Source organism: Amycolatopsis sp. NPDC024027 (assembly GCF_040638975.1).
Taxonomy (GTDB): Bacteria; Actinomycetota; Actinomycetes; order Mycobacteriales; family Pseudonocardiaceae; genus Amycolatopsis.
In genome coordinates this window covers 215559-267904 of the sequence record NZ_JBEZYY010000013.1, presented here as the reverse complement: position 1 = coordinate 267904, position 52346 = coordinate 215559, and the positions used below count along the sequence as shown (strand labels likewise).

Genomic DNA, 52346 nt, shown 5'->3' with positions numbered 1-52346 from the left:
GCGGGCGCGTCCTGCGCTGCCTGGGCCAGCCGCCGGGCGTGGGTGGCCACGGCGGCGCGCCAGGCGGTCTCCAGGACGACGGTCTTGAGGTGGGGGCCGAGCGCGGCGGGCGGGGCGTCGCGGAAGGTGTCGATCAGCCAGCCGGAGAGCCAGTGCCGCCGGTGCTCCCCGGCGGCCTGCCCGGTGGTGATGGCGTGGGTGTAGAGGGTGACCGGTCCGGGCGCGTGGCCGGCGGCCACGGTCTCGATGGCCAGCTGGGCGACGTGGGCGGCCATGCCGTGCCCGAAGTCGGACGCGCGCATCCCGGCCAGCGCCGCGCGGGCGGCGGGCGCGGGCAGCAGCATGAGCGCGCCGAGGAACTGCCGACACGGGTCGGTCAGGGCGTGGGTCGTGGTGTCGGTCGCCATGAGAGCCTCCCAAGATCTGGTTACGGTGCGTGGTCGCGAGTGGGTGTGACACTTCGGCGGGCACCCCTGGGGGTGGCCGCTGAGGCGGGATATGGCTGTAACCTGCGGGAACGTCCGCAAGTGTCACAAGCGTCGTCGTTGCTGGTCAGGTCACTGCGCGTGGTGTCACAAGGCTTGTGACAGTTCGCGCGCAAGGTGCGCCGCCTGTGACACTCCCGATGGTTACTGTGTGTTGCTTTCGGCGGTGGTGACGGCGGCGAGGATGTCGGCGAAGCGGTAGCCGCGGGCCTGCTTGTCCTCGCCGTCTTCGCCCGGGATGCGGACCTGTCCGGGGGTGAGATTGAAGTCGGCGAAGTCGCGTGCCAGCGCCTTGCCCGACCCGCGTCCCAGCGCCTCGGCCAGCTCCGTGGAGGACACCGCGTCGCGGGCACTGTCGGCCCCGGCCTGCCAGGTCGCGAGATCGTCGGCGAGGTAGTCCACGACCTCACCGAGCACGCCCAGGCGTGCGTGACGCTGTTCGTCCTCGAACGCGGCCCGCTGCGCCACCGCCGCGTCCTCCGGGCTGGTGGAGCCGCACAGCTGCGCGGCGGTGACCCCGGCGGCCTGAAGGGTGGCGGTGTCCCACTGCGGTCGGCCGGCCTGCGCGGCGCGGCGGGCGCGCTGTTCGGCGATCTTGTTGTCGAACCACAGGGCGCGGGTGGGGATCGGCTCGTCGCCTTCGGTGCAGCCTTCCAGGAAGAACGTGCCGGTGTCGTTGAGCCGGGACCCGCGCTTCGGCCGGTAGTTGCCCGGGGTGTAGCCCTCGGACACGGCGTTGTCGCCGAACAACAGTCGGGTCTGGTAGTCGGCCAGGCCGGGGCCGGCCGCCTTCCACGCCACCTCGGCCGCCACGGAGTCACCGAGGGCGTCCTTCTTCGCCGACTGCGAGGCGAAGATGAGCACCACGCCCGCCTTGCGCGCCACCCGCAGTAGCGACACTGCCAGTGCTTTTGCCTCCTTGGTCAGGCGCGGGAACTCGTCGAGCACCACCACCAGAGCCGGGTACTCCGGGGTGGGCTGCCACTCGTCACCCATGCCCAGGCGGTCCTTGATCCGGGTCCGTGCCGTCGCGATGCCCAGCGCGATGGTCAGGGCCGTCTCGCAGTCCTCCGGGGAGAGGGCGCGCAGGCCCATGGCGTCGGCCTGAGGTGCCTGTCCGACGCCGGAGGGGTCCAGGTCCCACAGGATCGCGTCGGCGGTGTGGGCCAGACCGTCGACGATGGCGCGGATGAGGCCGGACTTCCCGCCGCCGGAGGCGGCCAGGATGATCGCGTGGGTGGACAGGAACGACGCGGACATGGTCCGCCCGTCCAGCCGCAACCCGAGTTCGATCGGGTCGGCCAGCCGCCGGGAACCGTTGGGGTACATGGGAAGCGGGGGCATCTTGGCCCACGGGTCGGACTCGATGATTCGGGTGGTGAAGCGGGCGCGGCGTTCGGTGTGGGGCTGGACCAGGACGCCGTTCTGCCGCACGTCCAGGTCGGTTTCGATCTGCTCCAGCTTCTTGATGACGTCGGCCGGCCGCTTGCCCGAGCCGCCGACGATCTGGTGTTCCAGCTCCCAGCCCCACGCGGTGCGGCGTCCGGCGATCGGGTTGGTTTCCACGCCCTGGGCCAGCAGCGAGCGGCGCAGCAGCTCGAGTGCGGCGCGGTCGTGGCGGGCTTCGGCGATCGGCAGGACCGGCAGCTGGCTGCCGTCGTCGGCGACGGTGCCGACGCGCTTGCGGTTGCGGCGCTTGAAGACCTTGCGCAGGTAGGCCCACCCGTTGACCGTCACGGCGGCCGCGATCGCGGCCCCGGCGGTGAGGTCGATGGTGGCCACGGCCTGGGAGTATTCCCACACCGGCCACCCGTTCATCGTCCAGTCGATGATGGCGGGGGCCTCGGCCAGGGCGGCGAGGCCGCAGAAGGTGAACGCGGGGCGGGAGACCAGCGCGCGGCCGATCTTGCCCAGCTGGTCTTCCCGGCGGGCTTGGACCTGGGTCTGGGTGGTGATCCGCTCGGGGATCGGGTCACCGCGGTGGGTGCCGCCTTCGCGGTGTTCGGCGGCGGTGCGCCAGTTGTGGAACTGCTCCCAGGACGCCCAGATGCCGACGACGGGGCCGGCCAGGACGCCGGTGGTGTAGACGCAGATCGTGCCGGTCTTGCGGGTGCGTGGGTGGGTGGCCACCGCGACGGTGGTGCGCGCCAGCGCTCCCGCGCCTGAGCGGGTGCGCTGGGCGACGGTGCGCGCGCTCTGGTGGTAGCCGCGGTAGCGCTCGACGGCCTTGGCCCGCTGGATGCGGGTGTACTCCTCGACGGTCAGGACCTCGCCCTCCAGTGCCTCGCCCTCGATCACGGGCGTCTCGGGGTCGGCGGGGCGGACGGGCAGGTGGTGCACCGGGGCCAGCTGGTCGTGGTCGTGGTTGTGGTCGGTGGTGTTCATGCCTGCTCCTTCAGTACGTCACGCACGGCGCGGGCGTCGTCCATCCCGCAGCGCAAGGTCTTCTGCAGCGCCCGCGCCGACGGGGCGGCGGGCAGCGTGCCGGTGGTGATCAGGTCCCGGGCGCGGGCCAGCAACGCGGGCGGCGCGGCGGGCAGGGAAGGCGGGTTTTCCCTGTACGTGAGGGGGGTAACGCCCGCCTCCGGCCCGTCCGGGGTGGTGGTGTGGTCGAGCTGGGCGAAGGCGTTCCAGACGATCGGCAGCGCGGTCACCACCGCCACGGCGACGACCGGCCCGAGGATGTGCAGCACCAGCCCCGACACCGTGAAGGTGTCCGCGACGCCGGGCAGGTGGGGCCAGGCGTTCATGCCGAGGGTGAGCCCGAGGAACAGCCGCTCGACCCGCACCAACCGGCGGTCGTCCAGGGGCCGGCCGCGGGTGGCCATGAACGCCCGCGCGGCGACCACGGTCAGCAGGGCCAGGGACATGAACGGCTCGACCAGCCACGCGAACACCCACCCCGGCGACCAGGCGGGCGCGCCTTCGGCGGCGAAGCGCTGCACCCCGGCGGTGGACCAGGCCAGCGACAGCACCAGCGCTACCCCGCCGGTGACGGTGAGCGCCAGGCGCCAGCGGGCGGCCTGCCATGCCCGCACCGCCGGGTCCTGCCCGAGGGTGTGCAGGGCGGCGGCCTGTCGGCCCTGCTTGCGGCGGCGGCGTACCCGGGCGGTGTCCAGCACCAACGGAGCAGGTTCGGCCAGCAGCGGCGCGAGCTGGCGAGCCTCGGCCACCTCGGCCCGCATCGCCGCGACCCGCTTGGACACCGCCGGTTCCTCGCCGGCCACCTCGGCCGGGGCCGGGCTGGTGGTGTCGGCGAGCCAGCCCGCGACCTGGTCGGCGAACTCGCCGGCCGGGTCCGGCTCCTGTCCGCCCGGTGTGGTCGTGGTGGTCATGCCTGCTCACCTGCCTCTCGTGTCGTGTCCGTCGTCGTGTCGTGGGTCGTGCGGGTGCTGCGATGCGCGCGGTACTCGTGGGCGGCCCAGACCAGGGCCAGCAGCGCGGCCACGGCGGCGAACCACACGCTGACCGTGATGGCCAGCGAGCCGGTGATCGTGATCGCGGCCAGCTCACCGAGGTGGCAGCCCGTCCACACTGCGGCCCGTACGGTGGCGGTCGGCCCGGTCGGGCCGGGGCTGGTCACGTCGGTGCTGGCCCGGCGGGTCAGCGGCGCGCGGGTGCCCGGCCCGGTCCCGGCCGGTGGGGTGTTGTGGTCGGGGGTGGGCATCAGGCGCCTCCTGCCTGCCCGGTGTGGGCGTAGAAGTCGTTGACCGGTCGTCGGGGCGGTGCGCTGGCCTGGCGCGTGGCGGCGTCGTTGAGCAGCCCGAGGGCCGTTTCCAGCACGAGGGCCAGCAGGACCAGCGGAATGCGGATCAGGTGCAGGGCCAGGAAGGCCAGCAGCGAGCCGGTGAACAGCACCAGCCGCCAGGTCCCGAAGCGGCGCACCACGTCGAACAGCGACATCAGCACGCCACCTCCCCGCCCAGCTCCAGCCGGTCGGTGTTCTCTGGGCTGGTCCGCGGTCGCGGGATGACCGACACGGACGCGACGCGTGCGGCGACGTGGGTGCGGGCGAGGTAGGCGGCCAGGTCGTCGGCGGTCACCACGCGCTGTCCGTCGCGCCAGTAGGAGACCAGCCGCCCTTCCGCAGCTGCGTGGGCCAAGCCGCTGCGGGACCGGCCACAGTGGACGGCGGCTTCCTTGAGCGTGAAGACCGTGGACTCTTCCGGCGGCTGGGCGGCCTGGCGACGCGCGGGGGCGAGGCCGGCCAGCTGGCGGCGCAGCTTCTTCAGCGCCTCGTAGCAGCTGTTGTTCACGGCGCTGGTGGTGCAGCCGAGCACCGCGCTGACGGTCGGGCGGGACAGCCCGTCCAGGTAGCGCAGTTCGACGTGGCGGCGCTGCCCGGCGGGCAGGCTCGCCAGCGCGGCCGACACCGGCCCGGACAGCTCCTGGTTTTCCGGGTCGTCGTAGCCGCGCAGCAACCGGTCCGCCTCCACCTCGGCCGGCGCCCCCTGCTGCTCGGTCCAGCTCCACACGTGGCGGCGCAGCGTGAGCTTGGCCCCGCCGTAGAGCCACGCCACGAACGGACTGCCCTCGCGCGACTGGTAGTCGGCCAGGTCGACCAGCAGCCTGGCGAACAGCTCCTGCACCAAGTCTTCAGCGTCGCCGGGGTCCGGGGCGTTCGAGCGCATCCACAGGTACATGCGCCGGTAGTAGAGGCGGTAGAGCTCGCCGAAGGCGTGCGGGTCGCCGGTCTGAGCGGCCAGCACCCACGTCTGGACCTGGGCATCGGTCGCGTCTTCCTCGCGCTTCACCGACGCGGGCAGCGTGCTGTAGGCAGCCATGGTCAGGCCACCTCCGCGGGCACGTCGTCGGCGGCTTCGGGGGACTGGTCGCCCTGCACGAAGTCCGCGTAGCCCCGCTCCGCGCAGGTGCCCAGCCAGACGTTTACGGCCGTGCCCGGGACGCGCAGCGTGCCCTTCCCCGAGCCGAACTTGAGGGCGTCCAGCTCGCCGGTCTTGATCGCCCGGTAGACGGTGTTCGGCGACACGTCCAGCAGATTGACCAGGTCTCGAACTCGGAAGACCGCGTTATCCTCGACTCGCATCGTTGGCCCAACTTTCGGTGCTCCGGCCCGATCCGAGCTGCAACTCGGATCGGGCCTTTTTGTGCCTCGCTTGCCTGGTGTGGCTGCGCGGCCTGACGCAGCCGAGAGTACCTAGTACATAAGTACGTGTCCAGTACAAAAGTACGTCTTCTTGTCTGGTGTCGTGCGCTCTGCCACTTGAGCAGGGAATTTGGGTGGCAAAGAGCCGTACTTTTGTCCGGGTGTAGTACCGTCGTGGCGGGCCAACGACTGAAGGAGAGACTCATGTTTGCGCTAGTTGTCCGTTTTGAGCTGTGTGGGGCTGACCAGGCTGCGGACTTCGACCAGCTGGTCGCAGAGACGGGGGAGGGCATCGCGGCGCACGAGCCGGGCACGCTCGTGTACGCGACGCACCTCGTCGACGGCTCGCCCCTGTCGCGCGTGTTCTACGAGGTCTACCGCGACCGTGAGGCATTCGAGGAGCACGAGCGCCAGCTGCACACCCGGCGGTTCCTTGACGAGCGGTCGCGGTACGTCGAGTCCGCGCGGGTCGAGTTCGTGACGCCGGTGACGGCGAAGGGGCTACCTGCCGATGTCTGACCAGGACGCGGAATTGGGGCGCAAGATTGCCCTGTATCGCACCCGGCGCGGCTTGTCGCAACGCGAGTTCGCGCCGATGGTCGGCCGGTCAGAGGCGTGGGTTTCGCAAGTCGAGCGCGGTGTTCGGTCTGTGAAGAGCTTGGGTGATATCGAGAAAATTGCCCAAGTGCTCAATGTCTCCCTGGCTGAACTCGCTCCTACGGCACCGAAGGTGGTGGCGATGGAGCGGCCGGCGGAATCTATTCCTTTGCGGTTGCTGCTGAGTGCCAACTACGCCCTTCGTGCCGCGTTGGGCTCAGCCCATAGGCACGACATCGCGGAACTCCGCGCTGGCGCTGACCGGGCTTGGGTCCTTGCGCACGAGTCACGCTATGACGAGCTGGTGGCTCTGCTGGAAGTGCTGCTGCCGAGGTTGGAGACGTCATCAACTGGTCCAAATTCCACTGAGGTATTCGCGCTTCTCGCGCGGAGTTATCACGCCTGCGCATCGTCGTTGGCGAAGCTGCGGCAATTTGACGCTGCGTGGGTCGCGGCGGACCGGGCTATTTCCGATGCCGGGCGCGCGGGTGACCCGCTGCTTATGGCTGAAGGCGCGTTCCGGCTCGCGCTGGTCTTCCTCGGGGCTCGCCAGCTCGACCAGGCTGAGCACACCGCAAGTACCGCTAGTCAGGCTTTAGAGAGTCTGGTCGCACAGGGGGTTCCGGAAGCCCTGAGTGTGTACGGGGCTCTCACTTTGCAACTCGCGGTCATAGCTGCACAGACGGATAGGGCGGACGATGCGCGCCGTTTCCTTGATCGCGCTCAGGAAATAGCGAGCAAACTTGGTGGCGATCGAAATGACTATCACACCGAGTTCGGTCCGACCAATGTGCAGCTTCACGAGGTGGCGGTAGCCGTTGACCTGGGTGATGCTGGCGAGGCGATCCGGCGGGCCGAGGCGGTCGACGCGTCGAAGCTGTCTCCAGAACGTCGTGGCCGGCTACTCATCGATGTGGCGCGAGCCTGGACGCAGCGACGAAACGTGGAGCGCGCCTTGGCGGCTCTCGAAGATGCAGAGGCGATCACTCCTGAGCAGGTGCACAGTCATCGCCTTGTGCGCGGTCTGGTGAACGACTTGCTTCGAATGGCGCCCGAATCGGAGGCGGCGCGAGCGCTCTCCGGCCGTCTGCGTGACGACGTCCTGACGTAGACCAGTTCAGCACTCCGAACGACAGAAGGACCCGGTCAGCAATGAGGACTGACCGGGTCCTTTCGCGCTGGCCGGGCGAACCAGTTGTGCCTGATGAGGAACAGATTGGGGGGCAGGCGTCAGTGTGATTGGCGTCTTTCCAGACGTCAGCGGATATTGAGGGTGTGGGCTTGTCGTCAGACCTGGGTGTCGATGCGGTGATCGATGTCGATGCCACCTTGGCGGATCTCATAGTGGCCGGGATGAAGTTCGATTGAGTCTCGGCGAATCCGGTCGCGCCACTCGACCGGCCACTGCGTCGCCTCCGACCAGCGCAGCCCCAGCAGGGGAATTCCGCGGAGGTCCAATTGGCTGAGGTCGGCCCCGTTGACATTCGTCGCCGCCTCGATCAGCCGTCCCAGGTCTTCTTCCAAGTCGAAGTCGTGGGCGTGATGCCTCTCGCCAAAGATCTCGACCTCGCGCCGGAGGGCGGAGTAAAGAGCAACTACGAGATTACTCGTGCGATCGAGGGAGCGGACGCGGTTGAGGGCGTGGGCGTGGGCGCGGTCGCGGGCGCGGGCGAGGTCGTGGGTGAGGGTGTCGGCGAGGTCGAGGGTGTGGGCGAGGTCGTGGGTGAGGGCGTGGGCGAGGTCGCGGGCGTAGGCGAGGTCGCGGGTTTGGGCAAGGGTGTGGGCGAGGTCGCGGTCGCGGTTGAGGGCGTGGGCGAGGTCGCGGGCGAAGGTGAGGTCGCGGGTGAGGTCGTAGGCGAGGTCGTGGGCGAGGTCGTGGTCGCGGGTGAGGTCGTAGGCGAGGTCGTGGGCGAGGTCGCGGGCGTGGGCGAGGTCGCGGTCGCGGGTGAGGGCGTGGGCGAGGTCGCGGTCGTCGGCGAGGTTGTGGATGAGGTCTTCGGCGCGGAGGACAAGGCGCACGGCGTGGTGGAGCTCGATCAGCTCTTGTACAGGGAGCCAGGCGCGGGCGGCGAGGCGCTCGTGGGCAGGGAGCGCGGTGAAGTCGCCGGCGAACGCGCCCAGTGGTGTCTGGGCGAGGTCACCGGTTGGCTGAGGAGCTGGTGGCCCGGCCGTGGGAACAGGGGGGCGCCGAGCGGGCAGGATGTCGTCGAGTCCAGCATCGAGATCTAGGACTTGGTCGAGGTCTCGGGTGAGGTCATCCCGCAGGTTTGGGAGCTTGGCGTCGACGAGCCCAGAATCGAGGTTCAGGACGTCGTCGAGTGCGCGATCGAGCGAGGCCATTGCGGTGGCCAGCCAGTGGTCAAGTCCGTGTTCGGCGTGTGCGTCGTCGTGGGTCATTGGCCGCCGTCCTTCCTGGCGAGCCAGGAACTGAGGGCCCGGCGGGCGGACATTAGGTTCTGGCGAGCGGTTCCGGGGGCCATGCATAGCTCGTCGGCGATTTCGGTTGGGGTGAAGCCGAAGAGGGTCCAGGCCATGACCTGTTGTTGCCGTGGTGGCAGCTCGTTCAGCGCTCGGGCGATGTCGTGCTGCCGCTCCCAATGCTCGATGTCGGTGGCGCGCAGCAGCGGGCTGGGCTCGGGCGGCTCGGCGACCGGGGTATCGCGGGCGTCGAGCCGGTGGCGGACCAAGGTGCGGGAGGCTACTCGGTGGGTCCACGCACGGGGGTGCTCGATACCGTGCCAACCTTGGTAGGCCTTGGCCATTGTGTCCTGGGTGATGTCGGCGGCATCAGCGAGGCTTGCGCCTTGCGCGATCAGGAAGGCGACCAGCTGTCTGGTGGTCGCGCGGTAGAACGCTGTGAACTCCGCGTCCCGCGTCGTGTCGGGTTTGGCCTCGTCGGCTCCCGTCTGAGTGGTGGCGGGCGTGTCGGGTGAGTCGGGGTCGCTCATTGTCATCCAGCGTGGGGTTCGAGGGCGGTGGTGACGCGCACGTGGAGGCGGCTGCCATCGTCGCGCAAATCTTCGATCTCAACCACCCCACTGATAGGCAGACAGGACGTGAGAGCGAGGAGGGTGTCCTGCCGCCGCTGGTCGCGCAGTGCCTGCCACCGCAACCGCAGCGCCAAGCCAGCCAACGCGATCAGCGGTGGGCCAAGCACACTCACTACCGTCATGATCTGGGCCATCAGCGCCTCACTGCGATCGGGGAGGGGTGTGGGTTGAGAGCCCCAAGAGCCAGCCACCGTCAACCCAACCGCCGACGACCACCCGATCAGACCAACCCTTAGCCGGCAGATCGCCACGGACCCGCGCCGAGCGCGGCAGGGCGTATCGGCTGGTCACGTGTCCGTCTCAGTCCCCGTCTCAGTTCAGGTCCGTTCAGACTGTGGCTGCTGCTCTAGTGGTCTCCTTGACAAGCGTGTTGCGCCCGGGCGAACCCGGCTGAACGGTCTTGCCGAGATCTGAAAAGCGGAAGGTCGCCGGTTCGACCCCGGCCCTGGCCACGCTGGTAGAAACCGCCTTGACCTCCGGTCAGGGCGGTTTCCTCGTTTCCAGGGCCGGTCTTGGCGGTGGCTGCTGTCGACCTTGGTTGGCCGCCGTTGGCCGTCGCTGGTTGCACGGTGGGGTTTGGTGCTCCGCGAGCTGGTGACGGCTCGAGATGCTCAGTCGGTGGGCATGCCACCTTGGGTTCCGGTCAGTCCGGGACGACGACGATCTGGTCCGCGTCCTCGTAGACGATCCGGCCGGGTGGCTCCTCGGAACGCAACCGGACACAGCGGATGCCGTGCGCGCCAAGGATTTCGAGATAACCGTCGGCTCGGGTGACGAGTGCTTCGGCCGAGTCCTTGAACCACGCCGTCGCGCCCGGGTTGATCGCGTGGTCGTACACGGCCGGGTCGACCGAGGTGGGATTCGTGTAGTGCGCCTCGTACCACGCGTGGTTGCGACGGCGGAACTCCTCCTGGTCCGCGGTGAGTTCGCCGGCCTTGCTCAAGCCGTTGATCAAGCCGAAGAAGCCGGGGTGGCGGCCCTCGGCGTCGGGCTCGGCACTCTGGAACCTGAGATACGCCATCGTCCACTCCTACCGGAAAATGTCGGTGCCCCCCGGCACCATGTCCCCATGACGCAGAACGTCTGGGATGCCGAGGCGGCCACCTTCGACGAGCAGCCCGACCACGGCCTGCGGGATCCCCTGGTCCGCGCCGCCTGGGCGGAGCTGCTCCTGCCGCTGCTGCCGCCCGCACCCGCCGTGGTCGCCGATCTCGGGTGCGGAACCGGCAGTCTCACCCTGCTCCTGGCCGAGGCTGGGCACGAGGTCTGCGGGGTGGACCTCTCCGCGCGGATGCTCGACGAGGCCAGGGCGAAGACCGCGGGCGTCCGGGTGGAGCTGCGGCAGGGTGACGCCGCCGATCCGCCCTGCCCGGACCACTCCTGTGACGTCGTCCTGGTACGGCATCTGCTGTGGGCCATGCCGGACCCGGCCGCCGCCGTCGGGCGCTGGGTGCGGCTGCTGAAACCGGGTGGCCTGCTGGTGCTCGTCGAAGGCCGGTGGTCCACCGGTGCCGGGCTCACCGCGGGCGAATGCCGGGAGCTTGTGCTCGCGCACCGGGAGGAAGCGACCGTCCGGCAGCTGACCGATCCGGCGCTGTGGGGCGCCGAAATCGAGGACGAGCGGTACCTCGTCGTCAGCCGGAGCTGAGGGCGTGTACTGCCTGGAAGCGGTCATCGGCGGTGTTCGGCGGCGCCGGGACGCAGATGGCTCAGGTGTCGGACCGCACCGAGGAGTGGGTCGACTAGGCCGAACGAGTGAACCGCTGAAGCGCGCGTCCGGTCCCCGGCATTCAGCCTCGACCCACCGGCGAAAGGCAGCCCACCAGGGCCGCCGGCCGACACGGGGAGCCGATCATGCGCTATCTCCTTACCCTCCACATGAACCTCACCCTCTGGGCCACCCTGACCGACGAGCAGAAGAACGCCGTCTACGAAGGGCATGGGGCCTTCATCCAGCTCGTCACCGAGTCCGGGGAAATGGTCGAGACCAAGGCGCTCGCCGAACCCGGCCAGACCAAGACCGTCCAGGTCAAGGACGGCGTGGCGCACACCAAAACCGGTGGCTTCGTCGAGTCCGACGCCTTCCTCTGCGGCTACTACGTCGTCGACGTCGAGAGTGAAGCGCGGGCCGTCGAGCTCGCCGCGAAGATCCCGGACGCCCGGTACACCGCCGTCGAGGTGCGGCAGGTCGTCCACGAAGGTTGACCTCCAGTGCGGTCGAGGGTCCATCCTGGACTCATGACCACCGAAGGGGAATGGGGCATCGGCGCCGTCGATCTCGATGCCTACCTCGCGCGTGTCGGGCAACCGCGGCGGGCGCCGTCCGAAGCCGCGCTCACCGAGCTCATGCGGGCCCACGTGAACGCCATCCCGTTCGAGAACGTCGACGTCGTTCTCGGGCAGCACCAAGGGATTTCGCTCGACGTCGTGAGCGCGAAACTCGTCGGACGGCGGCGGGGCGGCTACTGCTACGAGCAGAGCGGCCTCTTCGCCGCCGTCCTCGAGCAGCTCGGCTACACCGTGCACCGGCTCTCCGCGCGCGTTCAGCCGCGCCGGCCGGGGCCGTACACGCACATGACGCTCGTCGTCGACGTGGACGGCCGGCAGTTCCTCGCCGACGTGGGGTTCGGGGCCGGGATCCTCGATCCCATGCCGCTCGTCGACGGCCACGAGGTCGACCAGGCCGGGTGGCCGCACCGCCTCACCGAAAACAACGGCTGGTGGACGCTGCGGAAGGAGGACGAGGACATCCTCGAATTCCGCCTCAACGAGATGCACACCATCGACTACGAGGTCTACCACCACTACACGTCGACCCACCCGAAGTCGCCGTTCACCGGCCGCCTGGTGATCATGACGATCAAGCCGGGTCTCGGCCGCAGGCTCCTCGGCCGGGAACTCACCGTCGAAAAACCCGGCGGCAGCAGCGAAACCACCGTCGTCGCGCCCGATGAGCTCGACGCCATCCTCAAGGAGCTCGGCATCGAGTTGACGGCGGACGAACTGGAGCGGCTGAAGAACGTCTACTGACCGAACAGCTCGGCCGCCGGGACCGGGCGGCCGAGGTAATAGCCCTGCGCCTGGTCGCAGCCGAGCGTGCGGAGCAGCTCCAGCTGCTCCGCCGACTCGACGCCCTCGGCGATCACCGTCAGGTCCACCGCGTGGGCCATCGCGATGATGCTCGTGACGATCGCCTCCGCGTCGCGCGACTCGGCGATCCCGGTGATGAACGAGCGGTCGATCTTGAGCGTGTCCAGCGTCAGCCGGCGCAGCTGCGCGAGCGACGAATACCCCGTGCCGAAGTCGTCGATCGCCAGCAGCACCCCCAGGGCACGCAGGGACGCCAGCACTTCCGCGGCCGCTTCCTGGTCGCGCATCAACGCGCTTTCGGTGACCTCCAGGCACAGCGCGCCGGCCGGCAGCCCGGTGACCGCCAGCGCGTCCTGGACCGCGGGCACCAGGTGCGGGTCGTCGAGCTGGCGGGCGGAGAGGTTGACCTTCAGCGTCAGGTCCAGGCCCTGCTGAACGCGCCGCGCCGCCAGCTCGCGGGTCGTCGCGCGCAGCATCTCCTTGCCGATGACGTTGATCAGGTCGCTTTCTTCGGCGAGCGGGATGAACTCCGCCGGCGAGATCGCGCCGTGCCGGGGGTGCGTCCACCGCAGCAGCGCCTCCACCGCGACCATCTTGCCGGTCCGCAGGTCGACGACCGGCTGGTAGGCGGGCCAGAGCTGGCCGTCGTGGACCGCGTAGCGCAGGTCCTGCTCCATCCGCAGCCGCCGCTGCATCCGCTCGCGCAGGCCGACGTCGAAGAAGTGGTGCCGCCCGCGGCCGAGCGCTTTCGCCTGGTACATGGCGACATCCGCGTCGCGCAGCAGGTCTTCGGCACTGCGGCGGTCTTCGCGGCCGACGAGCACGACACCGATGCTCGCGTCGAGGTGCAGCTGCCGGCCGAGCACGCCGATCGGCTCGGCCAGTGCGGCCCGCAGGTGCTCGGCCAGCGCGCGGACCTCGGCGGGGTCGGTGACCTCGGCGGTGACGACGACGAACTCGTCGCCGCCGAGCCGGCCGACCAGGTCGTCGCGGCCCGAGCTGCGGCGCAGGCGTTCCCCGACGATCCGCAGCACCTGGTCGCCGACCGAGTGCCCGAGCGAGTCGTTGATGACCTTGAACTTGTCCAGGTCGAGGAACAGCACGGTGACCGCGCCCCGCTCGCGGGCGTCGAGCCCGCCGAGCACCAGCGTCCGGTTCGCCAGCCGGGTCAGGGGGTCGTGGGTGGCGTCGTAGGCGAGCTGCGCGCTGATCGCGCGGGTCTCGGTGATGTCGGTGAACGACGTGACCACGGCCATCGCCGCCGGGTCGTCCGGGGCCAGCAGCCGCGAGGTGAGCGACACCCAGACGTCGCGGCCGTCCGGCCGGCGCAGGCGGACGACCAGGCCGTTGTGGGTGACCCCGGTCCGCCGGGTCTGCACCGACGGCATCTCGTCCGGCGGGATCCACTGCCCGGCCTCGGTGAACAGCGTCAGTGAGTGGCACGGGACGCCGATCAGGTCGGCTTCGGCGACGCCGAGGATGCGGCAGGCCGCCGGGTTGGCCGCTTCGATGAGCCCGCCGGGGCCCATCACGAGGACGCCTTCGTCGAGTGACGCGACGACCGTGCGGTAGTTCTGCTCGGCTCGCCGCCGCGCGGTTTCGTCGGCGCAGACGAGCACGTAACCGTCGTTCATCTCGGCTGCCGAGACGCGGACCGCCAGGGGAGCGCCGTCCCGCCGCCGGTGCACCGCTTCCGCGACGCCGCCGCCGCGCCGGATGGCCGGCAGGTCCAGCGGCGCGCCGACGAGCTCGCTCGCGCACCGCCCGACGGCTTCGGTCGCCGTCCAGCCGTATACCGCCTCGGCGGCCGGGTTCCAGCTGGTCACGACGCCGTCGCCGGTGGTCGCGATCAGCGCGTCGCTGACGTGCGACACCAGCGCGGCCTGGTAGCGGAGGGCGTCGGCGGCCGCCTTCTTCGCCGTGATGTCGCGCATGACGACCTGGTACGCGGCCTCCCCGAGGCACACCAGCACCGTCTCGACGGAGAACTTGCTGCCGTCCAGCCGGGACATGAGGGCTTCGACCGGCACGCTGGCCTGCCCCGGCTCTTTCAGCTGGGCGAGCTTCCCCGCCAGCACGGCTCGCGCGTCTTCGGCGACGAAGTCGGTGAACCGGCGGCCGACGACCTCGTCGGCGGAGCGCGCGGCGAAGGCTTCCAGGGCCGCGCGGTTGGCGTAGGTGAGCACGCCGTGCTCGTGGACGCAGATCGCGTCCGGACTCAGCTCGACCAGTTCGGCGAGCGAGTCGGCCTGCATGTGCGTCCGTCCCCCGGTGAAGTCGGCGTGTGGCTCGTCGATTACACCACCGACTCCGCCCCCTGCCTACCCAGCGGAATCCGGGCTCGGCCTGCGGATGCGCTCCCGCAGCCACGGTCCGCAGACCAGCAGCCCGAAGTGGGCGGCGAACGCGTGGCCGAGCAGCGTGACGACCGAGTCGAGGGCCGCCGGGTCGTCGCTCAGCCAGATCGCCGCGATGAACGCCTCCATCGCGGCCAGCGCCAGCAGCCGCGCGCGGCCGGGCAGGAGGAACACCAGCGCGCCGGCGGTGGTGAAGAAGCCGTAGCTGACGCCGATGTCGAGCCAGTGCCCGGCCGAGTTCGGCAGCACGTGCGCGCTGATCAGGGCCATCACCGGCAGTTCGGTGGCGAGGGTGGCCACGATGTGGCCGGAGAAGAACACCAGCGCCGTGCGACGGGCGCCGAACCGGCGTTCCAGCGGGGCGACGGCGATCGCGAAGATCAGGGCGTAGACGAGCCAGCTTTCGCCGGGCAGCCAGATCGCGCTGCTCAGCAGGGAGGTGAGCGGGCGCCGCCACAGGTTGTGGGCGTCCGTGCTGGACAGCTGGAGCAGCCGGTCCGTCACCGCCGGGTCGGCGAATTCGAGCAGCAGGGTCGTCGCCAGCAGGACGACGAGGTAGCCGAAGGTGAACGGCGTCTTCTTCGGGCTGGGGATGTACCGGAGCAGCGTCCACGGACCGCGGCGCGCAACGGCGATCGAGGGGACCGGCCGTTCGGCTCTCAGCAGCATGGACTGAGCTTCGGTGGTCATGCTGGGAGTATCACGAGTGGCAGCTTAGAAAACGCTGTGGATGTCACTCACTGTCAGACTTTGCGTTACGTGACGAATTTTTGCCGGACCTTCACCCGTTCGGGGGTCTTTTACGGTAAGAATACGGCCACGATGACGGCCGAAAGGCCCCTCGGGAAGGTCAGTCGGGGTGAACGACGAGGTATCGGTCGCCGAGCTGCTTGTGCGCGAGGGCTGGGGCGACCGTCCGGGACCGGGCCAGTCACGCTGGCGCGTGGTCGCGGTGATGCTCGCCGTCATCGTGGGCTGCGGCGCCGCCGCGGCGCTGGTCGCCTTCGGCGGCAAGGAGCGCGAGGACGCGGCCCCGGTCGACCAGATCCAGGTCATCCCCTTCCCACAGCGCACCACCGGGCTGGGTGGCGCCGACCAGGCCACGGACTCACCGCCGGACGGCGGGATCGGTGGTGGCACCGGCGGCGACGTCGTGACGGCGTCGAACGAGCACCGCGGCACGGTCACCGAGGTGCCGGGCCGCAACCCGGCCACCGAAACCGCCGGTCCGGGCCCCGGCACCGGACCCGCGACGCCGACCGCCACGCCGTCCGGCTCCGGTCCTTCCGCGTCGGGCACCTCGACGGTGACGCCGACGGGGAACCCGCCCCCGGCCGGCGGGCACTCGCCGACCCCGGCCCCGACCACCACGCCGCGGACCCCGACGTCGTGCATCCTGGGGATCATCTGCTGGTGATCAGGCCAGCTGTTCCGCGAGGTCGCTGAAGTCCGAGGTGTTCCAGCGCTCCGGGCGCATCGCGATCGCGATGTTGTTCCCGTGGGCTTCGTCGGTCGCGTCGGTGTAGGCCTCGCTCACGCCCGGCGGCAGGTAGCGGGCGGCGATCTCGTGCCGCTCCGCCTTTGTCATCGGCCACGACTTCACGACCGGTCCCTCGACCGAGACGTACTTGTAGACGCCGTCCTGCTGCTGGACGCACAGCGCGAACCGGCCCGCCGCCTCGATCAGCCGGGCTTTCCGCAGGCCGGGTGAGGTCATCACGACGACGTCGCCACCCGGCTCGTAGCGGTACCAGATCGGCGTGGTCAGCGGCGCCCGCCCGGGCTCGGCCGCGACGCTCAGCACGCCGACCTGCGGCTCGGCGAGGAACGCTTCGCGCTCGTCCTTGGTCATCTTGCGGGCCATGGTGGCCTCCTTAAGGCAAATAGATTTGACTTAAGGCTAGCCGTGCGGCGGCTGCTAAGGCAAGCGGCTTTGCTTTAAGATGGGTGGATGACCCGACCCGGCGGCCGCAGCGCCCGTGTCCGCGACGCGGTGCACGACGCCGTCGTCGAGCTGCTCGCCGCCGGCGAGATCGACGCGGCGATCCCGAAGATCGCCGAGCGGGCGGGCGTGAACCCGACCAGCGTCTACCGGCGCTGGGGCAGCCGCGACGCGCTGCTGATCGACGCGGCGGTGACGCGCCTGCGCTCGACGTCCCCGATCCCGGACACCGGTTCGCTGCGCGGTGACCTGCTCGGCTGGGCCGAGGGCGTCGAACGCGCGATGCGCGACCGGCACGGCCAGATCCTGCTCCGCGCGCTCGTCGCCACCTTGCGCCCGGACGAGAAGCCGATCGAGTACCTCCGGGCCCGCGGTGACGACCTGCAGGCCGCCCTCGACAAGGCCGCGGCGCGCGGTGAGCCGGTGCCGTCGGTCGACGAGGTGCTCGACTTCGTCCTGGCCCCGCTCTACCTGCGCGTGCTGTTCCGGCGCCCGGTCGAGCCGGGCACCGGCACCGTGCTCGTCGACCGGCTGCTCAAGGCGCGTTGAGCAGATCCGGCTCCGCACTCCGGCCGAGGTGGTTGAACAGCAGGTTCAGCGCGAACGCGAGGACCGCCGCCACCGTGATCGAGCTGCCGCAGATCGTCTGCAGCCACGCCGGGAAGTGCTTGAAGAAGTCCGGCACGAACGCCGGCAGCAGGCCGACGCCGAGGGCCACCGCGACGACGAAGGTGTTGTGGTTGCCGGAAAACTCGACCGTCCTGAGGTTCTGCGCACCGACCGCGGCGACCATCGCGAACATCACCACCGCGACCCCGCCGATCACCGGTTCCGGGATGGCCGCGATGAACGCGCCGACCTTCGGCACCAGGCCCATCAGCACGAGGATCCCGCCGGTCACCGCGACGACCCAGCGGCTGCGCACGCCGGTCATCCGCACCAGGCCGACGTTCTGCGCGAACGCCGTGTCGGGGAAGGAGTTCATCACCCCGCCGAGCACGGCCGAGACGCCGTCGGTGGCCAGGCCGCGGGCCAGGTCGGCGTCGGTCGGCGGGCGCCCGGTGATCTCGCCGACGGCGATCATGTCGGCGGTCGACTCGGTGAACGTCACCAGCATGACCACGCACATCGACAGGATCGCCGCGACCGGGAACGTCGGTGCGCCGAAGTGGAACGGCGACGCGAGCCCGAACCAGCCGGCCGCGCGCAGGCCGTCCCAGTGCACCAGCCCCATCGGGATCGCCACGACCAGCCCGATGGCCAGCGCGAGCAGCGGCCCGATCTGGTTGGCGAACCCGCGCAGCACCCGGGTGAACAGCACGAGCAGCGCGAGCACGCCGAACGCCAGCCCGATGTGCGACGGCGCCGCGTAGTCCGGTGACGTCGTGTCGTGGCCGGCGATCATCGCCGCGCCGGGGCCGAGCAGCGAGACGCCGATGACCAGCAGCAGGGTCCCGGTGACCAGCGGCGGGAAGAACCGGATCAGCTTCGCGAACGGCCTCGCGATGAGCAGCCCGAACACGCCGGAGGCGAGCATCGCGCCGTAGACCGCGGGCAGGCCGTACTGGGCCGCGATGAGGATCATCGGGTTGACGACGGTGAACGTCGCCCCGGCCACCACCGGCAGCCGGATGCCCAGCAGCTTCCCGATGCCGATGGCCTGGATGAGCGTCGCGATACCCGCGACCAGCAGGTCGGCGTTGACCAGCAGCCCGATCGTCGCCGGGTCCAGCTTCAGCGCGCTGCCGACGATCAGCGGCACGGCGACCGAACCGGCGTACATGATCGACATGTGCTGGAGGCCGAGCAGGGCCAGCCGGCCGGCGGGCAGCCCCTGGTCGACCGGGTGGACCGCGGATTCCGTCATGAGCGCCCCCGTCTTTCGGATCGATCCTGGTGCAGCAGCCTGGTCGATGTCACAGCCAACGCGGTGCCGGTGACGGTAGCAAGTCCCGGCCGTGATGATCATGTTTCGGGGGGCGGCGCAACGGCCGGGAATGTGTGACCATCGGTGCATGACTTCGGGTGGCATTTCCCAGGTGGGCCCGCCGTTTCGCGCCGATCACGTGGGGAGCCTGCTGCGGCCCCCGGTACTGCGCGACGCACGACGGCGGCACGAAAGCGGTGAGATCAACGCGGAGCAGCTCCGCGCGGTCGAGGACGACGCGATCCGCGACGTCATCAAGATGCAGAAGGCCGCCGGGCTGAGTTCGGCGACCGACGGCGAGTTCCGGCGCGCTTCCTGGCACATGGACTTCATCTACGCGCTCGGCGGCATTTCGAAGAGCGACCAGCGGCTGCACGTCAAGTTCCACAACCTGGCGGGCGACCTCGAGTTCAGCCCGCCGGGGCTGCAGGTCGACGGCAAGGTGCGGCTCGACGAACCGATCTTCGCCGACCACTTCCGGTTCCTGCAGTCCCATGTGGACCCGGGCGTGACGCCGAAGCTGACCATCCCGTCGCCGAGCATGGTCTACTACCGCGGTGGCCGGGCCGCGGTCAGCGAGGCCGTCTACCCGGACCTCGAGGAGTTCTTCGCCGACCTGAGCTCGGCGTACTCCGCGCAGGTCACGGCGATGGCCGGCCTCGGCTGCCGGTACCTGCAGCTCGACGACACCAGCCTCGCCTACCTGAACGACCCGGCGCAGCGGGAGCTCGTCGCGCGGATGGGCGGCGACCCGGACACCCAGCACCTGCGCAACATCGCGACGATGAACGCGGCGCTGGAGGGCCGTCCAGACGGCCTGACCGTGACGACCCACCTGTGCCGGGGCAACTTCCGCTCGTCGTGGGCCGCGGAGGGCAGCTACGAGTTCGTCGCCGAAGCCCTGTTCGGCGAGCTCGCGGTCGACGGGTTCTTCCTCGAGTACGACGACGAGCGCTCCGGCGGGTTCGAGCCGCTGCGGTTCGTGCCGAAGGACAAAAAGGTGGTGCTCGGCCTGGTCACGACCAAGCGGCCGGAGCTGGAGGACCCGGACGTCCTGGTCCGGCGGATCGAGGAGGCGTCGCAGTACGTCGACATCGACCGGCTCTGCCTGTCACCGCAGTGCGGCTTCTCCTCGACGGAGGAGGGCAACGACCTGACCACGGACGACCAGCTGCGCAAACTGGAGCTGCTCGTGTCAACGGCCGACCGCGTCTGGGGCGGCCACTGATGATCACGTGCGTCGTCGACTACGTCATCGACCCCGCGAAGCTCCCCGACTTCGAACGCTTCGCCGCCGCGTGGATGCGGCTGGTGCAGCGCGAAGGCGGCATCCACCACGGGTACTTCCTGCCGTCGGAAGGCGCGAGCGACGAGGCCCGGGCGCTGTTCAGCTTCGAAAGCCTGGCCGCGTACGAGCGGTACCGGACGCTGTTCGGCGTCGACCCGGACTTCATCGAGGCCGACAAGATCCGGGAAGAGAGCGGCTGCGTGGTGCGGTACCGGCGCACCTTCATGCGCCCGCTGCTGCCGGACGACGAAGAGGTCTGACGCGGGTCGCCCCGGGGGTGCACTCCCGGGGCGACCCGGCGGATCAGGGGCAGTTGCCCCAGGTGAAGCGGGCGCCCTTGGCGTAGGCCCCGGCGCGGTTCGCCGTGCGGGAGATCATGGCCTGGTACTGGACACACTGGTTGTTCGCCGTGCCCTCGACCGCCGCGTAGTACTTGAACGGGCCGGCGTTCCTGGCGACGCAGTTGGCGTGCGAGGAGTTCTACCTGGGGTAGACGTCGCCCCACTTGGCCGAGCCGGGTTTAGCCGTGGGTTGCGGCTCTTTGCACCGGTGCGAAGACTGCCCTCATGCGACACAGCTCGCCGGTGAGCTCGCCCGGCGCGGGGCCCTCGTGCGCGACGAAACCGGCGCCTACCGCGTCGGGCTGTGGCTGTGGGAAGTCGCCTCGCTCGCCCCGCACGGCGCGGAGCTGCGGGAGAGCGCGATGCCGTTCCTGGAAGACCTTTACGAAGCCACGCGCCAGAACGTGCAGCTCGCCGTGCTCGACGGGGCCGAGGTCGTCTTCGTCGAGCGCATCTCCGGCCGCGGCGCCGTCAACGTCCTGACCCGCGTGGGCGGGCGGCTGCCCGCGCACGCCACCGGTGTCGGCCAGGTGCTCCTCGCGCACGCCTCCGCCGAGGTCCAGGAGGAAGTCCTGGCCGGTCCGCTCAAGACGTTCACGCCCAAGACGATCGCCTCGCCCGCGCTGCTGCGGCGGGTGCTGGCCGACGTCCGCCGCGACGGCTATGTGATCAGCGACGGCCAGGTCGAGCTGGTCGCGCTGTCGGTGGCGGCGCCGGTCCGCGACACCACGGACGAGGTCGTCGCCGCGATCTCGGTGGTCGTCCCGGCGGAGGGGACGGACCCGCGGACGCTGGTCGCGGCGCGTGGGATTTCGCGCGTGCTGGGGGCACCCGGGCGGTGCGCCCGGCCGGCGGCTCCTCGACGGCTTGAGCCGGTTGTGGTCGGATGAGACCGAGGGCTGCCGGATGGGGTGAGGAGAAAGCATGACCACCGTGCTCGTCGTCGGTGCCGGCCAGAGCGGGTTCCAGGCCGTGGCTTCGCTGCGGGACCGGGGCTTCGCCGGCCGGATCGTGCTGGTCGGGGACGAGCCGGGCGTGCCGTACCAGCGGCCGCCGCTGTCGAAGGCCTACCTCGCCGGGACCGCCGGGCTCGAACAGCTGCACCTGCGCGGTGAAGACTTCTTCGCCGAGAAGGACATCGAGCTGGTCGCCGGCCGGGTCGGGCGGCTCGACCGGGCGGCGCGGAAAGCCGGGCTCGAGGACGGCCGCGAGCTGGACTACGACCACCTCGTCCTGGCCACCGGCGCCCGCAACCGCACACTGCCCGTGCCCGGCGCGGACCTCCCCGGCGTGCTGACCCTGCGCACCCGCGACGACGCCGACCGGCTCCGGGAGTCCCTCGCCCGAGCGGAGAACGTCGTGGTCGCCGGCGGCGGGTTCATCGGCCTGGAGTTCGCTTCGCACGCCGGCCGCCCGGTGACGATCGTCGAGGCGCAGGACCGCCTCCTCAACCGCGTCGCGACGCCGGAGATCTCCGCGTACTTCGCGGACCTGCACCGCAACGCCGGGCACACGGTGCTGCTCGGCCAGGGTGTCGCGGCCATGCACGGCGACTCGCGGGTACGGGAGGTCGAGCTGGCCGACGGCACCCGGCTGCCCGCCGACCTGGTCGTCATCGCCGTCGGGGCGGTGCCCGAAACCACGCTCGCCGAGAACGCCGGGCTGCCGGTGCGCAACGGCGTCGTCGTCGACGCGCACCTGCGGACGGCGGACGAGAAGATCTTCGCCATCGGCGACTGCGCCAACTTCCCGTGCGTGCAGGCCGGCGCCGAGACCCGGCTCGAGTCCGTGCAGAACGCCGTCGACCAGGCCCGCTGCGTGGCCGCGGCGATCACCGGCACCGCCGAGCCGTACGCCAGCCTGCCCTGGTTCTGGACCGACCAGGCGGGCGCCAAGCTGCAGATCGCCGGCATCCTTTCGGGCGCCGGCCGGACGGTGGTCGTGGGCGACCGGGCGGCGGGCAAGTTCTCCGTGCTGTCTTTCCGCGACGACGTCCTCATCGCCGTCGAGTCGGTGAACCGGCCCGCCGACCACATCGCCGCCCGCCGCCTGTTCACCGCGGAGCCGAAGCCGGCATACGCCGACCTCGAAGCCAGCGGCTTCGATCTCAAGGCGCATCTGAAGTCGCGAGCGGCCTAATGCGCACGCAGGCCTAAGATCGTCAACCCGTGGTTGACGCACATCGATCGTCAACCTACAGTTGACGACATGACCCTTCCGACCAACATCAAGCTCGACGACCTCATCAACGCCATCAAGAGCAACCACGACCAGGACGCCCTCGCCCAGCTGACCGACGCCGTGTACGTGGGTCAGCACCTCGGTGAGGTGGCGGACCACCTGATCGGTCACTTCGTCGACCAGGCCCGGCGGTCCGGGGCGTCCTGGACCGAGATCGGCGCCAGCATGGGCGTCACGAAGCAGGCGGCCCAGAAGCGGTTCGTGCCGAAGGTCGACCCCGGCGGCGACCCCAGTGGTTCGATCGAACGCGTCTACGGCCGCTACACCGACCGGGCGCGGCACGTCGTCGTCGAAGCGCAGAAGGCGGCCGTCGACCACGCCAGCCCGTACATCGACACCGTGCACATTGTCCTGGGCCTGCTCACCGAGCCGGCCGCGCTGGCGGCCGGGGCGATCCTGGCCCAGGGCGTGCAGCTGGACGCCGTCCGCGAAGCCGCCGAAGCGCGGCTGCCCGAGCCGGTCGACCCGGTGCCGAACGTGGTGCCGTTCTCCGGGGCCGCCAAGAAGACCCTCGAGCTGACCATGCGCGAAGGCCTGCGGCTCGGGCACAACTACATCGGCACCGAGCACCTGCTGCTGGCGCTGCTGGAACAGGGCGAGGGCACCGGCTTCGAGGTGCTCGACGGCCTCGGCGTCAAGAAGGACAAGGCCGAGGCGAAGATCGTGGAGGTGCTGGCGGAGCTCCTCGCCGCCCGGGGGCAGTGAGACCGCTCTGGTGGGCCATCTTGCTCGCGGTGGTCCTCGTGACGCTGCTCTGATCGGGAAGGACCAGGGGGTCTTCCCGGCCGCGCGGGCCCTCACCGAGGGGAGGGCCCGCGCGTCGCGTCAGGCGTCGGACTCCGGGCGGCCGTCGGCGGCCCAGGCCGTGTGGAACGAACCTTCCCGGTCCACCCGGCGGTAGGTGTGGGCACCGAAGAAGTCCCGCTGGCCCTGCACCAGCGCGGCCGGCAGCCGGTCCGCGCGGAGGCCGTCGTAGTAGGCCAGCGCCGTCGAGAAGCCCGGCGTCGGGATGCCGAGCTTGACCGCCGTCGAGATCACCGAACGCCACGAGTCCTGCGCGTCCTCGACCGCCTTGCGGAAGCCGCCCGAGGTGAGCAGCGTCGGCAGCTCCGGCTCGTCGGCGTAGGCCGCGGTGATGTCGTTGAGGAACTTCGCGCGGATGATGCAGCCACCGCGCCAGATCGAGGCGACCTTGCCCAGGTCGATGTCCCAGCCGTACTCGGTCGCGCCCGCCTGGATCTGGTTGAAGCCCTGCGCGTACGCGACGACCTTCGAGGCGTACAGCGCCTGCTCGACGTCGTCGGCGAAGCGCTCCAGCGAGGCGCCCGACAGCGGCGCGGCCGAAGGACCGCCGAGACCGCGGGCCGCCGCGCGCAGCGACTTGGACCCGGACAGAGAGCGCGCGAAGACGGCTTCGGCGATGCCCGAGATCGGCACACCCAGGTCGAGGCCGATCTGCACCGTCCAGCGGCCGGTGCCCTTCTGCTCGGCGGCGTCCTCGACGATGTCGACGAACGGCTTGCCAGACGACTTGTCGACGTGCGCGAGCACGTCGGCGGTGATCTCGATCAGGTACGAGTCCAGCCGCCCGGTGTTCCACGTGCGGAACACGTCGGCGATCTCGGCCGGCGCATAGCCGCCCGCGTGGCGGAGCAGGTCGAACGACTCCGCGATCAGCTGCATGTCGGCGTACTCGATGCCGTTGTGCACCATCTTGACGAAGTGGCCGGCGCCGTCGGCGCCGATGTGCGTGCAGCACGGCTCGCCGTCGACCTTCGCCGAGATGTCCTCGAACAGCGGGCCGAGCGACTCGTACGACTCCTTCGAGCCGCCGGGCATGATGCTCGGCCCGTGCAGCGCGCCTTCCTCGCCGCCGGAGACGCCGCTGCCGACGAAGTGCAGGCCACGCTCGCGCAGCGCCTTCTCACGGCGGCGCGTGTCGGCGAAGTGCGCGTTGCCGGCGTCGATGATCACGTCGCCCTCTTCGAGCAGCGGCGCGAACTCCTCGATGACGGCGTCCGTCGGGCCGCCCGCCTTGACCATGATCACGACCTGGCGGGGCCGCTCCAGCGCGTCGACGAAGTCCTGGGCGGAGTACGCCGGGATGAAGTCGCCCTCGTCGCCGAACTGCTCCACCAGCGCGCGGGTCCGCTCCTCGGACCGGTTGTGCAGGGCCACCGTGTGGCCGTGCCGGGCCAGGTTCCGGGCCAGGTTGCGGCCCATGACCGCCAGGCCGGTGACCCCGATGCTCGCCTTCTTGCTCATCCGAATCCTTCCGAAGTCTCTCTCGATTCAGACCCTAGTCCGATCGACGCCTCAAGGGAGGCCACGGAGGAGCAGCTCACTCAGTTCAGGAGAAGCAGCGGATCGGTCCCTTGTTGTAGGCGAGCATGTCCGTGATGGCCGCGACGAGGTCGATCTGCGCGCCCCACTCGGCGCCGTCCAGCTCGGCGTACGCCCGGTGCAGGTTGCCCGGCAGCCGCTCCTGCTCGCTCAGCGACGCGAACTCGCCGAGGTCGGCTTCCTTCGCGGCCTCCAGCGGCGACAGCCCGGCGGCCTTCCCCCGCTCGGCCGCCTGCTGGACGAAGGCCAGGTACCGGTCGACGGTGTCCACCACGTCGAGCCCGCACGGACCGCCGTGACCAGGCAAGATCACTTCGGGAGACAGTTCGCGGATCACGTCGAGGCCCTTGCGCCAGCCGGCCACCGAGCCCATCAGCGCGAACGGGCTGCCGCCGTGGAACACCAGGTCACCGGCGTAGAGCACGCGCTGCTCCGGCAGCCAGACGAGCACGTCGTTGGTCGTGTGGGCCGCGTGGCCGGGGTGGACCAGCTCCAGGGTGACGTCGCCGGCGTGCACGGTCAGCCGGTCGTCGAACACGACCTCCGGCGGCCGCGACTCGAGCTCGCCCCAGTCGTTGCCGACGAAGATGCCGTCGAACGTCTGGATGCCCTCGGCGACCATCAGCTCGCGCGTCTTGCGGTGGCCGATGATCGTCGCGCCCTCGACCAGGTAGTTGCCGTTGGTGTGGTCGCCGTGGTGGTGGGTGTTCACCAGCGTCGTCACCGGGCCGCCGGTCGCGGCTTCGACCGTCTCCAGCAGCGCGCGCGTGCGGCGCTCGGTCGAGCAGGTGTCGATCAGCACGGTGTGGTCGCCGGCGTCGACGAACCCGCAGTTGTTGATGTACCAGGAGCCGTCCGGCTGGACGTAGCCGTGGACCTGGTCGGCCAGCCGGGTGACGGCGGCGGCGGAGGGGGAGCGATCGGTCACGCGGTCACTATGCCCGAGACGGGGCTCCGCCGGTTGGCGGAATAATTCGGAATTTCACTGGTCCAGGCGAGTGATAGCGCAGGTGACTGGCATTCTGCGGCGTTTCCTGGAACGCTGCGCGGTGTCATCATCGAGATCCGCAAGGTGAAGCACTAACCTGGGTGGGTTCGATAGTTCGCGTGCGACGGCGGCCGGTGGCCGTCGTCGCTTGGTAGTGGTCCGGGAGAGCAGGGCGATGGCCAGCACCGTCACCTCGCGCCGGAAGCAGCTCGGGAACGAGCTCCGGCATGCCCGCACCGCGGCGCGGATGACACAGCAGCAGGTCGCCGAGGTCCTCGGCTGCACCCAGGGCAAGGTCAACAAGATCGAGTCCGGTGCCGTCGGGGTGAAGCTCGGGGATGTGCGATCCATGCTGAACGCATTCGGGATCAACGGCGAAGAAGCCGACACGCTGATGAACCTGGCGCGGGCCGCCGCCGGGCAGCGCGGCCACTGGTCGGGCTACCGCTCGGTGGTGCCGCACTGGTTCCGCACCTTCACCGACCTGGAACCCGCGGCCGCGGAGATCCTCACCTGGCACGGTGAGCGCATCCCGGGCCCGCTGCAGTCCGAGCACTACATGCTCAAGCAGTTCACCGAGGCCGGCGCGACGGACGTGACGTCGCTGGTTCGCAACCGGCTCGACCGCAAGGCGGTGTTCGAGCAGCAGCAGCCGCCCTACTACCGCTTCATCATCAGCGAAGGCGCGTTGCGCCGGGCGCCCGGCGGGTACGCGCCCGCGGTGATGCTCGACCAGGTCGAGCACCTGCTCTCCCTGGAGAAGCACCCGCGGGTCTACGTGCACGTACTGCCGTTCGGCGCGCGGCTGGCCGCGGTGCCCAACGACTTCACGATCATGCGGTTCCCGGACCGCACGCGCGACTTCGTCTACATCGAGCACTCCGCCGGCGGGCTGTACCTCGACGACGTCAAGGACTTCAACATCTTCGTCGACTCGTGGGACCGGCTGCGTGGAGCGGCGCTGGAGCGGCAGGAGACCCGGCAGTTCCTGAAGGAGCTCGCGGAGGGTTACCGCGCCCAGATGCAGCAGCTCCAATAAGGCGAACGGCCGCGTCAGCTGTCCCCAGTGGTGAACAACTTTCGGTAGAGTCACTCTGTTGCGCCCGAATCCACCGGAAGTGCCGCCCGAAGGGGACGTCGTGGACCCCGACTTCCTTCCCGATGTCATCGATCTCGACCGCCCGAACATCGCGCGGATCTACGACTGGGCCCTGGGCGGCACCGCCAACTGGGCGATCGACCGGCAGTACGGCGAGCAGGCGGTGCAGGCGTTCCCGCTGGCGAAGGCCCTCGCCCGCGGCAACCGGGACTTCCTCGGCCGGGCCGTGCGCTACTGCCTCGCCGAGGGCATCACGCAGTTCCTCGACCTCGGCTCCGGCATCCCGACCGCCGGCAATGTGCACGAGGTCGCCGACGACTACGCCGACGACAGCCGGTGCGTCTACGTCGACCACGAACCCGTCGCCGTCGCGCACGGGCGGATGCTGCTCGACGAAGCCGGCGACCCCGAGCGCCACGCCGTGCTGCACGCCGACCTGCGGGACGCCGAAGAGGTCTGGGAAGCCGCGCTCGCCACCGGCGTGCTCGACCCGGACCGGCCGATCTGCCTGCTGACCGTGGCGGTGCTGCACTTCCTGCCCGACGCCACCGGTGTCCGCCAAGCCATCCGCGACTACCGGACGCTCCTGGCACCGGGGTCGGCGTACGTGCTTTCGCACGCGACCGAATCCGGCGTCGAAGGCGAAGAGCTGGAGCAGATCCGGAAACTCGTGAAGCTGTCCGAACGGTCGAGCTCGCCCGCGGTTTCCCGGTCCCTCGACGAGATCGCCGCGTTCTTCGGTACCTTCGACGTCGTCGAGCCCGGGATCGTGCCTGTGGGAGAGTGGCGCCCGGAGCCCGGCGCCGCCACGGTCCCCCTCGCGAGCGTGGTCGGCGGTGTCGGCCGCAAGCCTGGAGGACGCAATGACGACGCAGGACCCCGAAGCCCCTGAAGGCGTGGACCTCGACCGGCCGAACGCGGCCCGCATCTACGACTGGTTCCTCGGCGGCGACGCCAACTGGGCCATCGACCGCCAGTTCGGGGAGCAGGCGGTCAAGACGTTCCCGATGATCAAGACCGTCGCCCGCGCCGGCCGCGACTTCCTCGGCCGCGGGGTGCGGTACCTGGCGCGCAACGGCATCGACCAGTTCCTCGACCTCGGCTCCGGCGTCCCGACGGTCGGCAACGTCCACGAGGTCGCCACGGACGTGAACCCGGACGCGCGGTGCGTGTACGTCGACAACGAGCCGGTCGCGGTCGCCCACTCCCAGATCCTGCTGGAGCAGGAGGGTGTCGCGGGCCGGCACGCGGTGCTTCAGGGCGACCTGCGCGACCCGGCCGACATCTGGAAGCGCGCGCTCGACACCGGCGTCCTCGACCCGAACCGCCCGATCGGCCTGATCATGGTCGGCGTCCTGTACTTCCTCGGCGCCGACGAGCCGGTGGCCCAGACCATCCGGAAGTACCTGTCGCTGCTGCCGGCCGGCTCGTACTTCCTGTCCTCGCACCTGACGAGCGACGGCCTGCACGAGATGGCCGACGCGGACAGCCGCGAGTCGATCATGAAGCAGTACAACCAGTCGAGCACGCCGCTGCACCTGCGCACCCGCGACGAGTTCACGTCGTTCTTCGAGGGGCTGGAGCTGGTCGAGCCGGGCATCGTCTACCTGCCGGAGTGGCACCCGGAGGAGATCGAGTCCCGGGCGACCAGGAAGCTCGCGAACGACCCGGCGTTCGTCGGCCACCTCTGCGGCCTCGGCCGGAAGCCGTGACGGCGGCCGCCTACGACGCGATCGCCGTCCAGTACGCGGAATTCGCCGCCGAGGCCTGGGACAAGCACCCGCTGGAGCGGGCGGTGTGGGCGGCGTTCGCGGATTCCGTCCGCGGCCGCGGCCCGGTCGCCGACCTCGGCTGCGGCCCCGGCCACCTGACGGCGCACCTGTGTTCGCTGGGGCTCGACGCGTTCGGCGTCGACCTGTCCCCGGCGATGATCTCGCTCGCCCGGGCCGCTCATCCGGACCTGCGGTTCGAGGTGGGCTCGATGGCGGCGCTGGACCTGCCGGACGCGTCGCTCGCCGGGATCCTGTCGTGGTACTCGCTGATCCACACGCCGCCGGCGGAGGTGCCGGGCTACTTCGCGGAATTCGCCCGAATGTCGGCGTCCGGTGGTCACGTTCTGTTGGGGTGCTTCGAATCCGGCGGCGGCCCGCTGACGCCGTTCGACCACAAGGTGACGACGGCCTACAGCTGGCCGCTGGACGAACTGGCCGGGTTCGCCGCCGCGGTGGGTTTCCTGGAGGTGGGCCGGGTGTACCGCGAGCCGGGCGCGGGGGAGCGCCCGATGCGGCACGGCTGCCTGTTGCTCCGGAAACCGTAGCCACGAACGAAAAGAGCCCCGGTTCCGTCAGGGAGCCGGGGCTCTTTCGTGGTGGTGCGGCAGCTTAGGCGCGCGAACCGATGCGGCCGCCGCGCATCAGCGGCGTCAGGTCGATCGCGGCTTCCAGCGGGCGGGTCGTGCGGACCCCGTCGGCGTGGCGCCGCAGCGGGAGGTCCTGGTCCGTCGCCCAGGTCGTGGTCTTGCGAAGCGGCGCCTGGATCAGGCTGAAGCCGAAGCGGTTCCGCAGTTCGTTCCCGATGCCCCGGCGGCCACGGTGTTCTTCGTCCTCGCGGCAGAACAGCGAGTTCACCCGGACGGCCATTCGTCTACACCCCCAGCTCTCGTCGCGGTGCTTCGGCGCCCTGGTGGGAAAGCGCTTCCGCACCTCTGGTCCGGACCAGCTCGGTCGCGGCCGTGGTGGCTGCCCGTCCGGAGACGGCGAGCCTGGTCACGGCGAGCGCGCCGGGTGGCGCACTGTCCTCGACGATCACGCTGTTCCTCCCCCATGAGGTCCTGCGGTGGCTTGGCTTGGTTTGGTTCCGGCGCTGGTCGTGCGAACACTTCGGCCCGTCTCGACGACCGCCCGCCGCGAGCAGGCAGTCATTCACCGACACCAGCGCCCCGGCCGATGCGATTAATCCTACTCCTGGAATAATCTTCATGTCGAGGCCGTACCCAGTTGATCACCCGCTTGGCCCTGTGGCTTGCTCCATTGAGACACTGAGTAGCCGGGAGCGGGTGCCTTCGACCAGGTCACGACCGCGCCGCCCAACGATCCTCGGAGGTACGACCCATGGCGGATTATCCGTCGTTCGCGGATTACGATCCGAACACGGCCGTGACCCTGTTCGAAGAGGCCGCCTGGGAGAAGTCGTTCGCCAGCGAGCCCAACGGCGGCAGCTGCGTCGAGGTCAACCTGGGCTCCGAAGGCCTGATCGGCGTCCGGGACACCAAGCTCGCGACCAGCCCGGTCTTCGTGTTCGACACCGCCGAGTGGGAAGCGTTCCTGATCGCCGTCAAGGCCGGGCAGTTCGACCTGCCCGCTTGATCGCCCGTGCCGCGGAAGACAAATGGTGAAGGCCCCCTTCCCCGCTCTCTACGGTGAAGGAGGCCTTCGCGACTGCCCGAATACGTCCGGACGCTCAATGTGAGGGGAATCTCACCCGATTGCCGGAAGCTCCCCGCCGCGCAACCGGCCGCGGGTCCGGCGCCAGGCGACCACGATGAGCACCACGAGCCCGATCAGCGGCAGCGTGCTGATCGCCCAGCTCAGGCCCATCGGCGGCCCCGGCTGTTCCAGTACCGGCAGCGCGCGCAGCTCGCCGGTGCCGGAGCCGGCGGGTCCGTTGACCGCGAAGCGGAACGTCCAGTCACCCGGCCGCGGCATCGAGCGGACGTCGAGGCCCCACACGTCGAGTTTGCGGGGGTGCCGGACCAGCGGCTGCTTCCGGTTCTGCCCGCCTTCCGGGTTGACCATGGTGAGCGTGCCGGACTTGCCCTCGATCCCGCCGTCGGGGATGAAGGTGAAGTCCAGCGACTGCATGGCTTTCAGTGGCCAGGTGCTGAACCCGATGGTCAGCCCGTACGGCCCGGCCTGCACCCGTTCGGTGTGCACGATGTTGACCGGCTCGTAGGCGTTCGCCGTCCCGGCGGTCGTGAACAGCAGTCCTGCTACAGCGGCTAAGGCCAGTAATGTCTTACGCATCAGCGGTTTCCCCCTTCTTCGCGGGTGCCAGCAGGCAGAGCATCCCGCCGAACCGCCACCCGGCGAACCCGCCGAGCAGCCCCAGCGCCGCGCTGAGCACGGCGGTCGTCATCAGGTACCAGGCCGGCGGCAGGTGCGCGCCGGTGTAGAGCAGGAAGCGCTGGACCGGCAGGCTCAGCCCGAGCAGCAGCCCGGCGATCCCGCCGGCGACCACGGACACCCGGCCCGGGCGCCACCCCCGGCGCCGGCCGGCGAGGTACACCAGCTCCATCAGCGCGGCCACCGGCAGCAGCGCCATCGGCGTCAGCGACGGCATCGCCGGCACACCGGAAACCGCGTCCCGCATCGGCAGGCCGACGAGGTCGGCGTACGCCTGCGCGGCCCACGGCGAGAACCACCAGAAAACCGCCTGCACGACCGCGACCAGCGCCGCGGTGCCCACCGCGCCGCCCGGACGGCGGAAGAACCCGGCGCCCACGGCGACCAGCAGCACCGCCATCATCGACGTCCCGATCGCGACGGCGTCGGCGTAGTCGTCCGGTACCTGCTGCAACCCGAGCGCCAGCACCGGCCCGAAGGTGAGCAGCACGGTCAGCGACGCCAGCGTGCCGAGCCGGCCCCAGCGGTGCTCACGCGCCGCGGCGAACACCGCGGTCGTGCCGATGAGCGACACCGTGATCGACAGCAGCAGCCCGATGTGCGGCGGCGAGTCGATGACCGCGTCGAAGCCGTAGAGCCCGTGCCACCACTGGTCCCACAGGCCGTAGAGCAGGAACGTCGCCGCGCCGACCCCGGAGACCAGGTAGCCCAGCGGGGCCGCGAACGTCCGGCCGAACACGTTGACCACGCGCCCGCCGATCCGCGGGTCGACCGGCCGTCCCGCGCGCCGCGCCGCCGTCGTCAGCAGCACGACGGCGAGGCTCGCCAGGCCGACGACCGCGCTGCCCGCGTACAGGAACAGGTGCGGCAGCGTGAAGAACGTGTCCGGCCCGACGTCGTCGTGCCACTGGATGTCCCAGGTGAGCCCGACCAGCGACAGCAGCGACCCGCCGAGCACGACGTTCGCCGGCAGCAACCCGGTTCGGGCCTGGTGCGTCACCGACGTGCTGCGCACGCCGGATGCGGTGAGATCCATTCCCCCTCCTTCTATTTGACCAACACGGGAAAGACGACCTGCGCGGGCCCGCCGGGGCCGCGCAGCGAAACGGTGATCTCCCACTGCCCGGCCATCGGCAGCCCGACGTCCGCGGCGCGGAAGCGGCCGGGCCCGTCCGGCCCGGCGGGCACCGGCGCGAACGCGTGCCCCATCTGCGCCATGACCGGCGCGACCGTGACGGCTTCGGGCGCGGGCCCGGCCACCGCCACCGCGAACGTGTTGCCGCCGATGCGTGGCTGGTCCGCGGAGAACTGGACGGTGTACGGACCCGAAACCGCCTGCTGCGTGGTGGAGTTCGCGCCCTTGCCGCCCCATAGCAGCCAGGCGGCACCGGCCGCGGCGACCAGCGCGACGAGGGCGATCAGCAACGTCGGGCGTTTCATCGGGCGGCTCCTGTCGTCGGGACGTCGACCACGGCGGGGACGGTGAGCACCCGGTAGCCGCGTTCGGCCTGCAGCCAGATCCGGTACCGGCCGGGCTCGGCGAAGGTGTAGGTGAAGCTGACGTCCGGGCCGTACGCGGCGACTGTCTCGTCAGGACGGTCGAGCTGGCCCGCGACCGGCGGGACCATCGCGTGGACGTGCGCCCACGTCGGGGCCTTGGCGGCGCCTTCGCCGGCGGGGCCGGTGAACGGCCCGGTGACGATCAGGTGGCCGAGCATGCCCAGCCACGGCTGGAGGTCCTGGGCGGGGAAGTGCGCGGTGATGGTGGTGGGCGTCCCCGGGCTGATCGTGAGGTCGACCGGGGTGCCGTCGATGGTCCGCGGTCCGGGGCCGGGCGGTTCGGGCGCGGGAGCCGCGGTGCCCTTCATGTCCACAGTGGACCGGGCGAGCTGGACGCCGCCGCCGCGCCGGGCCAGTTCCGCGGCGACGGCGTAGGTGCCCGCTTCCGGATCGGCGACGCGGACGCGGTAGTCGCCGGGGCCGACGCGCACCGGGTGCAGGTGGCTCAGCCGGCCCGACGGGGAGATCAGCACCAGGTGCACGAGCGCGTTGTCGTGCACCAGCAGGTCGTCGACCGGGCGGCCGGTGGCGCCGTCGGTGAGCCGCAGCTTCAGGTCGCCCTGCCGGGCTTCGACGGCGAGGTTCACCGGCGGCCGTGAGTAATCCACTGTGGACAGGCGCGCGTTCGCGTACGGATCGGTGACGTTGTCGAACGTCGGGTCCAGCTGACTGCCGGGCGCGGGCGGCGGGGGAGTGCTCGCCGACAGCAGCGCGCCGGTGACGGCGACGGCGAGCGCGGCGACCACGCCGGCGCCCGGGATGAGCGCGTACGCGGTCCGCCGGGCCCGCACCCCGACGAGCAGGGCGATGAGCAGGAAGGCGCCGGCGGCGACGAAGCCACCGTAGGTCGCCTTCTCCCACGGCGGCACCACCCGCGCGGGCACGATGAACGGGATCGTGGCTCTTTGTCCGGCGCCGTCATCCAGCGAGAGTTCCCACGGTCCCGGTTTGTCGACTTGGAGATTTCCCGCGTAGACACCCGGGGTGGCGCCGAGGACCATGTCGGCGCGCGCGCTCGGGACGCCGTCGGCCGCGACGGCTAGGTGCAGCGTGCCGGGCGCGGTGCCCTGGTGCGTCACGACGTCCACCCGCAGCGGCGACGGTGTCGTGGCGACGCGGCGGATGATCACGGTCAGCTCGCGGGCGCCGAGCGTCTGGGCGACCTGGATGTCGGCGCCGGCCGGTGCGCCGTCGGCGTGCGCGATCCCGCTGCCGGCCGCGATCCCCAGTGCGGCCAGCAGCATCAGCAGTGCGGCTTTCGATTTGCTCCCCATTGTGGGCCGAACCTAACCGGCGGGACCGGTGGCGCGCGTCACGGCGGCGAGGGAACTCCGGTCCCCGGTTCGGGGGACCCCGGGCCCCGGGAGTCTCAGGGGTGGAGGAATTTCCGCAGGTGGGTGACCACTTCGGCGGGTTGTTCCTCGGGGAGGAAGTGGCCGCACTCGGCGAGGGCTTCGCCGGTGACGTCGTCGGCGTACTCCCGCCAGATCTCGAGCGCCGGGAGCGTGCCGATCAGGCCGTTGGCGCCCCAGAGGGCGAGGACGGGCTGGGTGACGCGCTTTCCGGCTTCGAAGTCCGCGTCGTCGAGTTCGGCGTCGTCGGGGAAGGAGGCGCGGTAGTCGTCGAAGCCGGCCCGGAGTGCGCCCGGCTGGGAGAAGGCGCGGACGTACTCGGCCTGCGCGTCGGCGTCGAGCGCGTGGCGCTGGTAGGTCCACCGCTCGAAGAAGTAGCCGAGGTAGGCGGCGATGTTCTGCCCGGCCAGGAGTTCCGGCAGGTCGGGCTGGAGGTGGAAGAGCCAGTGCCAGGACGGCTTCGCGATGACGTCGAGCCGCTGCCACATCGCGCGGGTGGGCACGATGTCGAACACGGCGAGGCGGTCGACCTGGTCCGGGCGGTCGAGGGCCCAGCGGTGGGCGACGCGGCCGCCGCGGTCGTGGCCGGCGACGGCGGTCTTGGCGAAGCCCAGGTGGTCGGCGAGGGCGGCGATGTCGGCGGCCATCGTGCGCTTGTCGTAGCCGGACTGGGGTTTGTCGCTGCGGCCGTAGCCACGCAGGTCGGGGGCGATCACGGTGTGCGTCTCGGCGAGCGGCGCCATGACCTCGCGCCAGCAGTGCGACGTCTGCGGCCAGCCGTGCAGGAGGAACAGCGGCGGGCCGTCGCCGGCTTGCCGGTAGTGCATCCGAATGCCGTTCACGGTGGCCATGTTCTCTAACCGGTTCATGGGGTTAGACGGTACCGCTGCTTCTAACTGTCTTCAAGGGTTAGAGTGAGGGGCATGGAATGGGTCTTCGACGGCGGACGGCCGTGCCTCGACCTCGTCAACACGATGCGCAGCCGGCACGAAGAGGGCGTGGAGCTGCTGACCGGCCCGGACGCGCTGGCCGAGTGGCTTGCGCTGGCGGGGTTCACGACGGGCCCGGTGCCGGTGACGGCGGGCAACGTGCTGGCGGCGAAGGCGCTGCGGGAGGCGATCGACCGGGTGCTGCTGCCGCCGGAGGACCTGTCGAGGATGGACGTCGAGCTGGTCAACAACGCGGCGGCTTCGGCCCCGGCGCCCCCGCCGCGCCTCGCGCTGGTGGACGGCGTGCTGCGCCGCGAGGTCCCGGCCCCGAAGGACCCGGTGGCGGCGGCGTTCGCGGCCTTGGCGGCGGACGCGATCGACCTGGCCACCAGCGACGCGGAGGTCCGCATCTGCGCGGCAGACGACTGCGGCCAGCGCTTCTGCGACGCCTCACCGCGCCGAAACCGCCAGTGGTGCTCGATGGCGAGGTGCGGAAACCGCGCCAAGGCCCGCGCACACTACGCACGAACCCTCACCCGCGACTGACGCCCGCGAGGGCCCCGCCGTGTCGACCAGCCAATCACGCGAGTTGGCGCTCCAGTCACGCGAGATGCCCCTCCGATCACGCGAGATGCCTCTCGAATCTCGCGAGATGCCCCTTCAGCCACGCGAGATGCCCCTCCGATCACGCGGGTCGACCCGCCGCGGTCAGGGCCGGGGCTGCGCGCCCGGCCCGTCGCCGCGGACCAGGGTCCGGTAAACCTTCGGGTGCGCGCGCAGCCACACGTTGAGCTTCCCGACCCACCGCATGGGCGCCGTCCGCACCCAGGCCGGGATCGGCGTGCTCGCGATCCGCACACACCCCGAAAACCGCTCGAACCGGCGCTGGTCCGCATCCGTCCACTGTAGACCAAGCGTTTCCCGCAACGACGGCGGCAAAGTGGCCCGCACCAAGAACATCTGCCCCCGCTGCAAGCCCCGCCACCACGAATCCGGCAGCCCCCTCACCGGCTTCGGCACCGTCCGGATCGTCTCGAGGAGCGTGTCGATCGTGGCGTTCGTCCCGAACCCCGCCACCATCGCGTCGTAGTACCGCTCGAAAGCCGCCCAATCCCGCGGCAGATCCCGCTCCCGGACCCCGAGCACGCGCCCGATGTCACGCATCTGCGCGTAATATTCCGAAAGCTCCGATGTGGACAGTGGCTGCCCGAAGAACCGTTGCGCGTCGACCGGAGCCTTCACCAGCGTCGCGTGCACCCACGCATACGCCGCGGGGTCGAGCGCGCTGTAGCGCCGTCCGTCCGCCATGCCCGTGAACGTCCGGTGCAACGCACGCAACCGTGCGGCTTCCACCCGTGCCCCGGACTCGCCGCCGTAGACGTAGATCGACAGCGACGCGACCGTCCGCATCAGCCGCGTCCACGGATCCGCTGCGTAGTCCGAATGGTCCCGCACGCCCGCCGCGACGACCGGGTGCGCCACCTGCAGCACCAGCACCTGCTCCGCCCGCAGCGCGTCGCGGAAGTCGCCGAAGTACTTCCACGCCGCCGTGCCGCGGACGACCGGCCGCGCCATCAAGCTCCGCGGAGCAGCATCATCAGGGGCTCGGCCACCGGGGTGTCCGTCTCGCCGGTCGCCAGCCGCCGCAGCTGCAACCCCGCGATCAGCGCCACCACCGGCCCGGCCAGCCGCTGCGGCTCCGGCACGCCCAGCGCTTCCAGGATCGTCACGGCCAGCTCGTCGTACGCCGCGAAGCAGCGCGAAGAAGCTTCGTGCAGCTCCGGATCGCGGGCGGACTGGAGGTACAGCTCGTGCGCGCCGAGCTCGTCGGCGTCGAACGGGAGCTGCGCGATGACGTGCTCGACGACCGAAGCCGCCTGCTCGAGACTGAGACCCGCCGCGCGGTAGCCGTCGACGATCGCGCCGAGCTTCGCCGTCTCCTCCTCGGCGAACATCAGCATCGCCTCGCGCAGCAACGCCGTCTGGCTCGCGAAGTGGTAGGTCAGCGTGCCGAGCGAGACGCCGGCGGCGGCGACGATCCGGCGGTTCGTCAGCCCGCCGACCCCGTGTTCGCCGACGACGGTCAGCGCGCCGCGCAGGATGGCGTCCCGGGTGCTTACCAGCTTGTCTCGGGATGCCGCTCCGGCCACCGTTCGACCTCTTCCAGTTGCGCGGCAAGCGAAATCAGCCGCTCCTCGGCGTGCGACGGGCCGAGCAGCTGGGCCCCGAGCGGGAGCCCGTCGGCCGTGAGCCCGGCCGGGACGTTGACCCCCGGCCAGCCCAGCACGTTCCACGGCCAAGCGTACGGGCAGGCGGCGATCATGGCCTGGTCGGTCTCCCAGCCGGACAGCCCGTCGAACGTGCCGACCGGCGGCGGCGGGGTGGCGGTGGTCGGGGTGAGCAGCACGTCGACGCGGCCGAACACCGAGCCGATCCGCCGGTGCAGGCCCGGCTCGAGGGCGCGGGCGAGCCGCAGCGCGGGCCCGGCCAGGAGCCGGCCGTGGCCGGCGTTGCTGCGCGTGCGCGGGTCGAGCCCGGTGCGGTCGGGCACCCGCAGCGTCCAGTCGCGGACGCCGGTGAGCGAACGCGGCAGGAACGTCAGCCCGATCAGCCCGTAGTCCGGCTCGACCTCGACGATTTCGTGCCCCAGCCCGGCGAGGGACTCGGCGAGCCGCCGGACGTTCGCTTCGACGACCGGGTCGAGCCGGGTCTTGGTGGCGGTGAACGGGATCCGCGTCGACAGCCCGATCCGCAGCTTGCCGGGCTCCCGCGCGGCGGCTGCGCGGAACACGCCGGGTGTCCCCGCCGCGGCGTCGAGCAGCAGGGCGGCGTCTTCGGTCGTGCGGGCCAGCGGGCCGAGCACGGTCAGGCCGTGGAACAGCTCGCCGTCGGTCGGGATCCGGCCGCGCTGGGGCTTGATGCCGACGAGCCCGGTCCACGCGGCCGGGATGCGCACCGAGCCGGCGCCGTCGGACCCGAGCGCGGCCGCGATGACCCCCGACGCCACCGCGGCCGCGCTCCCGCCCGAAGAACCCCCGGGGGTGTGGCCGGGGTGCCACGGGTTGCGCGTCACGCCGAAGGCCGGGCCCTCGGTGAACGGCCACTGGCCCAGCTCGGGGGTGTTCGTCTTGCCGATGATCACCGCTCCGGCCTCGCGCAGCAGCGCGACCGCGGGCGCGTCGGCCGTCGCGCACGGGAATTCGCCGGGGCAGCCGAAGGACGTGGGCAGGCCGGTGAGGTCGACGTCGTCCTTGATCGCGACCGGCACGCCGAGCAGCGGCGCCCGGTCCCCGGCGGCCAGGCGCAGGTCGGCCTCGACGGCTTCGCGGCGGGCCTCGTCGTCGCGCAGGTGGCGGAACGCGTTGAGCGTCGCCTGGCTGGCGTGGGCGCGTCCGAGCGCGGCCGCGGTGAGCTCGGCGGAGGTGACGTCACCCGCGGCGAGCCGCGCGGCCTGGGCGGCGAGGCCCGTGAAGTCGAGGCTCATAGCGGTCATGGCGGCCTCCGGAGGCTCTCGTTCGTTCGAACGAACGTTACCGGATACCGACGGTTTCCGGCTACTCCCCGATGAGTTTTCGGCCGGCCGGACGTCTACCCGGCCAACGACTACGTGAGGAGATCCCATGGCCACGGCGCACGCGGGCATGAGCATGTCGCTGGACGGCTTCGTCGCCGATCGCCACGGCGGCACGGCCCGGCTGTCCGACCCCGCCGCGTCGAACGGCAGCGAGTGGATGACCGACCTGATCCGGGAGACGGGCGCGGTCGTCCTCGGCCGCCGGACGTTCGCGATGGCCGAGGACCCGGACTGGTACGTCGGCAACTACGAGTTCCAGGTCCCGATCTTCGTCGTCACCCACACGTCGCCGGCCACGCTGCCCGCGCAGGACGAGCACCTGACCTTCACCTTCGTGACCGACGGGGTCGCGTCGGCGGTCGAGCAGGCGAAGGCGGCCGCGGGGGACAAGGCGGTCAAGGTGATCGGCGCGAGCGTGGTCCGCCAGGCCGTGCGGGCCCGGCTGGCCGACGAGCTGCACGTCCAGCTCGCCCCGGTGCTGCTGGGTGCCGGGCTGCCGTTGTTCGGCGACCCTGATCTCGACGGCGTCGCTTTGCGCCGGCTCGGCGTGCGTGAAGTCGGGTCGCACACGGAACTCCGCTTCGCGGTGCTTAACCCCCTATAGTGGTTAGAAAGCCGAGCCTGGAGGGCCGATGCCGTTCGACTTCGCCGGATTCCCCGACGCCGCGCTGGCCGCGGTACCCCGCGTCGACCTGGGTGGCTGGCCGACGCCGCTGCACGAAGCGCCGCGGCTCGGCGAAGCCCTCGGCCTGCGGAACCTCTGGCTCAAGCGCGACGACGTGCACCCGCTCGGCGCCGGGGGCAACAAGCTCCGCAAGCTGGAGTACCACCTGGGTGCGGCCAAGGAAGCCGGCGCGGACACCGTGCTCACCTTCGGCGCGCTCCAGACCAACCACGGCCGCCAGACCGCCGCCGCGTGCGCGAAGCTGGGCCTGCGCTGCGAACTCGTGCTCACCGCCAAGGTCCCGCGCGACGGCGAGGCGTACGAACGCGGCGGCAACCTCCCCCTCGACCGGCTCTTCGGCGCGACCGTCCACGTCTGTGCCGACGGCGAGGAGACCGGCCGCACCTACGACCGCCTGGTCGCCGAAGCCGCCGCCGAGGGCCGGAAGGTCGCCACGATCCCGGTCGGCGGCTCCAACGACCTCGGCGCCCTCGGTTACGTGCGCGCCACCCGCGAACTGGCGAAACAGCTGGAAGAACGCGGCATCGAGCGGGCGCACCTGGTCGTCCCGCACGCCAGCGGCGGCACCGCGGCCGGGGTGGCGCTGGGTACCGCGCTCCTCAAGAACCTGGGCGTCGGCATCGCCTGCGTCAGCCACCCGCTCGACGAGGCCACGGAGAACCTCCGCGACCTCGTCGACGGCGCGGCCGAGCTCCTCGGCGTGGAACCGCCGTCGCTCGCGCACACGAGAATGGGCGATTCCACGCTCGGCCCCGGTTACGGCATCCCGACCGACGCAGTCTGGAACGCCCTACGGCTCTTCGGTCGCACCGAGGGCGTGGTGCTCGATCCGGTCTACACCGGCAAAGTGGCCGCCGCGCTGATCGAATGGGCGGGCCACTTCGCTCCGGACGATCACGTGGTGTTCCTGCACACCGGCGGCATGCCCGGCCTGTACGGCTACACGCCCGAATTCGCGGCGGCCGTCGAAGGCTGATTCCAGCCGGGTCGCCAGCCGCAGCAGCGTGCCCAGCAGCACGACGTCGGCGAGCAGCAGCAGCCGCTGCATGACGCCGATGGGGAAGGCGTCGGAGATCTCGCGGAACGGCGTCACGCCGGCCTCGCTCAGCCGCACGAACACGAAGCTCAGGGCGAAGAGCGCGAACGCCCCTGCGCTCAGCCGGATCGCCCGCACCAGCGCGACGCGCTCGGGCCGCCCCCGCAGCGGCTCCAGCAGCGAGATCGCCCCGCCGGGCAGGCTGCAGAACGCGACCAGGCACGCGTAGAGGTGGATCTCGCCGCTCACCGGGTCCGGTGCCTCGGGGTAGCTGGCCGGGAAGATCGCGGCCGCGGCCATCCCGAGCGCCCACAACGCGAGCAGCAGCCGGGTCGTCCGCGACAGCGGCACGCCGGCAACCTGCAGCGCACCGAGCACCGCGAGCGACCCGATGGCCAGCGAGAGCACGCTCGCCCCGAGCAGCCCTTCGCCGCGGTCGGTCACCGTGTAGCTCGACAACGTGTCGTACACCGGGTTGCGCGAGCTGACCACGTGCAGCACCACGGCCGTGAACAGGCCCCACCCGATCGCACCCAGCGCAACGAGCCGCCACGGTCTCGTGCGCTTCCCCGCTTCCGTCCCCATGCGTCCAGGGTCTCGGGAAACGCGAGCGTCGTGATCAGGGAAGACCCTGAATAACCCCCTGATTGAAATCCACGAGGACGAGCGCCTGGTCGTCGTGCCGCTTGGGCCGGGGCCAGCGTTCGCCGTCCGGATCCTGCTTCTCGGCGGTGCGGACGGCGTCCAGCACGGCGTCGGGGCCGTCCGCGCGGGTGACCGCCAGGACCTCACGCCAGCCGAAGAGCTCGTACTGGTCGACGCCGATGGACACGCCGTCGCTGGCGAGCAGCACCGCGTCGACGTCGGCTCGCCGCCAGCTGCGCCGGACCGAGTGCGCGGCGGCGCCCGGGTCGGCTTCGGCGACCCAGAAGCCGTCGTGGGCGTTGCGCCGGCGGCGGACGTCGGCGCCGGTCTGGAGCATCCCGCGCCGCCGCAGCCGGGCGAGCCGGTCGTCCGAGACGATGTCGATCCCGAAGCCGCCGAAGCCGACCACCGGGCTGTCGGCCAGGACGAGCGCGTCGACGCGGTCTTCGAGCCAGCGCACGGCCGCGACCGTGCTGGACGGCGAGCGCTGCGGCCGCAGCCGGTGTTCCGCCGTGAGCGCGGCGATCGCGCTGGTCAGGATCTCGGTCAGGTCGGCTTCCGGAGCCGCGCGGAGGTCGTCGCCCAGGCGCCGGGCCAGCCGTTCGGCGTACCAGCCGCCCGGGGGTTGCGCGGGGTCCGAAGACGTAGCGCCGTCGAGGACCAGCACCGCGTTGTCCAGTACGACGATGTGGTCCTCGGTGGGGCGTGGGTGGCCGTCGGCGCCCACCCCGGCCCGCTCGGCGATCGCGATCTCGGGCATCACCCGACTGTACGTCGCCCCTCCGCGGGTTTCGCGCTGAGCGTGTCAACGTGAGTTGACAGTGCCGAGATGTCAACGTAGGTTGACAAGCATGACGGAAGCGACGGATTTGGCCGCCCGGGCGGGTGACCGCGATCCCCGGGTGGGGCTGCGCGCGGTCGCCGCGCTCCGGCGGCTGCTGGAACAACTGGAGGCCGTGCAGGTCCGCAGCGCGCGGGTGCAGGGCTGGTCGTGGCAGGAAATCGCTGCCGAGCTGGGGGTCAGCCGGCAGGCCGTGCACAAGAAGTACGGGAGGCACTGATGTTCGAGAGGTTCACGGCCGACGCGCGGCTGGCGGTCGTCGAGGCGCAGATCGTGGCGCGGGAGTCCGGCTCGGTGGAGATCGTCCCGGCCCACCTGCTCGCCGGGCTGGTGAAGACCGGCGTCCAGGTGCTCGCCGAACTGGGCATCTCCACCGACGACATCGCGGCCGAACTGGCCCGCACCCGGCGCCGCGGCGGCGTGAGCGACGCCGACGCCGAGGCGCTCACCGAGTTCGGCATCGACGTCGAGCAGATCGTCGAACGCGTGGAGCAGACCCACGGCGAAGGCGCGCTGGCCGGACGGCTCGGCCCGGCCAAGCGTGGGCACATCCCCTTCACCGCGCAGTCGAAGAAGACGCTGGAGCTGAGTCTCAAGGAAGCCGTCCGGCTGGGCGACAAGCACCTCGGCCAAGAGCACATCCTGCTCGCGCTGGCCCAGCAGCGCGGCACCGACGACGTGCTCGCCCGGCGCGGCGCGGACTACCAGACGCTGCGCCGGGCCGTACAGCAGCGCAAGGCGGGCTAGTGACCCTGCTGCGGCTCCTGCTCTTCCCGCCAGGTGGTCCAGGGCAGCAGTGCCTGGGTGAGCGGGCCGATGGCGAGGGCGTAGAGCACGGTGCCGATCCCGACGGTCCCGCCGAGCAGGAAACCGGCCGCGACCACGGTGACCTCGATGCCGGTGCGTACCAGCCGGACCGACCAGCCGGTGCGCCCGGCCAGCCCGGTCATCAGGCCGTCGCGGGGGCCCGGGCCCAGCCGGGCGCCGACGTAGGTCGCGGTCGCGACGCCGTTGAGCGTCACGCCGCCGACCAGCAGCACGATCTGCCACACCAGTTCGTGCTGGTCCGGGAGCACCGCGCGGACGACGTCCACCATGACCGAGATGACCACGACGTTCGCGATGGTGCCGATGCCGGGCCGCTGGCGCAGCGGGATCCACAGCAGCAGCACGGCCACCGAGATCAGGCCGGTGACCGTGCCGAACGTCAGGCCGGTGTGCTTCAGGACGCCTTCGGCCAGCACGCTCCACGGCTCGAGGCCGAGGCCGGCGCGGGTGACGAGGGCGACGCTGGTGCCGTAGAGGGCGAGGCCCGCGAGCAGCTGGACGCTGCGGCGGGCGGGGTCACGGGAGATCCGGACGGGCCGGAGGTCGGTCTGAGCCACATCTCCACTATCGACCGCAAGTGGCCTTGTAAACCATAGCCAATTCCAGGATATTGGCCTTATGGAAGCCGTGCTCCCAGTAGGTGGACGCATTTCAGGGCCGCGATTGGCCGTCATGCTGGGCTCGTGGCGGCAAGGCGGCTCGCGGCAGGGGGCGGCCGACCTGGCCGCGGCCATCGAGCTGCAGGTGCTGGACGGCCAGCTCCCGCTCGGCACCCGGCTGCCCGCCGAGCGCGAGCTGGCCGACGCGCTCGGCGCCAGCCGGACGCTGATCGGCGCGGCGCTGGACCGGTTGCGGGAAAACGGGTTCGTCGCGAGCCGCCGTGGCGCGGGCTCGTGGATCGCCGCGCCCGGACGCCGCCGCCGCGGCCCGCTCGCGCCGGTGGGCGACGGCTCGATCGACTTCACCCACGCGTCCTCGCCCGCCATCCCGGGCACGGCCGCGGCGGTCGACGCCGCCCGCGGCCGGCTCGCCGGCCACCTGGGCGACCACGGCTACCAGGAACGCGGCCTGCTCGGCCTGCGCGAGCGGATCGCGCGGCGCTACACCGAGCGCGGGCTGCCGACGACACCGGCGCAGATCATGGTCACCAACGGCGCGCACCACGCGTTCGTCCTGGTCCTGCGCATGCTCGCCGGTCCCGGCGACCGCGTGCTGGTCGAGCAGCCGACGTACCCGAACGCCCTGGAGGCGATCCGCGCCGCGCACGCGATCCCGGTGCCGGTGGCGCTCGACCCGACCGGGGCGCGCGGCTGGGACATCGCCGGGGTCGACGCGGCGCTGCGCCAGGCGTCCCCGCGGTTCGCCTACCTCGTCGTCGACTTCCAGAACCCGACCGGCCTGCGCCTGGACGCCGAAGGCCGCTCCCGGCTCGGGACCGTGCTGGCCCGCGCCCGGACGCCGGTGGTGGTGGACGAGACGCTCGTCGAGCTGGACCTGGAGGGCGATCCCCTGCACGGGCCGCCGCCGCTGGCCGCGTTCGCCGGCGACCTGGCCATCTGCGTCGGCTCGGCGTCGAAGACGCACTGGGGCGGGCTGCGGCTCGGCTGGATCCGCGCGTCGGAGGACCTGCTCGGCCGGCTGGTTTCGGCGCGCTACGCGGTCGACCTCGGGTCGCCGGTGTTCGAACAGCTCGTGCTGACCGAGCTCATGGCCGACGAAACGTTGCTGGGCCGCCGGCGCGAGGAGCTGCGCGGCTACCGCGACGCCTTGGCCGCCGCCGTGCACCGGCACCTGCCGGACTGGACTTTCACCCTGCCGGACGGCGGCCTGTCGCTGTGGTGCCGCATGCCGGAGCCGGTGAGCTCACGCCTGGCGGTGGCGGCGGCGAGCCATGGCGTGCAGGTGGCGCCGGGCTCGCGCTTCGGCGTCCACGGCGGGCTGGAGCGCTGGATCCGGCTGCCGTTTTCGCTGCCACCGGACCGGATGGATGAAGCTGTCCGGCGGCTGAGCGCGGCCGAAGCGTCGGTCCGCGGCACCCCGGCTTCCCTGGACGCACCCATCGCATGAACGAACCGGTGCGCTGGATGCGAGCCCGCTCCCAGGGATGGGCGGCGTTCATGTGCATCCAGCGCACCGGTTCGTGTTCCACACGACCCGCTCACGGACGTGACCCCGTTCGCGGGTACCGCGGCTTCCCGGCACAGCCCCTCGACGTGCCGGGAAGCCGGCGGCTCAGGTGCGCTCGCGGTACTGCGAGTCCTCGCTCGGCGCGGTGAGCAAGGGCTCCCGGAGCGCACCCGGTGTGGGTCCCGGCGCCGCGGGGGCAGCGCGGCGCCGGGACCGGGATCCGACCCGGCCGGGCGCGGTCGGCCGGTCGGAAAGTTCGTGGGTTCGCATGGTTTTCGCCCCTGGGGTACGTCGGACGCGCCAAGGCGTCACGAGACGTGAAAGAGCCACGGATTCCAAGCTGGAGCTGGGGAAACGTCACGCCTCAACGGCGTGCGGGTGCGCCTTGATGATCTTGATTTGGACGCACTTGTCCCCGGCTGCGCGCCTCGGCGTCAGTCGGGGGAAGTGGTGGGCAGGGCGGCTTCCCTGCCCGCGCCGTCGACTTCGTGGTCGCGGCTGGTGCCGATCAGCTTGAGCTGCGTGGTGGTGACGTCGTCGGTGTGGACGGCGAACGCGTGGCGGGCGCCGCCGGGGCCGTCGTGGCCCGGGGCGGCGGTGGGGGCCGGCGCGCTCGGCGCGGTGGTGCCGCCGCCGGGCAGGCCGGGCGTGGAGTCGCCGCCGCCACCCGTGGCGTGGGTGCCGGAGTCGCGCGGCCGCTCGTGGACCACCGGCAGCGATTCCGCGTGCTGGAGGACGACGAGGCGCGTGACCACGACCCGGGCGGCCTGCTGCGGGTCGGCCGTCGTGGGAACCGGAACGGCGGCCGGGACGACGGTCTCGGCGACCGTGGCCGGTGCCTGGGTGACGACGGCCGCCGTCACACCGGGCACGACCGCGATGACGCCGCCGGAGTTCGAGCCGCCGAGCACCGGGCCCAGGATGTCGTCGAGGGGCAGCAGCAGGGGCCCACCCGGGTGGCCCGTGAGCGGCTGGGTGAGCGGCGCGAGCACGGTGTGGGAAAGCGTGTCCGTGACGGCGCCGACGGTGCCCGTGACGGTGGAGAGCGTGCCGCCGACGACGTCCAGGACGCCGCCGAGGAGCCCGCCGAGCAGGTCGCCGCCGGACGAAGTGGTCTTGGCCGGCGCGGCCGGCTCGTCGGCGGTGTCCTTTGTGGTCGCTCCGCTGACCGCTTTCAGCGTGCCGCCGACGAGGGAGCCGAGCAGGTTCCCGCTGGAGGAGGTGGCCTTCGGTGCCTCGGAGCTGTCCTCGGAGATCGCCTTGGTCGTCGACTTGGTAGTCGGCTTGGCGGGGGCCGCGGTCTCGGCAGCGGTCGAGCTGTCCGACGTCGTGGCGGGCTCCTCGGTGGAAGAGCTTTCCGAGGCGACCGGCTCGACGGCGGGATCGCTGTCCGGCGTGGTGGCCGTCGGCTCTCCGTCGGCCGAGCTGTCCTTTGTGGCCTCGGGCGCGGCGGGCGTCTCGTCCACCTGTGGCTCGTCCGCCGGGGGCGGTTCGGCGCTGTCGGCCTTCGGCTGCACCGCGCAGGTGGCGGCACCGGTCTCGTGGTGGCCCTTGCGGTGCCTGGCGTGCCAAAGCGGCTTCGCGGCATGGTCCACAGTGGAGACCACGGGCGCTTCGGGGCACGTCGGCCGGTCGGCCGCCGATGCGGTGCTGCCGGACAGGGCGGCGCCGAGCAGCCAGCCGGCGAGGGTCAGCCCACCGGCGACCAGGATCTTGGCGGCGGGCCGCTGCAGCGAGGTCGTCCACGGGCGCGGCGCACGTGCGCGCGCGAGCAAGGCTTCCGGTTCACCCGGGGTGAGCGCAGGCCGAACGGGAGCGTCGCGGCGTGCGTCCGCCGTGCTGCTCACCGCCACCACCACCGTCCGCGCCTGAGGCTTCCGCGATTCCCGCTCGAGCCTGTTCTTGCTGGGGTCTTTCTCCGGCCAGGTCGCAGTTCCCCCGGGGCTGCACTCTTTCTAGCACCGCTCGAAGTCTTTCATCTCTCCCGCGTTCGATCCAGCCCGTAAGGACCAGCAGCCCGCCCGGGCCAGGTATCTGCGGCCGACAAGTTGATCACTCTCAGTGCCGTTCGGGTGTTCGCTTACGGCCATTCGGACGAGTTCTGCAACTTGCACGTTTCCGGTTGACCTGATGTTTCCGGGCGGCCGAACGCGCTTTGTGTCGAGTCGGTTCCGCTCGGTGCGCGCACTGCGGTTTCGGGGGCGTGACCGGAATTCGCCCGGGCGCGGGGCGGCCACTGGGCCGAACGGGGTCCCCCACGCGGCTTCGCTTGCCCTGCGCCGAAACCGAGCGGCTCGAACCGGTCCGGGATCCGGCTGCGGTCCGTGATCACGACGGTCTCGACCGGACGCGTCGCGAGACGTCCGGCGTGGGCGGCGCTCGCCAGGCGGAGCCCCGCGACAAGAGCTGGCGGTGTCCGCCGTGGTCGTCGCGGGAGGCAGTCATCGCGGTCGCGGAGAGTGACAGCCTGGAGTGGCAAGTGGTGGGCACGCGGACTGGCCCGGCCGACCTCCGGCGCGGTGGCCGAGACGGCCCCTGCTCCCGGTGCCCCGCCGGAACGGCCGCGAAGGACGTCTACTCAGCCGGAGCGCGGTGATCAGACCAGTTTGCGCAACCGGGTGATGGCCTCGTCGATGACCTCGTTGCGCTTGCAGAACGCGAAACGCAGCAGGTGGTTCCACTCGTCCGGGTGATCGGTGAAGACCTTCACCGGCACCGCGGCCACCCCGACCCGGCCCGGCAGTTCCCAGGCCAAATCGGCGGCGTCGGCGAAGCCGAGCGGCCGGACGTCGACGCAGACGAAGTACGTGCCCGCCGTCGGCCGGACGGCGAACCCGGCGTCCGCGAGGCCGGCCGAAAGCCGGTCGCGCTTCTCCTGCAGCGACGCGCGCAGGCCGTCGACCCAGGGCAGCTCGTGGTCGAGCGCGTGCGCGACGGCGGGCTGCAGCGGCCCGCCCGACACGAAGGTGATGAACTGCTTCGCCGCCTTCACCGCCGCGACGAGCTCCGGTGTCGAGCAGACCCAGCCGATCTTCCAGCCGGTGCAGTTGAACGTCTTGCCGGCGCTGGAGATGCTCACCGTCCGCGGCCGCATGCCGGGCAGCGTGACCAGCGGGATGTGCTCGGCGTCATCGAAGACCAGGTGCTCGTAGACCTCGTCGCAGATCGCGATCAGGTCGTGGTCGACGCACAGCGTGGCGAGCGCTTCCAGCTCGGCGCGGGTGAACACGGTCCCGGTCGGGTTGTGCGGCGAGTTGACCAGGATCGCCCTGGTCCGCGGCGTGACGGCGGCGCGCAGCCCGTCGACGTCGAGGCCGAACCGGCCGTCCGGGCCCTCGACCAGGCCGACGACCCGCCGCTCGGCCCCCGCCATCGCGACCGCGGCGGCGTAGGAGTCGTAATACGGCTCGATGACGATCACCTCGTCACCGGGCTCGGTCAGCGCCAGCAACGCTGCCGCAATGGCCTCGGTCGCGCCCGCGGTGACCAGGATCTCGGTGTCCGGGTCGTACTCGGTGCCGTAGCGCTGCCGGTGCCGCGCGATCGCGGCCCGCAGCTCGGGCCGCCCGAGCCCCGGCGGGTACTGGTTCGCCCCTCCGAACAGGGCGTTCTTCGCCGCTTCGAGCATCCCGGCCGGCCCGTCGGTGTCCGGGAAGCCCTGGCCGAGGTTGACGGCGTCGTGCCGGACGGCCAGTGCCGTCATCTCGGCGAAGATGGTCGAGGTGAACGGCCGGAGCCGGGGGACGAGAGCAGGTTCGCGCACGATCAGCCATCCTCACGGACAATGGCGATGTGGAGCAACTGACCCCCGCGAAGGTGACGCCCGCCGACCCACCGGGCGGCGCGGCCGGTGAAGAGGAAAAGCGGCGTGCGCTGCGCAAGATGAAGCTCGTCGCGCTGTCGTTCCTGGTCGGCGCGACGATCGTGTTCCTGCTGACCAGCTGGGCGCAGTCGGCCGGCTGGCCGGGCTGGGTCGGCTACGTGCGCGCCGCGGCCGAGGCCGGCATGGTCGGCGCGCTGGCCGACTGGTTCGCCGTCACGGCGCTGTTCCGGCACCCGCTCGGGCTGAAGATCCCGCACACGGCGATCATCCCGAACAAGAAGGACGCCCTGGGCAACAGCCTCGGCGACTTCGTCGGGTCCAACTTCCTGTCCGAGGAGGTCGTGCGCGACAAGCTCAAGCGCGTCGAGCTCGCCCGGCGGCTCGGCGGCTGGCTCGCCGAGCCGGACAACGCCGAGCGCGTGACGTCCGAGCTGGCCACGGCCGTCCGCGCCGCCGTGAAGGTGCTCCGCGACGAGGACATCCAGGCGATCATGGAGCAGGCCGTCGCGCGCCGGATCATCGACAAGCCGTGGGGCCCGCCGCTGGGCAAGATCCTGCAGGGCGTGTTCGCCGACGGGGCGCACCACAAGCTCGTGGACCTGATGTGCGACCGCGGCTACGAGTGGGTGCGCGACAACCACACGACGATGCTGCGCGTGGTGTCGGACCGGGCGCCGAGCTGGTCGCCGAAGTTCGTCGACGAGATGCTGGCGGACAAGGTCTACGGCGAGGTGCTGTCCTTCGCGTGGGCGGTCAAGACCGACGTCAACCACCCGATGCGGCTGGCGCTGGACAAGTTCCTCGGCGAGTTCGCCCAGGACCTGCAGACCAACCCGGAGGTGATGGCCCGCGCCGAGCAGGTCAAGGGCCAGATCGTGCACCACGAAGAGGTGCAGCGGCTGATCGGCTCGGCGTGGAGCACGGCGAAGGAGATGCTGCTGACCGCGGCCGAGGACCCGTCGAGCGAGCTGCGCCGGCGTGTCCGGCTCGGGCTCACCTCGCTCGGGCAGCGGCTGATCACCGACGACCAGCTGCGCGCGAAGGCCGACGGCTGGGTCGAGGGGGCCGCGGCGTACCTCGTGAAGAACTACTCACGGGAGATCACCACGATCATCACCGACACGGTCGAGCGATGGGACGCCGAGGAGACGTCCCGCAAGATCGAGCTCCAAGTGGGTCGCGACCTGCAGTTCATCCGGATCAACGGCACGGTGGTGGGCGCGCTCGCCGGGCTCGTCATCTACGCCGTCGCGGAGCTGCTGTTCTGAGGAGCTTGGTCGTATACCACACCTGGGGGAGCCTCAAACCAGTTGTCCACAGGAAGCTGAGTTATCCCCGGGGTTATCCACAGCTTTTCACGGTGATGGCCTAACGGCTGTCCACAACGTATGGGGGCGGGGCGGTCCGGGGCGTGGATATGTGGTGCTCCGTCCCCAAGTTGTCCACAACCGTTCGAGGGTCCGCCGCTCGGATGAGGGCTCCTCAGCCCGCGGCGGCGCGGGCGCGCCAGCCGCGCGCCTTCTCGCGGTTGCCGCAGACACGCATCGAGCACCACGTCCGCGAGCGGTTGCGCGACTCGTCGTAGAACGCCCACAGGCAGGTGTCGGCGGGGCAGATCTTCAGCCGGATCCAGTCGCCGCGCACGACCAGGCGCGCGCAGGCCGCGAACACCGCGCCCACGACGTCGTCCGCGACGAGCGCCGGCCCGTCGGCGGTGAGGGAGATCCGGGTGCCGACGTCGACGCGGCCGCCGGGCAGCCGCGGGTCGCCGATCGCCGCGCGCAGGGCGTCCCGCGCCGCGCGGGCTTCGCCGGCCGGATTCGCCGCCAGCTCGTGCGCGGCCGCCCACCCGCGCCACTGCCCGGGATCTTCGAGCAGGTCGGTGCCCTCTTCGACGTTGACCGTGTTGAGGAACTCCACCACGAGGGAGGCGTCGGTGTGCACTTGCCGAGTGTACGGCGGTTGCCTTCGGGTGGGCTAACCCACATAATCGCTTCACTGGTTACTCAGGATCGAAGGGAGCGACGATGAGTGCGGTACCGACCCTGGGCGTGGTGGCCCTCGACTGCCCCGACCCGGTGGCGCTGGCCGAGTTCTACCGCGCGGTGCTGGAGTGGGAGGCGCCCGAAGTGGCCGAGGACGGGCACTGGGTGACGCTGGTCAACCCCGCCGGCGGCGCGGGCCTCGCGTTCCAGCGGGTGCCCGACTACCGGCCGCCCGCGTGGCCGTCCGCGGAGAACCCGCAGCAGATGCACCTGGACCTGAACGTCACGGACCTGGAAGCGGCGCACGAGCGCGTGCTCGGGCTGGGCGCGAAGCTGCTCGACGACAACCCGGAGACGTTCCGCGTCTACGCCGATCCGGTCGGGCACCCGTTCTGCCTGTGCGCCTGCTGAGGCGTTTTTGCGTAGGCTCGGCGGTGTGATTTGTCCGAAGTGTCAGAACCAGATGCGCACCGTCGACAAGAACGGCATCCACATCGACCAGTGCGACGGTTGCCGCGGGATCTTCCTCGACCGCGGTGAGCTCGAGGCCATCGTCGGTGCGGAGAGCTCTTTCTACGGCCGGCAGCCACAGCCGTACCAGGGCGGTCACGGCCGTCCCGACTCGCCGCGGCCCTACCGCGGCGGTCACCCGGACTCGCCGAAGGCGTACCGCGGTGGCTACCCGGATTCGCCGCGGCCGCACCGCGGGGGATACCCGGACTCGCCGCGGCCGCACCGGGGGTACCCGGATTCGCCGCGTCCGTACGGGCACGGGAACCGCAAGCGCAGCTTCCTCGAGAACCTCTTCGACTGAAATGGGTCTCGACCTGCGGATCTGCCCGGCGTGCGGCGAGCTGGCCGAACAGCCGGTCGTCGCGGGCTCCGTCATCACGTGCCCGAAGTGCGGGCACGAGCGGCCGTTCCGGAAGCTGCCCCTCTTCGCGCTGACCGGCCCCAGCGGCGCCGGGAAGTCGACGATGGGGCCGCTGCTGGCCGGGCGGTTCGCCGGCGACGTCGTGCTGCTGGAGCAGGACATCCTCTGGATCGATGCCCTGCGCGGCGACGTCACGTCGTTCCGCTCGGTCTGGCTGCGGATGGCGGCGATGGTGCAGCAGAACGGCCGCCCGGTCGTGCTGTGCGGGACGGTGGCGCCGCCGGAGTTCGAGCAGCTGCCGGAGCGCGCGTTCTTCAGCGACATCCACTACCTGGCGCTGGTCGGGTCGCCGGAGTCGCTGCGCGCCCGGCTGCGGGCGCGGCCGGCCTGGCGGGAGTGGGACGAGCCGCGGATCGACGAGATGCTGGAGTTCAACGACTGGCTGCGGAAGTCGGGCCCGGCCCTCGGTGTCGACCTCTTCGACACCACGGAGGTGTCCCGCGAGGCGACGGCCGACCACGTGGAGAAGTGGATCCGGGCGCGGTTGCCCTAGCTCGCCGGACCGAGGTCGCGCCCCGGTGCGGGTGGCCGGTCGGTTTGGTCCAGCGGCCAGGTGCGCCCGTCCGGCGAGTCGAGCCAGAACTCCTGGCGGTCGCCGGTCACCGTGACCCCGAACCGGTCGCGGTCCGGCTTGCCCAGCTCGCACCACTCGACGAAGGCCGCCTCGGCGAGCTCCCACAGCGCCCGCGGGCCGCCCTGGGCGACCTCGTCGGCGCCGCCGCGCTTGCGGTGGCGGACCCACGAGCCGTCCGGGTGGACCAGCGCGAGACCCGGCGTTTCGCCGTCCCCTTCGCGCACCGGCCGGACGCCGGGCAGCGCCAGCCCGGCGAAGAACTCGAACTGCTTGCGGGGCTGGAGCACCGTCGACATCGGCAGCCGCGTCTGCTCCCAGTCGCCGCGCGACGGCATCGGCAGCGGGCCGGTCTCCGGTAGCCGGTGGGCGCGCAGCGGCATGAAGCGGCCGTCGCGCGCGAGGACGCGGCCCTGCGCGGTGCCGTCCTCGCCGGCGACGAGCCGGACCAGCCCGGCGCCGATCGGGCGGTTCAGCGTC

General features: G+C 71.2%; 59 protein-coding genes and 2 pseudogenes (2 of these 61 cut by a window edge). 27 read left to right on the top strand and 34 right to left on the bottom strand.

Features of this window, described 5'->3' with window-relative positions; all coding sequences use genetic code 11:
- From AB0F52_RS29985 to AB0F52_RS29955, 7 genes are all read right to left on the bottom strand, one after another.
- On the bottom strand, positions 1–407 hold the 5' portion of the coding sequence (locus AB0F52_RS29985) for a hypothetical protein (protein WP_360178230.1). 106 nt of this gene lie to the left of the window's left edge; 407 of the gene's 513 nt are visible here — the first part of the coding sequence; its start codon is at positions 405–407; the stop codon falls past the left edge of the window.
- A 222-nt stretch (positions 408–629) separates the two neighbouring features.
- The gene (locus tag AB0F52_RS29980; RefSeq protein ID WP_360178227.1) at positions 630–2870 is read right to left on the bottom strand and encodes a hypothetical protein; all 2241 of its coding nucleotides are present in this window, start codon (positions 2868–2870) and stop codon (positions 630–632) included.
- Positions 2867–3820: a conjugal transfer protein TraI gene (locus AB0F52_RS29975; RefSeq protein ID WP_360178224.1), complete on the bottom strand. Its 954-nt coding sequence runs from the start codon at positions 3818–3820 to the stop codon at positions 2867–2869. Before AB0F52_RS29975 ends, AB0F52_RS29980 begins: the two co-directional genes overlap by 4 nt.
- Positions 3817–4152 carry a hypothetical protein gene (locus AB0F52_RS29970; RefSeq protein WP_360178221.1) on the bottom strand — a complete coding sequence of 112 codons (336 nt, stop codon included), beginning with the start codon at positions 4150–4152 and terminating at the stop codon, positions 3817–3819. The genes AB0F52_RS29975 and AB0F52_RS29970 overlap by 4 nt, the downstream gene beginning before the upstream one ends.
- Complete coding sequence (locus AB0F52_RS29965; protein ID WP_360178266.1) at positions 4152–4388, bottom strand: hypothetical protein; 237 nt, start codon at positions 4386–4388, stop codon at positions 4152–4154. The genes AB0F52_RS29970 and AB0F52_RS29965 overlap by 1 nt, the downstream gene beginning before the upstream one ends.
- Positions 4388–5269, bottom strand: a complete 882-nt coding sequence (locus AB0F52_RS29960) for a sigma-70 family RNA polymerase sigma factor (protein ID WP_360178218.1) — start codon at positions 5267–5269, stop codon at positions 4388–4390. The genes AB0F52_RS29965 and AB0F52_RS29960 overlap by 1 nt, the downstream gene beginning before the upstream one ends.
- Before the next feature lie 2 nt (positions 5270–5271).
- Complete coding sequence (locus AB0F52_RS29955) at positions 5272–5532, bottom strand: helix-turn-helix domain-containing protein (RefSeq protein ID WP_360178215.1); 261 nt, start codon at positions 5530–5532, stop codon at positions 5272–5274.
- Between the two features lie 264 nt (positions 5533–5796).
- Between AB0F52_RS29955 and AB0F52_RS29950 the strand changes: the two genes are divergently transcribed.
- Both AB0F52_RS29950 and AB0F52_RS29945 read left to right on the top strand, forming a co-directional pair.
- The gene (locus tag AB0F52_RS29950; RefSeq protein WP_360178212.1) at positions 5797–6111 is read left to right on the top strand and encodes an antibiotic biosynthesis monooxygenase; all 315 of its coding nucleotides are present in this window, start codon (positions 5797–5799) and stop codon (positions 6109–6111) included.
- Positions 6104–7300, top strand: a complete 1197-nt coding sequence (locus AB0F52_RS29945) for a helix-turn-helix transcriptional regulator (protein ID WP_360178209.1) — start codon at positions 6104–6106, stop codon at positions 7298–7300. Before AB0F52_RS29950 ends, AB0F52_RS29945 begins: the two co-directional genes overlap by 8 nt.
- A 176-nt stretch (positions 7301–7476) precedes the next feature.
- On the opposite strand, the gene AB0F52_RS29940 is transcribed toward AB0F52_RS29945, so the two are convergent.
- The 4 genes from AB0F52_RS29940 to AB0F52_RS29925 form a co-directional block, all read right to left on the bottom strand.
- Positions 7477–8586: a hypothetical protein gene (locus AB0F52_RS29940; RefSeq protein ID WP_360178206.1), complete on the bottom strand. Its 1110-nt coding sequence runs from the start codon at positions 8584–8586 to the stop codon at positions 7477–7479.
- Positions 8583–9137 carry a sigma-70 family RNA polymerase sigma factor gene (locus AB0F52_RS29935; protein ID WP_360178204.1) on the bottom strand — a complete coding sequence of 185 codons (555 nt, stop codon included), beginning with the start codon at positions 9135–9137 and terminating at the stop codon, positions 8583–8585. Before AB0F52_RS29935 ends, AB0F52_RS29940 begins: the two co-directional genes overlap by 4 nt.
- 2 nt (positions 9138–9139) lie before the next feature.
- Positions 9140–9373, bottom strand: coding sequence for a hypothetical protein (locus AB0F52_RS29930; protein WP_360178202.1), 234 nt, complete (start codon positions 9371–9373; stop codon positions 9140–9142).
- 509 nt (positions 9374–9882) lie between these two features.
- Positions 9883–10260 (bottom strand): hypothetical protein, encoded by a 378-nt coding sequence (locus AB0F52_RS29925; protein ID WP_360178199.1) that lies wholly within the window; start codon positions 10258–10260, stop codon positions 9883–9885.
- A 48-nt stretch (positions 10261–10308) separates the two neighbouring features.
- On the opposite strand from AB0F52_RS29925, the gene AB0F52_RS29920 reads away from it, so the two are divergent.
- The 3 genes from AB0F52_RS29920 (at position 10309) to AB0F52_RS29910 (ending at position 12269) form a co-directional block, all read left to right on the top strand.
- Positions 10309–10887, top strand: coding sequence for a class I SAM-dependent methyltransferase (locus tag AB0F52_RS29920; RefSeq protein ID WP_360178196.1), 579 nt, complete (start codon positions 10309–10311; stop codon positions 10885–10887).
- 206 nt (positions 10888–11093) lie between these two features.
- Positions 11094–11444 carry a YciI family protein gene (locus AB0F52_RS29915; RefSeq protein WP_360178193.1) on the top strand — a complete coding sequence of 117 codons (351 nt, stop codon included), beginning with the start codon at positions 11094–11096 and terminating at the stop codon, positions 11442–11444.
- A 33-nt stretch (positions 11445–11477) separates the two neighbouring features.
- Positions 11478–12269, top strand: coding sequence for an arylamine N-acetyltransferase (locus AB0F52_RS29910; protein WP_360178190.1), 792 nt, complete (start codon positions 11478–11480; stop codon positions 12267–12269).
- Here AB0F52_RS29910 and AB0F52_RS29905 read toward each other — a convergent pair.
- Complete coding sequence (locus tag AB0F52_RS29905; RefSeq protein ID WP_360178187.1) at positions 12263–14584, bottom strand: EAL domain-containing protein; 2322 nt, start codon at positions 14582–14584, stop codon at positions 12263–12265. The genes AB0F52_RS29910 and AB0F52_RS29905 overlap by 7 nt on opposite strands.
- Before the next feature lie 66 nt (positions 14585–14650).
- Positions 14651–15376, bottom strand: a complete 726-nt coding sequence (locus AB0F52_RS29900) for a rhomboid-like protein (protein WP_360178184.1) — start codon at positions 15374–15376, stop codon at positions 14651–14653.
- 169 nt (positions 15377–15545) lie between these two features.
- Between AB0F52_RS29900 and AB0F52_RS29895 the strand changes: the two genes are divergently transcribed.
- Positions 15546–16103 (top strand): hypothetical protein, encoded by a 558-nt coding sequence (locus tag AB0F52_RS29895; RefSeq protein ID WP_360178181.1) that lies wholly within the window; start codon positions 15546–15548, stop codon positions 16101–16103.
- Here the strand turns inward: AB0F52_RS29895 and AB0F52_RS29890 are convergent, their stop codons facing one another.
- Positions 16104–16550, bottom strand: coding sequence for a pyridoxamine 5'-phosphate oxidase family protein (locus AB0F52_RS29890; protein WP_360178178.1), 447 nt, complete (start codon positions 16548–16550; stop codon positions 16104–16106).
- A gap of 87 nt (positions 16551–16637) precedes the next feature.
- Here AB0F52_RS29890 and AB0F52_RS29885 point away from each other — a divergent pair, with 87 nt between their 5' ends.
- Positions 16638–17177, top strand: coding sequence for a TetR/AcrR family transcriptional regulator (locus AB0F52_RS29885; RefSeq protein WP_360178175.1), 540 nt, complete (start codon positions 16638–16640; stop codon positions 17175–17177).
- Here the strand turns inward: AB0F52_RS29885 and AB0F52_RS29880 are convergent.
- Positions 17164–18495 carry a nucleobase:cation symporter-2 family protein gene (locus AB0F52_RS29880; RefSeq protein ID WP_360178172.1) on the bottom strand — a complete coding sequence of 444 codons (1332 nt, stop codon included), beginning with the start codon at positions 18493–18495 and terminating at the stop codon, positions 17164–17166. The two genes, AB0F52_RS29885 and AB0F52_RS29880, sit on opposite strands and share 14 nt — an antisense overlap.
- Positions 18496–18643: 148 nt before the next feature.
- On the opposite strand from AB0F52_RS29880, the gene AB0F52_RS29875 reads away from it, so the two are divergent.
- The 5 genes and pseudogenes from AB0F52_RS29875 (at position 18644) to AB0F52_RS29855 (ending at position 23130) form a co-directional block, all read left to right on the top strand.
- Positions 18644–19783, top strand: a complete 1140-nt coding sequence (locus AB0F52_RS29875; RefSeq protein WP_360178169.1) for a 5-methyltetrahydropteroyltriglutamate--homocysteine S-methyltransferase — start codon at positions 18644–18646, stop codon at positions 19781–19783.
- Complete coding sequence (locus tag AB0F52_RS29870; protein ID WP_360178166.1) at positions 19783–20103, top strand: NIPSNAP family protein; 321 nt, start codon at positions 19783–19785, stop codon at positions 20101–20103. Before AB0F52_RS29875 ends, AB0F52_RS29870 begins: the two co-directional genes overlap by 1 nt.
- Positions 20104–20411: 308 nt before the next feature.
- Positions 20412–21055, top strand: a pseudogene (locus AB0F52_RS29865) (IclR family transcriptional regulator); the annotation flags it as partial.
- A gap of 53 nt (positions 21056–21108) precedes the next feature.
- The gene (locus tag AB0F52_RS29860) at positions 21109–22323 is read left to right on the top strand and encodes an FAD-dependent oxidoreductase (protein ID WP_360178163.1); all 1215 of its coding nucleotides are present in this window, start codon (positions 21109–21111) and stop codon (positions 22321–22323) included.
- 69 nt (positions 22324–22392) lie between these two features.
- Positions 22393–23130 carry a Clp protease N-terminal domain-containing protein gene (locus AB0F52_RS29855; RefSeq protein ID WP_360178160.1) on the top strand — a complete coding sequence of 246 codons (738 nt, stop codon included), beginning with the start codon at positions 22393–22395 and terminating at the stop codon, positions 23128–23130.
- 120 nt (positions 23131–23250) lie between these two features.
- Here AB0F52_RS29855 and gndA read toward each other — a convergent pair whose 3' ends face one another.
- Positions 23251–24690 (bottom strand): NADP-dependent phosphogluconate dehydrogenase, encoded by a 1440-nt coding sequence (gene gndA / locus AB0F52_RS29850; RefSeq protein WP_360178157.1) that lies wholly within the window; start codon positions 24688–24690, stop codon positions 23251–23253.
- A gap of 85 nt (positions 24691–24775) precedes the next feature.
- Positions 24776–25696: an MBL fold metallo-hydrolase gene (locus AB0F52_RS29845; RefSeq protein ID WP_360178154.1), complete on the bottom strand. Its 921-nt coding sequence runs from the start codon at positions 25694–25696 to the stop codon at positions 24776–24778.
- 235 nt (positions 25697–25931) lie between these two features.
- Here AB0F52_RS29845 and AB0F52_RS29840 point away from each other — a divergent pair, with 235 nt between their 5' ends.
- From AB0F52_RS29840 to AB0F52_RS29825, 4 genes are all read left to right on the top strand, one after another.
- Complete coding sequence (locus tag AB0F52_RS29840) at positions 25932–26795, top strand: helix-turn-helix transcriptional regulator (RefSeq protein WP_013222333.1); 864 nt, start codon at positions 25932–25934, stop codon at positions 26793–26795.
- A gap of 100 nt (positions 26796–26895) precedes the next feature.
- On the top strand, positions 26896–27747 hold the full coding sequence (locus AB0F52_RS29835; protein WP_360178150.1) for an SAM-dependent methyltransferase: 852 nt from the start codon (positions 26896–26898) through the stop codon (positions 27745–27747).
- Entirely contained in the window at positions 27719–28567 is an 849-nt protein-coding gene (locus AB0F52_RS29830; protein WP_360178147.1) for an SAM-dependent methyltransferase, read from the top strand. The genes AB0F52_RS29835 and AB0F52_RS29830 overlap by 29 nt, the downstream gene beginning before the upstream one ends.
- A complete protein-coding gene (locus AB0F52_RS29825; protein ID WP_360178144.1) occupies positions 28564–29172 on the top strand; it encodes a class I SAM-dependent methyltransferase in 609 nt (202 codons plus the stop codon). The genes AB0F52_RS29830 and AB0F52_RS29825 overlap by 4 nt, the downstream gene beginning before the upstream one ends.
- A gap of 64 nt (positions 29173–29236) precedes the next feature.
- Here the strand turns inward: AB0F52_RS29825 and AB0F52_RS29820 are convergent, their stop codons facing one another.
- Positions 29237–29494, bottom strand: a complete 258-nt coding sequence (locus AB0F52_RS29820) for a hypothetical protein (RefSeq protein WP_360178141.1) — start codon at positions 29492–29494, stop codon at positions 29237–29239.
- 4 nt (positions 29495–29498) lie between these two features.
- A complete protein-coding gene (locus AB0F52_RS29815; RefSeq protein WP_360178138.1) occupies positions 29499–29663 on the bottom strand; it encodes a hypothetical protein in 165 nt (54 codons plus the stop codon).
- 302 nt (positions 29664–29965) lie between these two features.
- On the opposite strand from AB0F52_RS29815, the gene AB0F52_RS29810 reads away from it, so the two are divergent.
- Positions 29966–30220 (top strand): DUF397 domain-containing protein, encoded by a 255-nt coding sequence (locus AB0F52_RS29810; RefSeq protein ID WP_103341780.1) that lies wholly within the window; start codon positions 29966–29968, stop codon positions 30218–30220.
- A 111-nt stretch (positions 30221–30331) separates the two neighbouring features.
- Here the strand turns inward: AB0F52_RS29810 and AB0F52_RS29805 are convergent, their stop codons facing one another.
- From AB0F52_RS29805 to AB0F52_RS29785, 5 genes are all read right to left on the bottom strand, one after another.
- Positions 30332–30877 (bottom strand): hypothetical protein, encoded by a 546-nt coding sequence (locus AB0F52_RS29805; RefSeq protein WP_360178135.1) that lies wholly within the window; start codon positions 30875–30877, stop codon positions 30332–30334.
- A complete protein-coding gene (locus AB0F52_RS29800; protein WP_360178132.1) occupies positions 30870–32012 on the bottom strand; it encodes a hypothetical protein in 1143 nt (380 codons plus the stop codon). The genes AB0F52_RS29805 and AB0F52_RS29800 overlap by 8 nt, the downstream gene beginning before the upstream one ends.
- Positions 32013–32023: 11 nt before the next feature.
- Entirely contained in the window at positions 32024–32416 is a 393-nt protein-coding gene (locus AB0F52_RS29795) for a FixH family protein (RefSeq protein WP_360178129.1), read from the bottom strand.
- On the bottom strand, positions 32413–33810 hold the full coding sequence (locus tag AB0F52_RS29790; protein ID WP_360178126.1) for a hypothetical protein: 1398 nt from the start codon (positions 33808–33810) through the stop codon (positions 32413–32415). The genes AB0F52_RS29795 and AB0F52_RS29790 overlap by 4 nt, the downstream gene beginning before the upstream one ends.
- Before the next feature lie 95 nt (positions 33811–33905).
- Complete coding sequence (locus tag AB0F52_RS29785) at positions 33906–34757, bottom strand: alpha/beta hydrolase (protein ID WP_360178123.1); 852 nt, start codon at positions 34755–34757, stop codon at positions 33906–33908.
- Positions 34758–34811: 54 nt separating this feature from the next.
- On the opposite strand from AB0F52_RS29785, the gene AB0F52_RS29780 reads away from it, so the two are divergent.
- The gene (locus AB0F52_RS29780) at positions 34812–35363 is read left to right on the top strand and encodes a CGNR zinc finger domain-containing protein (RefSeq protein WP_360178120.1); all 552 of its coding nucleotides are present in this window, start codon (positions 34812–34814) and stop codon (positions 35361–35363) included.
- Positions 35364–35525: 162 nt separating this feature from the next.
- On the opposite strand, the gene AB0F52_RS29775 is transcribed toward AB0F52_RS29780, so the two are convergent.
- From AB0F52_RS29775 to AB0F52_RS29765, 3 genes are read right to left on the bottom strand one after another with little or no spacing between them, the layout of a single operon-like run.
- Positions 35526–36392 (bottom strand): oxygenase MpaB family protein, encoded by an 867-nt coding sequence (locus tag AB0F52_RS29775; RefSeq protein ID WP_360178117.1) that lies wholly within the window; start codon positions 36390–36392, stop codon positions 35526–35528.
- Positions 36392–36967 carry a TetR family transcriptional regulator gene (locus AB0F52_RS29770; protein ID WP_360178114.1) on the bottom strand — a complete coding sequence of 192 codons (576 nt, stop codon included), beginning with the start codon at positions 36965–36967 and terminating at the stop codon, positions 36392–36394. The genes AB0F52_RS29775 and AB0F52_RS29770 overlap by 1 nt, the downstream gene beginning before the upstream one ends.
- The gene (locus AB0F52_RS29765; protein WP_360178111.1) at positions 36934–38310 is read right to left on the bottom strand and encodes an amidase; all 1377 of its coding nucleotides are present in this window, start codon (positions 38308–38310) and stop codon (positions 36934–36936) included. Before AB0F52_RS29765 ends, AB0F52_RS29770 begins: the two co-directional genes overlap by 34 nt.
- A 127-nt stretch (positions 38311–38437) precedes the next feature.
- On the opposite strand from AB0F52_RS29765, the gene AB0F52_RS29760 reads away from it, so the two are divergent.
- Positions 38438–38995 carry a dihydrofolate reductase family protein gene (locus AB0F52_RS29760; protein ID WP_360178108.1) on the top strand — a complete coding sequence of 186 codons (558 nt, stop codon included), beginning with the start codon at positions 38438–38440 and terminating at the stop codon, positions 38993–38995.
- Between the two features lie 28 nt (positions 38996–39023).
- A complete protein-coding gene (locus AB0F52_RS29755; protein ID WP_360178105.1) occupies positions 39024–40052 on the top strand; it encodes a D-cysteine desulfhydrase family protein in 1029 nt (342 codons plus the stop codon).
- Positions 40053–40136: 84 nt separating this feature from the next.
- On the opposite strand, the pseudogene AB0F52_RS29750 reads toward AB0F52_RS29755, so the two are convergent.
- Positions 40137–40697: pseudogene (locus AB0F52_RS29750) on the bottom strand (DUF998 domain-containing protein); the annotation flags it as partial.
- A 34-nt stretch (positions 40698–40731) separates the two neighbouring features.
- Entirely contained in the window at positions 40732–41517 is a 786-nt protein-coding gene (locus AB0F52_RS29745) for a hypothetical protein (protein WP_360178102.1), read from the bottom strand.
- A gap of 91 nt (positions 41518–41608) precedes the next feature.
- On the opposite strand from AB0F52_RS29745, the gene AB0F52_RS29740 reads away from it, so the two are divergent.
- Both AB0F52_RS29740 and AB0F52_RS29735 read left to right on the top strand, forming a co-directional pair.
- Positions 41609–41818, top strand: a complete 210-nt coding sequence (locus AB0F52_RS29740) for a sigma factor-like helix-turn-helix DNA-binding protein (protein WP_014154112.1) — start codon at positions 41609–41611, stop codon at positions 41816–41818.
- Positions 41818–42345: a Clp protease N-terminal domain-containing protein gene (locus AB0F52_RS29735; RefSeq protein WP_360178098.1), complete on the top strand. Its 528-nt coding sequence runs from the start codon at positions 41818–41820 to the stop codon at positions 42343–42345. Before AB0F52_RS29740 ends, AB0F52_RS29735 begins: the two co-directional genes overlap by 1 nt.
- Here the strand turns inward: AB0F52_RS29735 and AB0F52_RS29730 are convergent.
- Entirely contained in the window at positions 42342–42983 is a 642-nt protein-coding gene (locus tag AB0F52_RS29730; RefSeq protein WP_360178095.1) for a hypothetical protein, read from the bottom strand. The genes AB0F52_RS29735 and AB0F52_RS29730 overlap by 4 nt on opposite strands.
- Positions 42984–43044: 61 nt before the next feature.
- Here AB0F52_RS29730 and AB0F52_RS29725 point away from each other — a divergent pair, with 61 nt between their 5' ends.
- The gene (locus tag AB0F52_RS29725) at positions 43045–44493 is read left to right on the top strand and encodes a PLP-dependent aminotransferase family protein (protein ID WP_360178092.1); all 1449 of its coding nucleotides are present in this window, start codon (positions 43045–43047) and stop codon (positions 44491–44493) included.
- A 494-nt stretch (positions 44494–44987) separates the two neighbouring features.
- Here the strand turns inward: AB0F52_RS29725 and AB0F52_RS29720 are convergent, their stop codons facing one another.
- Both AB0F52_RS29720 and AB0F52_RS29715 read right to left on the bottom strand, forming a co-directional pair.
- A complete protein-coding gene (locus AB0F52_RS29720) occupies positions 44988–46400 on the bottom strand; it encodes a hypothetical protein (RefSeq protein WP_360178089.1) in 1413 nt (470 codons plus the stop codon).
- Positions 46401–47149: 749 nt separating this feature from the next.
- Positions 47150–48316, bottom strand: a complete 1167-nt coding sequence (locus AB0F52_RS29715; protein ID WP_360178086.1) for a pyridoxal phosphate-dependent aminotransferase — start codon at positions 48314–48316, stop codon at positions 47150–47152.
- A gap of 29 nt (positions 48317–48345) precedes the next feature.
- On the opposite strand from AB0F52_RS29715, the gene AB0F52_RS29710 reads away from it, so the two are divergent.
- A complete protein-coding gene (locus AB0F52_RS29710) occupies positions 48346–49644 on the top strand; it encodes a DUF445 domain-containing protein (RefSeq protein ID WP_360178083.1) in 1299 nt (432 codons plus the stop codon).
- A 214-nt stretch (positions 49645–49858) separates the two neighbouring features.
- Here the strand turns inward: AB0F52_RS29710 and AB0F52_RS29705 are convergent, their stop codons facing one another.
- Complete coding sequence (locus AB0F52_RS29705; protein ID WP_103341406.1) at positions 49859–50320, bottom strand: CGNR zinc finger domain-containing protein; 462 nt, start codon at positions 50318–50320, stop codon at positions 49859–49861.
- Positions 50321–50403: 83 nt separating this feature from the next.
- Here AB0F52_RS29705 and AB0F52_RS29700 point away from each other — a divergent pair, with 83 nt between their 5' ends.
- The 3 genes from AB0F52_RS29700 to AB0F52_RS29690 are packed head-to-tail and all read left to right on the top strand — an operon-like array spanning position 50404 to position 51788.
- Positions 50404–50772, top strand: a complete 369-nt coding sequence (locus AB0F52_RS29700; RefSeq protein ID WP_360178080.1) for a VOC family protein — start codon at positions 50404–50406, stop codon at positions 50770–50772.
- Between the two features lie 7 nt (positions 50773–50779).
- Positions 50780–51175: a zf-TFIIB domain-containing protein gene (locus AB0F52_RS29695; protein ID WP_360178077.1), complete on the top strand. Its 396-nt coding sequence runs from the start codon at positions 50780–50782 to the stop codon at positions 51173–51175.
- Between the two features lies 1 nt (position 51176).
- Positions 51177–51788: a nucleoside kinase gene (locus AB0F52_RS29690; RefSeq protein WP_360178074.1), complete on the top strand. Its 612-nt coding sequence runs from the start codon at positions 51177–51179 to the stop codon at positions 51786–51788.
- Here the strand turns inward: AB0F52_RS29690 and AB0F52_RS29685 are convergent.
- Positions 51785–52346: the 3' portion of a methyltransferase domain-containing protein gene (locus AB0F52_RS29685; RefSeq protein WP_360178071.1), read on the bottom strand. Its footprint extends 632 nt past the window's final position; the window shows 562 of its 1194 coding nt (coding positions 633–1194); its start codon lies off the right edge, out of view — the gene reads right to left on this strand; its stop codon occupies positions 51785–51787. The two genes, AB0F52_RS29690 and AB0F52_RS29685, sit on opposite strands and share 4 nt — an antisense overlap.

Coding starts and splice junctions, on each gene's coding strand:
- AB0F52_RS29855 (WP_360178160.1), top strand. CDS start 22,393: ATGACCCTTCCGACCAACATCAAGCTCGACGACCTCATCAACGCCATC.
- AB0F52_RS29735 (WP_360178098.1), top strand. CDS start 41,818: ATGTTCGAGAGGTTCACGGCCGACGCGCGGCTGGCGGTCGTCGAGGCG.
- AB0F52_RS29870 (WP_360178166.1), top strand. CDS start 19,783: ATGATCACGTGCGTCGTCGACTACGTCATCGACCCCGCGAAGCTCCCC.
- AB0F52_RS29880 (WP_360178172.1), bottom strand. CDS start 18,495: ATGACGGAATCCGCGGTCCACCCGGTCGACCAGGGGCTGCCCGCCGGC.
- AB0F52_RS29915 (WP_360178193.1), top strand. CDS start 11,094: ATGCGCTATCTCCTTACCCTCCACATGAACCTCACCCTCTGGGCCACC.
- AB0F52_RS29790 (WP_360178126.1), bottom strand. CDS start 33,810: ATGGGGAGCAAATCGAAAGCCGCACTGCTGATGCTGCTGGCCGCACTG.
- AB0F52_RS29810 (WP_103341780.1), top strand. CDS start 29,966: ATGGCGGATTATCCGTCGTTCGCGGATTACGATCCGAACACGGCCGTG.
- gndA (WP_360178157.1), bottom strand. CDS start 24,690: ATGAGCAAGAAGGCGAGCATCGGGGTCACCGGCCTGGCGGTCATGGGC.
- AB0F52_RS29840 (WP_013222333.1), top strand. CDS start 25,932: ATGGCCAGCACCGTCACCTCGCGCCGGAAGCAGCTCGGGAACGAGCTC.
- AB0F52_RS29785 (WP_360178123.1), bottom strand. CDS start 34,757: ATGAACCGGTTAGAGAACATGGCCACCGTGAACGGCATTCGGATGCAC.
- AB0F52_RS29950 (WP_360178212.1), top strand. CDS start 5,797: ATGTTTGCGCTAGTTGTCCGTTTTGAGCTGTGTGGGGCTGACCAGGCT.
- AB0F52_RS29935 (WP_360178204.1), bottom strand. CDS start 9,137: ATGAGCGACCCCGACTCACCCGACACGCCCGCCACCACTCAGACGGGA.
- AB0F52_RS29955 (WP_360178215.1), bottom strand. CDS start 5,532: ATGCGAGTCGAGGATAACGCGGTCTTCCGAGTTCGAGACCTGGTCAAT.
- AB0F52_RS29885 (WP_360178175.1), top strand. CDS start 16,638: ATGACCCGACCCGGCGGCCGCAGCGCCCGTGTCCGCGACGCGGTGCAC.
- AB0F52_RS29965 (WP_360178266.1), bottom strand. CDS start 4,388: ATGTCGCTGTTCGACGTGGTGCGCCGCTTCGGGACCTGGCGGCTGGTG.
- AB0F52_RS29775 (WP_360178117.1), bottom strand. CDS start 36,392: ATGGCGCGGCCGGTCGTCCGCGGCACGGCGGCGTGGAAGTACTTCGGC.
- AB0F52_RS29890 (WP_360178178.1), bottom strand. CDS start 16,550: ATGGCCCGCAAGATGACCAAGGACGAGCGCGAAGCGTTCCTCGCCGAG.
- AB0F52_RS29820 (WP_360178141.1), bottom strand. CDS start 29,494: ATGGCCGTCCGGGTGAACTCGCTGTTCTGCCGCGAGGACGAAGAACAC.
- AB0F52_RS29700 (WP_360178080.1), top strand. CDS start 50,404: ATGAGTGCGGTACCGACCCTGGGCGTGGTGGCCCTCGACTGCCCCGAC.
- AB0F52_RS29805 (WP_360178135.1), bottom strand. CDS start 30,877: ATGCGTAAGACATTACTGGCCTTAGCCGCTGTAGCAGGACTGCTGTTC.
- AB0F52_RS29930 (WP_360178202.1), bottom strand. CDS start 9,373: ATGGCCCAGATCATGACGGTAGTGAGTGTGCTTGGCCCACCGCTGATC.
- AB0F52_RS29910 (WP_360178190.1), top strand. CDS start 11,478: ATGACCACCGAAGGGGAATGGGGCATCGGCGCCGTCGATCTCGATGCC.
- AB0F52_RS29765 (WP_360178111.1), bottom strand. CDS start 38,310: ATGACCGCTATGAGCCTCGACTTCACGGGCCTCGCCGCCCAGGCCGCG.
- AB0F52_RS29745 (WP_360178102.1), bottom strand. CDS start 41,517: ATGCCCGAGATCGCGATCGCCGAGCGGGCCGGGGTGGGCGCCGACGGC.
- AB0F52_RS29980 (WP_360178227.1), bottom strand. CDS start 2,870: ATGAACACCACCGACCACAACCACGACCACGACCAGCTGGCCCCGGTG.
- AB0F52_RS29925 (WP_360178199.1), bottom strand. CDS start 10,260: ATGGCGTATCTCAGGTTCCAGAGTGCCGAGCCCGACGCCGAGGGCCGC.
- AB0F52_RS29795 (WP_360178129.1), bottom strand. CDS start 32,416: ATGAAACGCCCGACGTTGCTGATCGCCCTCGTCGCGCTGGTCGCCGCG.
- AB0F52_RS29760 (WP_360178108.1), top strand. CDS start 38,438: ATGGCCACGGCGCACGCGGGCATGAGCATGTCGCTGGACGGCTTCGTC.
- AB0F52_RS29940 (WP_360178206.1), bottom strand. CDS start 8,586: ATGACCCACGACGACGCACACGCCGAACACGGACTTGACCACTGGCTG.
- AB0F52_RS29780 (WP_360178120.1), top strand. CDS start 34,812: ATGGAATGGGTCTTCGACGGCGGACGGCCGTGCCTCGACCTCGTCAAC.
- AB0F52_RS29740 (WP_014154112.1), top strand. CDS start 41,609: ATGACGGAAGCGACGGATTTGGCCGCCCGGGCGGGTGACCGCGATCCC.
- AB0F52_RS29970 (WP_360178221.1), bottom strand. CDS start 4,152: ATGCCCACCCCCGACCACAACACCCCACCGGCCGGGACCGGGCCGGGC.
- AB0F52_RS29725 (WP_360178092.1), top strand. CDS start 43,045: ATGGAAGCCGTGCTCCCAGTAGGTGGACGCATTTCAGGGCCGCGATTG.
- AB0F52_RS29960 (WP_360178218.1), bottom strand. CDS start 5,269: ATGGCTGCCTACAGCACGCTGCCCGCGTCGGTGAAGCGCGAGGAAGAC.
- AB0F52_RS29975 (WP_360178224.1), bottom strand. CDS start 3,820: ATGACCACCACGACCACACCGGGCGGACAGGAGCCGGACCCGGCCGGC.
- AB0F52_RS29900 (WP_360178184.1), bottom strand. CDS start 15,376: ATGACCACCGAAGCTCAGTCCATGCTGCTGAGAGCCGAACGGCCGGTC.
- AB0F52_RS29945 (WP_360178209.1), top strand. CDS start 6,104: ATGTCTGACCAGGACGCGGAATTGGGGCGCAAGATTGCCCTGTATCGC.
- AB0F52_RS29690 (WP_360178074.1), top strand. CDS start 51,177: ATGGGTCTCGACCTGCGGATCTGCCCGGCGTGCGGCGAGCTGGCCGAA.
- AB0F52_RS29860 (WP_360178163.1), top strand. CDS start 21,109: ATGACCACCGTGCTCGTCGTCGGTGCCGGCCAGAGCGGGTTCCAGGCC.
- AB0F52_RS29800 (WP_360178132.1), bottom strand. CDS start 32,012: ATGGATCTCACCGCATCCGGCGTGCGCAGCACGTCGGTGACGCACCAG.
- AB0F52_RS29905 (WP_360178187.1), bottom strand. CDS start 14,584: ATGCAGGCCGACTCGCTCGCCGAACTGGTCGAGCTGAGTCCGGACGCG.
- AB0F52_RS29755 (WP_360178105.1), top strand. CDS start 39,024: ATGCCGTTCGACTTCGCCGGATTCCCCGACGCCGCGCTGGCCGCGGTA.
- AB0F52_RS29875 (WP_360178169.1), top strand. CDS start 18,644: ATGACTTCGGGTGGCATTTCCCAGGTGGGCCCGCCGTTTCGCGCCGAT.
- AB0F52_RS29920 (WP_360178196.1), top strand. CDS start 10,309: ATGACGCAGAACGTCTGGGATGCCGAGGCGGCCACCTTCGACGAGCAG.
- AB0F52_RS29830 (WP_360178147.1), top strand. CDS start 27,719: ATGACGACGCAGGACCCCGAAGCCCCTGAAGGCGTGGACCTCGACCGG.